Below are 57,671 nucleotides of genomic sequence, written 5' to 3' on the forward strand. Positions count from 1 at the left end.
CACAGCATCGAGGCGACCTTCGGCGCACGGATGCCGATGGACCAGCGGCACGCGCTGCACTCCCGGTTCCCGGACGCGGAACACCCTGTCGTACGCACTCATCCGGAGACCGGCGAGAAGATCCTGTTCGTCAACTCGTTCACGACGCACCTGGTCAACTACCACACGGCCGACAACGTCCGCTTCGGCAGCGACTATGCCCCTGGCGCAGGCAATCTGCTGCAGTACCTGACGAGTCAGGCCGCGATACCGGAGTACCAGGTCCGCTGGCGCTGGACCGAGAACAGCATCGCCATCTGGGACAACCGGTGCACCCAGCACTATGCGGTCCAGGACTACTGGCCTGCCATTCGGAAGATGGAACGCGCCGGGATCGTCGGCGACCGCCCCTTCTGATCCACCGACACCCCATAACCGGAAACCCAGCATCACCCGACACCCCTGAACTACAACGAATCAACCAGGAGACAGCCATGCATTTCCACGACGACGCCCTCTTCCCCGAGACCCAGGAGAAGCTGGTCATCACCGCCGCTCCCTATGGCCCCGAATGGGAACTCGACGATTTCCGCGAAGACCTCCCGCTGACCATGGAGGAGCACATCCAGAAGGGCGTGGACTGCTACGAGGCCGGCGCCACCGTACTGCACATCCATGTGCGTGAGCTCGACGGCAAGGGCAGCAAGCGGATGTCGAAGTTCAACGAACTGCTCGCCGGACTGCGGGAAGCAGTGCCGGACATGATCTTGCAGGTCGGTGGATCGATCTCGTTCGCACCGGAAGGCGACGGCGCCGACGCCAAATGGCTCTCCGACGACACCCGCCACATGCTCGCCGAGCTCGACCCGGCCCCCGACCAGGTGACCATCGCCATCAACACCAGCCAGATGAACATCATGGAGCTGATGACCACCGACGACATCGCCGGTACCTCACTGGAGCGCCCGGAACTCTCCGCGACCTACCGGGAGATGACAGTGCCCGCCGGACCGGAATGGGTCGAAGAGCACCTCCGTCGCCTGCAGGCCGCCGGCATCCAGCCGCACTTCCAGCTCTCGAGCATCCCCCAGCTGGAGACCGTCGAGCGCCTCATCCGCCGCGGCGTCTACACGGGCCCACTGAACCTCACCTGGGTCGGCATCGGTGGCGGCTTCGACGGGCCCAATCCGTACAACATCATGAACTTCATCCAGCGGGTCCCCGATGGAGCGTGCCTGACGCTGGAAACCCTGATGCGGTCTGTACTCCCGGTCAACGCGATGGCGATCGCGATGGGCCTGCACAGTCGCTGCGGCAACGAGGACACCATCTGGGGCGGCATCGGCGAGAAGTACACGTCGGTGGAACAGATCCAGCAGCTGGTCCGCATCGCAGGCGAACTGGGCCGGGAAGTGGCCGGCGGCAAGGAAGCCCGCGAGATCTATCGGATCGGCGACACCTACCGGGATGCCGACGAAACCCTCGCCAGGCTCGGCTACGCACCCAATCGCCGTCCCGGACAGGTCGGCTTCACCCATCACGGATTCCCCCAACACGGCTGATCAGCCGTCTCAGACACCCAGTCCCCCAGGAGCACCCCCATGGCGACATCCACCTCCGTCGCGGAACGCGTCAGCGACGACGGCAGTCCCGCCCGCCCATTCACACGATCACGGAAGTACCCGTGGATCGTCTTCGCGCTCGCGTTCGGTCTGCTCCTCTCGGATTACATGTCCCGGCAGGTACTCAGCGCGATCTTCCCCCTCCTCAAAGCGGAATGGTCGCTGGCGGATTCGCAACTCGCCTCGTTGACCAGCATCGTGGCCCTGATGGTCGGTCTGCTGACCCTCCCGCTGTCGCTGCTGGCCGATCGGTGGGGGCGGGTGCGGAGCCTGATCGTGATGGCGGTGCTGTGGTCGGTGGCCACCCTGCTCTGTGCGGTGGCGACGAACTACGAGCAGATGCTCGGTGCCCGATTCCTTGTCGGGGTCGGTGAGGCCGCATACGGGAGCGTCGGTATCGCCCTGGTGCTCAGTGTTTTTGCGCCGCGTCTGCATGCCACACTGAGCGGTTCGTTCATGGCTGGCGGGTCCTTCGGCTCGGTGCTCGGTGTCGCCCTGGGGGGTGCGATCGCCGTTCACCTGGGCTGGCGCTGGTCATTCGCAGCGATGGCGGTCCTCGGTTTGCTTCTGGTGGCGCTGTTCCGTGCACTGGTCACCGAGAACAAACTGGAGCAGCATGCCGTCGACGAACCAGCGGGGGCGACCACCCCACAGTCCCGCCGATTCCGTGCACCGGTGTCGAGCCTGTTCACCAACCCCGCAGTGCTGTGCGCCTACATCGGTGGGGGACTGCAGATGTTCACCGCTGCCATCCTGCTGGCCTGGATGCCCAGCTTCTTCAACCGCTACTACGACCTCGCCCCGGACAAGGCAGGCGTCGCGGCCGCCGTCATCATCGTCCTCATCGGCAGCGGCATGGTGGTCTGCGGGATCGTCACCGATCGACTCGGCCGCAACGACATCACCCGCAAATGGCAGGCTGCCATCGGCTTCTGCAGCATCTCCCTGGTCTGCCTGACGATCGGATTCAGCATGGGGAACGGCACCGCGCAGCTGGTGTTCCTCGGCATCGGCGCGTTCTTCTCGGCCGGCTCGTCGGGACCCACGGCCGCCATGGTCGCGAACCTGACGCATTCGTCGGTGCGGGCCTCGGCAATGGGCACACTGACCGTCGCCAACAACCTGCTCGGTCTGGCACTGGGACCGTTCGTCATCGGCATTCTCGCCGATCACCTGGGATTGCGCGAGGCGCTGCAGATCGCGCCCATCGTGTACATCCTCGCGATCGTCGCGTTGCTCGCCGGACGGCGGCTGCATCCGCTGGGGCTGCGCAAGCTCGCGGCCATCGGCACCACCGCATCGCCGCAGGCCGCCTGATGTCCCACCACGAGAAACCCACCAGCCAGGAGCAATTCATGAACCTCGAGACCTCGCCCACCGTGGTCATCGTCCCCGGCCTGCGAGACTTCGTGTCCGACCATTGGCAGACGCACCTCGCTGCCGACCTCGGCGATGCGCGGACCGTGGCCGCGCTCGAACGCAACAAGCTCAGTCGCCGGGATCGGGTCGCCGCCCTCGACGACGTCATCCGGCAGATCGACGGACCGATCGTGCTGGTGGCGCACAGTGCGGGCGTGATGACCACTGTTCACTGGGCACAACACACCATGCGTCCCGTGCAGGGTGCGTTGCTCGTGACCCCGGCCGACCTGGAACTCCCACTGCCGGAAGGCTATCCGACGACACACGACCTCGAGAAAGGTGGCTGGCTCCCGGTTCCGCGCCGGCGGCTGCCCTTCCCGAGCATCGTCGCGGCGAGTCGCAACGACGCACTCGGCGGATACCGCCGTGTGAGCGGCATGGCCGAGGCATGGGGCAGCCGGCTGGTCGACCTCGGCGACGTGGGTCACGCCAACCCGGCCTCGGGACATGGCCGGTGGCCGAGGGCGTCCGAACTCCTCGACGAGTTGATCGCGCACAGCACCGTCGACGCCCATGTCTGACGCGCAGAGGCCGTCGGCGGGCGGGCCGGCGATGACCGAGATCTGCGCAACGGCAGCCGAGGCGGTCGCCGACATCACCACCGGCGCATCACTGGCCGTGGGGGGATTCGGACTGACCGGCATCCCCGATCAACTGATCGCCGCAGTGGCAGCCGGCGGCGCCACCGACCTCGAAGTGTTCTCGAACAACTGCGGCATCGACGGCCTCGGCTTGGGAATGCTGCTGGACAGCAGGCAGATCCGCCGGGTCACCGCGTCCTATGTGGGTGGCAACAAGGAGTTCGCCCGCCAGTATCTCGCCGGCGAACTGGAGGTGGAGCTGATCCCGCAGGGCACCCTGGCGGAGAAGATGCGCGCCGGGGGTGCCGGTATCCCCGCGTTCTTCACCCCGGCCGGTGTGGGGACGCCGATCTCCGACGGTGGGTTGCCGTGGCGCTATCACGGCGACGGCACGGTGGCGATTGCCTCACCACCCAAGGAAGTACGCGAGTTCGGTGCGGCATGGGCGGGGAAGCGGTATGTCCTCGAGGAATCCATCACCGCCGACTTCTCGCTGGTGCACGCGGCGCGTGGTGACACCGACGGAAATCTGGTGTTCACCAAGGCGGCGATGAACTTCAATCCGTCGGCGGCGACCGCCGGGCGGATCTGCATCGCGCAGGTCGAGGAACTCGTACCGGCCGGTGAACTCGATCCCGACTGCGTGCACCTACCCGGGATCTTCGTCCACCGGATCGTGCACACCGGCCCGCAGGACAAGAAGATCGAGAGACGCACCGTGCGCTCTGCGGAGGAGGCAGTTCGATGACCGTGCCGGACATCGTTCGGGTCGTCGGCCGGTCGCGGACCGAGATGGCTGCCCGCGCCGCGCAGGAGCTGACCGCGGGCAGCTACGTCAATCTCGGTATCGGGCTCCCGACGTTGATCCCGAATCACCTCACCCCCGAGCAGAAGCTCACGTTGCACAGCGAGAACGGGATCCTGGGCACCGGACCGTACCCGATCGAGGACGAGGTCGATGCCGACCTGATCAACGCCGGGAAGGAGACCGTGACGGTGAACCCGGGCGCGTCCTTCTTCGACTCGGCCGCCAGCTTCGGCATGATCCGCGGCGGGCACGTGGATGTCGCGGTACTCGGTGGCATGCAGGTCTCGGAGTCCGGGGATCTGGCGAACTGGATGGTGCCGGGCGCGATGGTCAAGGGCATGGGCGGCGCAATGGATCTGGTGCACGGAGCCCGCACGGTCATCGTTCTGATGGAACACACCGACAAGCAGGGCTTCCCGAAGATCGTGCAGCGCTGCACCCTGCCGTTGACCGGGCAGTCCGTGGTCGACCGCATCATCACCGACCTCGCGGTCATCGATGTGACCGGCCGCGGGCTGGTGCTGCGCGAATGTGCGCCCGGTGTCAGCCCCGAGCACGTCCGGGCCGCGACAGATGCTCCCCTCGACGATGGGACGGGAAGGTGACCGCCGTGGCCCGTGACGACGACCGGGCGGGAATCGCCGAGCGGATGAAGGCCGATGGCACGTGGAACGAGCTGTGGAACGGGTTGGACGACCTCGACCCGGCGTGGACCGAGGAGTATCTGTCCTCGGTCATGGCGCCCTACGAGAGTGGTGTGCTGTCACCCCAGGTCGTCCAACTGCTCTGCATTGCCGTCGACGCTTCGTGCACCCACTTGTACGCACCTGGGCTCCGACGGCACATCCGATCCGCGCTCGACCTCGGCGTGACGAGGTCGGAGATCCTCGAGGTGCTGAAACTCTCCACGACGGTGGGGATTCATTCGATCAACCTCGGCCTGCCGATCCTGTTGGAAGAGAGCGCGAGGTCGCCCGCACCGCCGACGTCGAACAGCTGACCGGAACGAGAACCGATGAGGCTCAGTACTCCTCGGCACCCACCAGTGCGGCGTCCTCGGCGACGTCATGCGACTCGGCCCTCGCCGACCGGACGAGCGAGACCGCGCACACCGCGATGGCGCAGTAGCCGACGGCGAACCAGAACGGAGCCGACGGGGCGAACCACTCGGCGAGGTAGGCGACCATCACCGCGGACGCAGCACCACCCATCCAGCGCAGGAAGCTGTAGCCGGCACTCGCGACCGACCGCGGCTTGTTCGGATCGGCCGACGACATCGCGACACCGGTGAACAGGGTGTTGAGGATGCCCGATGGCAGCCCCGACAGCACGATCGCGAACCCGGTCAGCCACACCTGACCGGTGACCACACCCAGTCCGGCGAGTGCCATGGTGATGCCGTAGCCGCCGATCGCGACGATGACGCCGCCCTTCTGCCCCAGTGCATCGGCGATCCGCGGCGCCACGAAGACACCCGAGACCGCGGTCAGCAGACCCCAGCCGAAGAACACCATGCCGGCCGGGATCGGGGAGAGTCCCATCGCCAGCGGCGCGTAGGCGATGACGGTGAACAGCGCACCGGTGTAGAAGGCCGAGCCGATCGAGGTGAGCAACAGGGTGCGGTTGCGCAGGGCCTTGATCGGGTCGGCGATGCTGACGGCGACGCGGTCGCCGCGTGGCCCGTCCTTGGGCAGCATCAGCGCACAGAGCACGGCACCGACGAGCATCAGCAGCGCGGTACCACCGAACGGTCCGCGCCACGTCCACGTACCCAACAGCGCGCCGACGAGCGGTCCGACGGCCAGGCCGACGCCCAGCGCGGCCTCGTACAGCAGGATCGCACCGTGCTGGCCGCCGCGGGCGGCGCCGACGATGAAGGCCAGCGCCGTCGCCATGAACAGCGCGTTGCCCAGACCCCACAACACGCGAAGCGCGATGAGCTGGTCGATGTTGCCCGCGAAGGTGGAGACACCCGCGGCGACCACGATCAGGGCCAGACCGACGGTCAGCGTGCGCTTGGGTCCGAACCGATACGCCGCCCAACCGGTGATCAGCATCGCCACCACCTGCACGCCGAGGTAGACGGCGAACAGCAGGGTCAGCTTCGACGGCGGGGCATTGAGCTCCTCGCGGATCGTGTTGAGGATCGGATCGACCAGGCCGATGCCCATGAAGGCGATGACGGCGGCGAAGGCGGTCACCCAGACCGCGCGCGGTTGCTGCCGGAAGGTCTCCAGCAGGGATGTTTCGTGGTGTTCGTCGGACTGCGCTGTCGGCGCAGACCTGTCCTCGATGACTGTCATGCTTTCCTCGGATTCTTCATTCGTTCGATGCGGTCTCGCTGTGCGCGGGGACGGCATCGAGTTGCTCGCGGAGTGCCTGCAGCGCGGGGGCCGCAGCGGCGAGGGCCGCGCGGTCGGCGTCGCTGAGCTCGGAGAGCGCCGCGGTCAGGATGCTGTCCCGCCGGCCCCGGACCCCTTCGAGCACGGACCGGCCGTGGTCGGTGAGCCCGACGAGGACCGCGCGGCGGTCGTCCGGATCGGGGCGACGTTCGGCGAGGCCGTTCTTGGTGAGCCCGTCGATCAGTGCGGTCGCAGTCGGCATGCGGATGGACTCGCGTTCGGCGAGCTCACCCATCCGCATCGGACCGTTGTCGAGGAGGACCGCCAGGGCCGACGCCTGGGCGGCGGAGTATTCGGCGATCGGCGTCCGCCTGCGTAACGCCAGGTAGAGCCTGGTCAGGATGGGGCGCAGGGCGACAGCCAGGTCGGAGACCTCGAAATCAGACACATTCGCAAGCCTAATACTTAGGGTTACGAAATAAAAGGATGGCTAGTGTGAACTGCATGACAGGGTCGTCGAAGAAGTTCTCGGATCTCCCAGCACGATCACGCGCCATGATCATCGTCGGCGCGATGATCGCGTTCGTACTCCAGGGTGCGGCTCTGCGCGATCTCAAACGCCGCCCGTCGGCGCAGGTCAAGGGACCCAAGCCGCTGTGGGTCGGCCTGAGTTTCGTCAACTACCTCGGTCCGATCGCCTACTTCGCGGTCGGACGGAAGGGTACCGAGAAGTAGGGGCTCTCAGACCCCGATCGGCGAACCGCCGTCGCGCCAGACGGCCACAACTGCCGGTCGCGGCTGGCTTGTGCCGCCGTCCGGCCAGTGTGATGCCGGGTTGTCCGCGGAGTGGTCGTCGAGCTCGCCCGGGTGCTGCACACACACGATCACGCGGTCGCGGTCGATGATCGGACCGCACGTCTCGGCGCCCATCGGCACGGTCAGGAACTGCTTCGTCTCACCCCGGTGCTCGCCGTCCAGCGCGACGGCGAAGAGGCCGTCGTTGCTGTCGAGCGCGTTGCCGTCGGTGGAGATCCACAGGTTGCCGTGCGGGTCGAAGGCGACGTTGTCGGGACACGAGATGGGACTGACCTTTGCCTTGTCGAACCCGCCGTAGTAGGTGTCGGCCTCCGCGGGATCGCCGCAGACCAGCAGTAGGTCCCAGGTGAAGTCGGTACCGGTGTGGTTGTCGGTGATCTCGATGATCTGACCGTTCTTGTTCTCGTTGCGCGGATTGGCACTGTCGGCGGCGGCCTTTCCGTCGGTGCCGCGCTTGTCGTTGTTGGTCAGCGCACAGTAGACCTTGCCGGTGCGCGGATGCGGCTCGATGTCCTCGGGGCGATCCATCTTGGTGGCGCCTGCCTTGTCGGCAGCGGTGCGGGTGAAAACCGCCACCTCGGCCGGGTTCATGCCGTCGACGTGGGAGCGGGCGGTTCCGTCGGCACCGACGGTCAGGAGCGCGTGCCATTCGCCGCGACCCGCGAATGATCCGCTGGGCGGGAGCTTTCCGGTGCCGTCGATCGCGTCCGGCTCATTGCCGGTGAACGACGCCACATACAGCGTCCCCTCGTCGAGGATGCCGAGGTTGTGGGTGCGTGCCGTCGACGACAGGCCGGTCTTCATCCGGCGGCTCGACACGAACTTGTAGATGTACTCGAATCGTTCGTCGTCGCCGCTGTAGGCCACCACGGTTCCCGTGTCGGGACCCGACGACACGACGTGGATGGTCGCCGACTCGTGCTTGAGTCGTCCGAGTGCGCTGTGCTTGACCGGAGTCGACGCCGGGTCGTGCGGATCGACCTCGACGACGTAGCCGAATCGATTGGCCTCGTTGGGTTCCCGGGCCAGGTCGAACCGCTGGTCGAACCTTCCCCACTGGTGGTAGTCGGCGTCGTCTTCGAAGCTGTACCGATCGAGTCGGTCCTTGGTGGCCGCGTCGGTGACTGCGCTCGCGTTGCCGAAATAGTTGTTGTAGTTCTCCTCGCCGGAGAGCATGGTGCCCCACGGGGTGAGCCCACCGGAGCAGTTGGCGATCGTGCCCAGCACGGTGGTGCCTGCGGGATCTGCGGAGGTCTTCACGAACTCGCTGCCTGCCGCGGGGCCGGTCAGGCGGATCGGGGTGGTCGCGGTGATGCGACGGTTTCGTTGTCCGACAACCGGAGTCAGGGCGCCTGTGCCAGGTGCTGCGGCCACCTCGACGACGGTGATCCCATGCGCTGCCATCGAGATCAGTGCCTGTTGCTCGGTGGGTTCCTTCGGCTGGTACCCGGTGAACATGAACTCTTCGGTCGTGTACTCCTGATTGCACACCAGGTAGTGGTGGTTGGGCACACCGTCGACGGGGATGAGTCCGGCGAAGTCGTTGTTGTAGCCGAACTGCTTCGCCTGTGCCTCGGGGGTCTGGTTCGCGAAGTCGAACTCGGGCGCACCGGGGATCACCGGATCGCCCCACCGGATCACCGTCTGTTGCCGGTAGCCGCGGGGAATCACCAGGGCGTCTTCGGTATTGGGGGAGACCGGCTCGAAGTTCATCCCCGCAGGCGCAGTGCCGTCGACTGCGGACGACGAACCGGCCGTGTCGGAGTCCTCCGAACCGCAGGCGGCGAGCAGCGACGTCGCCCCGAGCGCGACCGCGGCGCCCGCCGACGAGCGGAGAACGGCGCGCCGGGACGCACTGGTCCGCAGCACATCCCGGAAATATGGGTTGTCGCTGGTGTTCCCGGGTTGATGCCGGCAGGCTTCGCCGCATTTGTATCGGCAGGTCACGTGCGCACGGGCCGACCGGCCGACATCCTCTCCGGACGACGTGAACAGCTGCAACGGAATACGCACGTGAACCCTCCCCGGGGACGCTCCTGGCTGAAACAGAGCTGTGGGCTGAATCGAGAACTGCCCGAACGTTAGGGAGGGAAAGGAAACCGATGTGGATCAGAGCATGAACGCGGGACGACCGGAGAGTGTCAGAAGCGGCCGCCTACGCCGATCCGGCCGGAGGTACCCGAGCCGCCGAACGAACCGGGGCTGCGTCCGCCACTGCCGTAGCCGCCGCCACCGAATCCCCCGCCCCAACCACGGCCGCCGCCCATCCCGCCGCGCAGGAAGCTGTCGACGAGGATGCCACCGAGAACGGCCCCGGTCACCGACCCGCCGGACGGATGCGGCTGCTGGTTCTGCTGCCACTGCGCTACGTCGCCCTGCGCGGCCATCAGTGCCTGGTCGGCGAGTGAACCGGCCCGACGCGCGGAGTCGGACGCGGCAACCGCATCCGTCGCCGACGATTCGTTCGCCTGCTGCAGGAGGCGCTCCGCCTCGGACAGCCGGGTGCGGGCGATCGACTGGATCGCGCCGCGCCGGGTCGAGATGAAATCACTGGCAGCGGAGACCTTCGCCTGCGCCGAGGTGATTGCGGCGGTGAGGAGTTCGGAGCGGCGCTGCCGCTCGGCCGACGCGGACCGGGCGGCGTCGAGGGCCCGGTCGAGTTCGGCATCCGCGTCGATGAGCGCGGTGAATGTGCCCAGCGGGTCGTCGGAGAAGTCGGAGCGGGCCGCCGCAACCGCCGTGGTCGCCGACTCCGCCGCGGTTGCCAGAGCGGGGCCGCCGTCGGCGGTGAGTGCCTCGGCCTCGGTCAACTCGCCCTCGACCTCGTCGATCAGCGCGGGCATCCGGGAATGGGCGGCCGCGATGTTGCGGTCCGCGTTGTCGATGGCGTCGAGCAGTCTGTTCGCCTGTTCGAGCGCACCTTCGGCGGATCGGATGGCGGCGACCGCCGGGCCCTGCTCTCCCGCAGGCGCATCGGCGGCCTCTCGGCCCTGATCCGAGCTGTGCTCGGCGAAGTCCAGCTCCTCGTGGGCGAGGGTGATGTTGTTGGTGATCGAGGCCAGTACCGTCTCGCCGTGCTCGGCGATCAAGGTGTCGAGTTGCTCCTGGGATTGTTCGATCCGCGCGCGCACCGCGACGAGCTTCTGGGTCAGCTCGGCCAACCTGGAGTCGGCGTTGATGAGCAGGTTGCGCATCGCGTCGAAGCTCTCCACCTGGGCGTCGAGTGCGGCGTCGACGTCGGTGCACGTGGTGATGATCTGGACCAGCATCGACCGCTGCTCGTCCGGTGTCTCGGGAATCGAATCGTCGAGCCGCTGACGCAGCACGAACGAGTCGGCGAGCCCTTTCTTGGCCGCTGCCAGCGCATCGGAGAACGGTGCCGTCTCGGCCTCGCCGAACTCCCCCACGGCGAGCTGCAATTCCTCTTCACTGGTGCGGATGGCGTTGTCGGTGTCGGTGAGAACCTCGCGGGACCACGGATCGAGCACTTCGAGAGGCTGCGCGACGAGCTGGTCACCGGTGAGCTCCTGCTCTCGGATGGCCTCGAGCCCGGCGTCGATCTGCTTGCGCTTGCGGCGCCGGGTGTAGAACAGTGCGCCGGCCGCGCCGACCACCGCGACGCCGCCGACGGCCGCGGCGGTGATCGCGCCCGTGTGTGACGGTGTCATGGCATCGGAGATCCCGGTGACCGCGGCCTGGCCGGCTCCCGCCCAGTCGTTGTTCTTCAATGCCGGGACGATGCCACCGCGCGCGACGTCGTCGAGCGCGTCCTGATCGAGGCCGTCGATCGACTCGGGTGAGTCGAAGTAATACGCGCGGTCGTCGGCGGCCACCGCGAGGAGCACGTCGCGGTCGCCGAGGTCGCTCTCCGCCACGGTTTGCTGTGCCCACTGCTGGGCGGTGAGCCCGCCGAAGTCCCGCACGTAGACCACCCAGAGCTGCACCTCGTGATCGTTGTAGAGCTGATCGATCGAGTTCTGCAGGCGATCGCGTTGCGTGGTGGTCAGTACATTGGCCGAATCGACCACCTGGGTCGGCAGGCGGGACGGCGGCTCGGCATGCGCCGATCCACCCATGCCGGTGCCGACAACCAGCGTGGCGACGGCGACCAGCATGGCGAGGCCGAGTCGGACGATGGCCGTGGCAGCGCGGGAACCGGTGAGTCGAGACTTCCATCGGGGCGACGAGATCAACCGTGCGGTGGAAAGCATGGGCTCCAATCTATCCGGCCGCCTCGACACACCGGCGCCGCCCGGTCACCGGGTGTCGGTCAGTTGTTCTGCGAATCCCGCCACTTGCACACGGCCTCGAGCACGCTCAGATCATAGTCGGGGCCCGACGACCCGACCGTGATCAGCGAGATCCCGGCGGCGACGAGCTGCTCCGCCTCCCGGATGGCGTCGTCCGGCGACTTCGACTGCACACCGGCGGAGTGCTCGATCGCGTTGGGATCGCGACCGACCGTCGAACAGTGGTCGGCGAGAATCCCCGACTTGCGCTCATAGGTCGGCACGTCGACGAAGTAGTGCCAGATGTTCGCGTATTCGGCGACGTGGCGCAGCGTCTTCTTCTCACCGCCGCCACCGATCAGCACCGGGATGTCCCGGGTGGGCGCCGGATTGAGTTTGCCGAACCGATTCTTGATGCGAGGCAGGGATTCGCCGAGGTCGTCGAGGCGGCCGCCGGCGGTGCCGAACTCGTAGCCGTATTCGTCGTAGTCCTTCTCGAACCAGCCCGACCCGATGCCGAGGATGAGCCGGCCGTCGGACATGTGGTCTACCGTGCGCGCCATGTCGGCGAGCAGTTCGGGATTCCGGTACGAGTTGCAGGTGACGAGCGCGCCGATCTCCACGCGGCTCGTCTGCTCGGCCCAGGCGCCCAGCATCGTCCAGCATTCGAAGTGCTCACCGTCGGGATCGCCGTACAGCGGATAGAAATGGTCCCAGTTGAAGGCGATGTCGACACCAAGATCCTCGGCACGCCGGACGGCGTCGCGGATCATCGAGTACTGGGCCGCATGCTGCGGCTGGAGCTGGACGCCGATACGGACAGGGAAATCGCGTGCGGTGAAGGTCATGTGCCCCAGTCTGCCCAAGGTCGCGCCCTAAGTCATTGTCCGAATTCCGGGTCGAGGATGCGGTTGGCTGACGTAGCTCGCGAGCGCCGAGCCCTGAGGAGCGCCCTTCGTGACTCCGCTGGCGCTTCGTTCCTCAGGGATCGCGGTGGGCTCCCCTGCGCCCTGAGGAGCGAGCTTGCGAGCGTCACGAAGGGTCACGAAGGGTCTCGCAGAGCTCACAGAATATGCCCCTGACCAGCACAGAAGAAACGTTGCAACGTTGTGTACCCCGCTGCAACGTAGGTGCAACTGACCTGCTCCTACTCTGTGTAGCAGATCACATGTGCGGCATCACGTGGCGCATGCGACAACCCAGACACCTCAATCGGAACAACGCTGAGGAGCACCAGATGACCGTCTACGCGAAGCCGGGCACCGATGGATCGGTGATGAGCTTTGAGTCCCGCTACGACAACTGGATCGGTGGTCAGTGGACACCACCGGTGAAGGGACAGTACTTCGAGAATCCCTCGCCGGTGGACGGCAAGACGTTCTGTGAGGTCGCCCGATCGACCGCCGAGGACATCGACCTCGCCCTGGACGCTGCGCACAAGGCAGCGCCGCAGTGGGGCAAGGCGTCGGTGGCCGAGCGATCACTGGTCCTGCTGCGTATCGCCGACCGCATCGAGGAGAACCTCGAGAAGATCGCCATCGCGGAATCATGGGACAACGGCAAGGCCGTCCGTGAGTGCCTCGCCGCCGACATCCCGCTCGCGGTCGACCACTTCCGCTACTTCGCCGGCGCACTGCGTGCCCAGGAGGGCTCGATCTCGGAGGTCGACGAGGACACCGTCGCCTATCACTTCCACGAGCCGCTCGGCGTCGTCGGCCAGATCATCCCGTGGAACTTCCCGATCCTGATGGCCGTGTGGAAGCTGGCCCCGGCGCTCGCCGCAGGCAACGCCGTCGTGCTCAAGCCGGCCGAGCAGACTCCTGCGTCGATTCTCTACGTGATGAGCCTCATCGCAGACCTGCTGCCGGCCGGCGTGGTGAACATCGTCAACGGGTTCGGCGTGGAGGCGGGCAAGCCGCTCGCCTCGAGCAACCGCATCCGCAAGATCGCGTTCACCGGCGAGACCACCACCGGCCGCCTGATCATGCAGTACGCCTCGGAGAACCTGATCCCGGTCAGCTTGGAACTCGGCGGCAAGAGCCCGAACATCTTCTTCGACGACGTGCTGAGCAAGGACGACGGCTTTCTGGACCGCGCGCTGGAGGGCTTCACCATGTTCGCGCTCAACCAGGGCGAGGTCTGCACCTGCCCGAGCCGGGCGCTCATCCAAGAGAGCATCTACGACGACTTCATGGGCAAGGCGATCGACCGGGTCAAGCAGATCAAGCAGGGCAACCCGCTCGACACCGAGACGATGATGGGTGCGCAGGCGTCCAACGACCAGTTCGAGAAGATCACCTCCTACCTCGCCATCGGCAAGGAAGAGGGCGCCAAGGTGCTGACCGGCGGCGAACCGGCCGACCTCGGTGGCGACCTGTCCGGAGGCTTCTACATCCAGCCGACGGTGTTCGCGGGACAGAACAAGATGCGGATCTTCCAGGAGGAGATCTTCGGGCCGGTGCTCGCCGTGTCGACGTTCAAGGACTACGCGGACGCCATCCACATCGCCAACGACACTCTGTACGGCCTCGGTGCCGGTGTGTGGAGCCGCGACGGCGCGACCGCCTACCGCGCGGGTCGCGAGATCCAGGCAGGCCGGGTGTGGACCAACACCTATCACGACTACCCGGCACACGCCGCCTTCGGCGGTTACAAGCAGTCGGGCATCGGGCGTGAGAACCACCTGATGATGCTCGAGCACTACCAGCAGACGAAGAACCTCCTGGTTGGTTACGCTCAGAACGCCAAGGGTTTCTTCTGACAGGACAGGTGATTTCCGATGACCACCGAACAGCACGCTCCTGATCGGGTGGTCGCCACAGACGCCGCCGTGCAGCTCTTGACGAAACTGTCGGAGCTGCACGGCGGACTCATGATCCACCAGTCCGGTGGATGCTGTGACGGCTCGGCCCCGATGTGTTACCCGGTCGGGGAATATCGTGTCGGCCAGCGCGACGTACTCGTCGGCGAAATCGACCTCCCGGAACCGATTCCCGATGTCCGGGTGTGGATCAACGGCGACCAGTTCGAGCTGTGGAAACACACGCAGCTCATCCTCGACGTGGTCAAGGGACGGGGCGCAGGTTTCAGCCTGGAGGCGCCTGAAGGCGTTCGATTCCTCTCCCGCTCAAGGGCTTTCAGTGCGGACGAGAACGAGGTCCTCGCGGCGAATCCGCCGCTGACGGGTGCAACCGCGGATATCTGAGCGGTCAGCTCACCAGGGTGGCAGCCACCGCCTCGAGCAGTGGGTCGGAGTACCCGGCGGTCATGCCCGCATCGACGTTGATGGCCTGGCCGGTTATCGCTGCCGCGGCCGGTGAGGCGAGGAATGCGATGACGTCGGCGACGTGCTCAGGTTGGATCGTGAAACCGAGAGGTGATGCCAGCCGCGATATCTCGCGTTCGAGATCGCCGTTCTCCTGGGCTGCGAGCATCGGGGTCTCCACCGAGCTCGGGCACACGCAGTTGACTCGGATGCCGCGGGCGCCGTACTCGATCGCTGCGACTTGGGTGAGCGAGATGATTGCTGCCTTGGAGGTCGAATAGGAGGCGTAGCCGCTCAGGCCGATCTGTCCAGCGACCGAAGCGCTGTTGACGATGGCCCCGCCACCACTCATCAGGCGGGATCCGTATTTGGTGCCGAGCAGGACTCCGCGGACATTGACCGCCAGATGCCGGTCGAACTCGTCGGCGGCGAGCTCCTCGATCTCGGCCGTCGCCATGATGCCGGCGTTGTTGACGAGTACGTCGACTCGACCGAACTGGTCTGCGATCTCGGTGAACAGCCGTTCCACATCGGCCTCCACACTGACGTCGGTGCGGACGTAGTGGCCGTCCAGTTTCCGGGCGAGGTCACGGGCGTCGCTGCGGCAGGCAATGATCACATTGCCGCCCTGTGCGGCAAATAGTTTCGCAGTGGCCAGGCCGATGCCGGCCGCGCCACCGGTGACGACACAGACCTTGTTCTCGAACGATTTCATCATGGTGTTCCTTGTCCTGTGTATTTCGGTGATCGAGGTGGGCGGGCGAGAGTTCGGTCAGCCGAGCATCTCGGCGTAGCCCTCGGGGCGGCGTATTCTCTTGACGCCGGCGATCCCGGCGCCGAGCACGAAGCAACCGACGATGCCGGCGCAGACCGCGAGAGCGGGGGTCTGCCCGCCGACGAGGAGGCCGAGGTTGTCGACCGCCAGATACACGACCAGGCACAGAGCCAGCAATGCGAGGATCGGTGCGGCGGTTGCCTTCCAGACCGGGTCGTCGTGGTCGCGGCGTTGATGGAACACGATGACAGCGAGGCTCGTGAGAGCCATCAAGACGATGATGCCCAGTGTCGCAGCACCGGAGAACCAGGTGTAGATCTGGGCGACGGGGTCGAGTCCGCCCAGGATCATGACAGCGAGCGCGAGTGCCGTTACAACGGTTACAGTGAGCGAAGATCGCGACGGGGCACGGTGTCTCGGGTGGACTCTGCCCAGAGTTGCCGGTAGTAGCCGGCCGTTGGCCAGGCTGAGCTGGTAGCGCGCGACCACATTGTGGAACGACAGCGCACACGCGAAGATGCTTGTCACGAGAAGGATCTGCAAAAGATCTTGGAACGCCGAGCCGACGTAGGTTCCGGCGAGGTTCAACATCATGATCGACGGGTCGGGCCCGGCGACCGAGGCAACCTTGTCGGTGCCGACGCCAATCGCCTGTGCCCACGAGGTCAGTGCGTAGAGGATGCCGATGAAGATGACGGCACCGTAAGTCGCCCGCGGGACGGTGCGGTTGGGTCGGGCGGCCTCGCTTCGGAAGACTGCGGTCGCCTCGAATCCGACGAAGGCGAAGAAGGCGAACATCAGACCCAACCCTGGCGCACCGTGTAGGGCGTCGCGAGGGTCCAGTGGCGCCGCGGAGAGCCCGGATGCACCTCCTTTGAGGATGATTGCCACGTTGACGACCATGATGAGCACGATCTCGAGCACGAGGACGACGCCCAAGACCTTTGCACTGAGATCCACATCGCGGTAGCCGAGGAACGCAACGAGGGCAACGCCGACGAAGGCGAGGACCCACCAGGGGATGGACACGTCAAGGTAGGTTTCGAGCACTCCAGATGCGGCGACACCCAGATAGGCGTAGAGGGCGACGAGCAGACCGAGGTAGGACACCAACGCGAGGACGGCAGCTCCTGCACCGGCCATCTTGCCGAGGCCTGCCTGGACGTAGGTGTAGAAGGCGCCTGCGTTGGGGACGTGCCTCCCCATCAGGGTGAAGCCTACCGAGAACAGGCACAGGACGATGGCGGCGCCGATGAAATACGTTGGTGCCGAGGCGTTGCCGCTCAACGCGAACACGGTGGGCAAGACAACGGTGGTGGCGCCCAGCGGGGCGACAGCTGCCACGACCATGAACATGATCGCGATCGCGCCGAGGCCACGATGCAGGAGTGCCTCCCCGCCGACGGAACCGTCGGCGTCGGATTCTCTTGTGGTGGTGGACATCGCTTCTTCTCCTCGGGTATTGCTCAGCCTTGGTCGGTAATCGGTACCGCATGGGCGACGGAGGTGATGGCTAAGAACGCTGCGACTCGGGGGCGTGCGGCGGAGGGTGGAGTGCCCGGCTGGTGGTCGTCCTCGGGTGGCTCGAGAACGCAATCCACCTGGCGAGCGGGGTCAGATTCCCGGCGCGGGCCCACGCGTAGACACCCACGGTGTCTTTTCGCGGATCGCAGAGGGGGTGGTTGCGGGAGTCGTGGCCAGGTACTCGGTTGCGAGTCCGCTGACGGCGGCGACCATCTCCGGGGTGAGTTGCTGAGCCGTCTCGGTCTCGCTCCGCGTGTGCAGCCAGCCGAGATAGGTGAGACCACGAAGTAGGAAGAACAAGGGGAGCCGGGCCAGATGCTCGTCAGGCAGGTGTCGTTCGGCGCGGTAGCCCGATGTGAACGCGCCGAGAATACCATCGAAGTCGGGCGAGTCGGCGACGACGAACAGTGAGGTGGCGATGTCGAACAGGTGCCAACCGAAACCCGCGTCGTCGAAGTCGATGAGTGCGATCGTGCCGTCGGCGACCAACAGGTTCTCCGGGAGGAAGTCGGCGTGGATGAGCCCGTAACGGTCATCCCCTGTGCCGAATTCGGCCAGCTCGGCGGCGGCCTGTTCGCGAGCCGCGAGCACGACGTCGCGCTGGCCGGCGTCGAGTGCGTCGAGTTCCCAGAAGCGGCCCCACAGCGGTCGGTCGCCGAGCAGTCCCTCGACGTCCCACGCATGCCGTGTGAAATCCTTTGGCCGCTGCCAACTCTGCGCGTGATTGTGCAGGCGCGCCATCAGTCGCCCGGTCTCGAAGAACGACTTGCGAGTGCCGTCTCCGGCCGCGATACCTTCTTCAAGGGAACCGAGTGGCTCCCCGGCGACCCATGACAGCACATCCACCAGACGGGGTTCTGGCACCTCGTCGCAGGCGACGAGTTCGAACAGGCGCCCTCGACTATTGGGTACCACTTCGGGTGTGGCGATTCCCGATCGCCGAAGCTCGGTCATCCACTGCAACTCCGATTCCAACGCGTCGGCACTGTGGTAGCCGGCGCGGTGCACCCGCATCACCAGTGTGGTGTCGGCGGCGTCGATTCGGAACACTGCGTTCTCGCGGCATTTGAGCAGGGTGATCTCCGGTTGCCCACCGAGGTCCCAGCTCTGCGCTGCGACGCCGGCAAGTCGGGCCAGTGCTGCACCCTGGGCGTCGATGGATAGGGCGTCGAAATCGGGCACGTTCTCTCCTGAGGTAAACTCGAATTGATTCGAGTGTGATGCACGCAATAGTTGTACGTCAAGTGAAACCCGAATCTCTTCGAGAATTTGACGTGTACGCACGATGGCCGCAGGCCGGAAACGGAGCCCACCTCACACATGACCGACACGTCCGACGCGCCGGAACACGGAGGGGCGCGACGATCACAGGCGCGTGGGCGCCAGCGACGCGCCCGACTCCTCGTCGCAGCATCGACCCTGCTCGGTGAACGCGAACTCGACGAGATCAGCCTTCAGGACCTCGCGAAGGAGGCCGGGATCCCGACGGGCTCGGCGTACCACTTCTACGCCAACGCCTCCGACGCGTTCGCCGCCCTCACCGAAGAGATCGGAGACGACCTCAGCGCGGCGTTGCGCGAACCGATCAGCCCGGATCGACTGACCGTGTGGGAGGACGTGATCGAGGTTGCGGCCGAACGGGCCGTGCGCTTCTACGCCGCTCGTGCGGACGCGCGGCAGCTGCTCATCGGCCCGAAGACGCAGGCCCAGTACAAACGCTCCGACCGGGAGAACGATCGGCGCCTCGGGTCGATTCTGCGGGATCACATCGCCGAGGTCTTCGTGCTGCCGGAGATTCCCTACGAGGACGACGTCTACTTCCATGCAGTCGAGATCATCGACTTGTTCTACTCGCTGTCGACGATGCGCAATGGCGGGATCACGCCGGAGATGGCGGCCGAGGCGGTCCGCGCGGCTGTCGCCTATCTCCGTACCTACCTCCCGGCCGCGCTTCCCCGCGCGACGTCGCAGAGGGAGGTCGCGGATGGTTGACGGCCGTCGGGGCGGCCCATACAGTGAACTCAAATTCATTCGAGTTACGTGAATCACGTATACCCACCGTTAGGACTCACGCCATGCCCGCCGAAGCCGCCCGCGACCGACCCGCACTGCTGGGTGCCGCGCACCTCGACCTCGGTGAGTACTCCGACGATGTACGGAATCACTCGTTGATCGAACGGCGGATGCAGCACGTCGCCAACAGTGTCCTGTTCTTCCACGACCCGATAAAGCTGGTCAGAGGCGAGGGCGTATGGCTCTACGACGACGCGGACCGGCCCTATCTCGACTGCTACAACAACGTCGCCTCGGTGGGACATTGCCATCCCGACGTGGTCTCCGCGCTGACCGAACAGGCGGGCAGGCTCAACACGCACACCCGCTATCTGCACGAGGGCGTGGTGGAGTACGCGGAGAAGCTCACCTCATTGATGCCCGACGGACTCGACGTGTGCACGTTCGTCTGCACCGGCACGGAAGCCAACGACCTCGCCCTGCGGATCGCCCGTACGGTCACGGGCAATGACGGGGTAGTCGTGATGGAGGGCGGCTATCACGGCAACTCGAGTACCGTGGACGCCTTGTCTCTTCTGATCCACCCCGCGTCGGACGACCGGCCGGACTGGGTGGAAGCGGTCGAGCCCCCGAACACCTATCGCGGCAGCTACCGGCGTGATCGCGACGACGAGCTCGGTGCCCGCTATGCCGACCTCGTGGCCGAGGCAACCGAACGGCTCGACGCTCGGAGCCACGGAACTGCAGCGTTCCTGTGCGACACGATCTTCGACTCGCACGGCGGGCTGGCGGCCCCCACCGACTATTTCGCGCGAGCGTACGAGCACGTGCGAGCTGCGGGCGGGCTGTGCATCGCAGACGAGGTCCAGGCTGGATTGGCCCGCACCGGTCGGTGGTGGGGATTCGAGCACTATGGGGTCGTCCCCGACATCGTGACGCTCGGCAAACCAATGGGCGACGGACACCCGATCGGCATCGTCATCACGAGCCGGGAGATCGCGCAGAAGTTTGCCGCGAATGCGTTCTACTTCAACACTTTCGGGGGAAATCCCGTCTCGGCCGCGGTCGGCAGGACCGTCCTCGACATCTGCGAGCGCAACGACCTTCCGCAACGCTGCCAGGACACCGGAGCGCTGCTGCTGACCCGGCTCGGCGAGCTGCAGCAGCGCCATCCGATCATCGGCGATGTCCGGGGACTGGGTACCTTCATCGGTGTGGAGCTGGTCAGGGACAACGAAAGTCTCACTCCTGCAACGGAATTGGCCCGTCAAATCCCTGACGCCATGAAAGACCGCGGTGTGCTCATCGGGCTGTCCGGGCGCTATGGCAATGTCCTCAAGATCCGCCCGCCACTGGTCTTCGGTCCCGACGAGATCGACCTCCTCGTGGAGACACTCGACGCTGTCCTCGCGGACCTGCCAGCAGAGGCGTAGATCGGGTCGTCAGCGCGACCTGGGGGGCGGCAGTGTCGTCGCGGCGCGGCTAACCGGCCCACGGATCGTCGAGCCACCAGCCCCGGACCATGCCCGGCGGCCTGCCGGGTTCGATGTAGTGCTCGGTTCCGAAACCGACGGGGAACATCTCGACCGGCATCGCCAGGAGTTGCCGGACATCGGTCTGACTGGCGTGGCAGGCGAGGGCCTCGCGTTTGGTCATCACGTCGTCGCCGAGGTCAACGGCCCAGTGCAGTTCGCTCTCGGGAGTGCCGATCGGATTGCCGTCGTCGCCGCGGGTGTCCGGGTCGAATCCCTCCATGCCCCTCTCGGCGGCGAGGACGAACAGTTGTCGCACGAGGTCGCGGTTCATCGTGACCTCGAGGTAGCGGGGGCGCTTCGCGGCGAGTTCCACGGCGGCGAGCGTTGTCCTGTGCAACATGACGTGATCGGGATGGCCGTAGCCACCGTGCCAGTCATACCCGACGACTGCGTCTGCACTCTCCTCATCGAGAAGGTCGGCCAGTCGGCGGGCCGCTTCGTCCGGGTCCGCGCGTGCGAATACGCCGTCGGTGTTGTTCTGCGCCCAGCCGGTCATTCCGGAGTCGGCATATCCGAGCCATTCCACCCGCGCGGTGCCGGTGATGGCGGCCGAGGCCTCCGCTTCGCCGCGCCGTCGACTCGCCACCGTCTCGCCAGGCGCCAGATCGTCGGGGACGTCGCCCGGGTCTCCGTCGGTGCAGTAGACGACCACGACCCGGTGACCCTCGCGCGCCGCTCGGATCATGGTTCCCGCGGTGGCCGTGCCCTCGTCGTCGGGGTGGGCATGGACAAAGACGATTGTGCTCATGGGTAGATCATGCTCGGTGCGGTTTCGACGCTCTCGGTGACCGTTGCCATCCACCGTTCGGAACGTGTCTGACCTGCGGCGACGAAAATTGTCGGTGGCCGCCGATAGATTTGTGTCATGCAATCGACCGCGCCCGCGTTGGCCCAGATGGCCGACGATGAGCACCACTCGGCCACCGAGTTGGTCGAGGTGCTCCATCACAGCACCGCGGTGCGCGCGGCCGCCGACTATCGGATGTTGCAGGCCGCCAGTCTCATTCACGACGAACGCGAACAAGACCATCTCGTGCGCCTGGCCGCAGAACTCGGCGAACAATCGACGTCGCTGGCCAACCTCGAGCGCCTCGCCGCGCGTGCCGCCGCCGGACAAGACCCGCGCGCCCGCTTCGGCCCCAACGGCCTCGAAGCCGCCATCGCGGAAGTCGGCGCCGCGCTGACCGTGCCCCCGGCCCGCGCGCGGGAGTTCATCGAAGCCGGCAGCGTGCTGCGCCACCAGTTGCCGTTCATCGGTGCCACCCTGGGCGCCGGACGCATCGACCTGCCCCGCTTTCTCGCAGTGGTGCGTCGCACCGCCCTGTGCACCCCCGAGAAACTCGACCTGCTCGACAAGATCATCGCCGCCGACATCGAGTCCCGCGAGCCGATGTCGATGGCCCGCTTCCTGGTGATGATCGACAAACACATCGCCACCCACGATCCCGCGGCCACCCGCCGACGCCGCGAACTCGTCGATTCCGAGCGAAACATCAGTGTGCCACCCGACCGCCACACCCCGGGCCAGTCTCGCATCGGCGGTTCGCTACCGGCCGAACAGGCCGCCGCCGTCGACGCGCGCCTGACCGCGATGGCCGCCGCGGTGCATGCCGAAGATCCCCGCACCGCTGCCCAACGGCGCGCTGATGCGCTGGTCGCGCTGGCTCACGGGGCCACCACTCTCGACTGCCGGTGCGAAACCTGCACCCCCGACCATGACGCCGCCGACATCGACGCTGACGCCGGCTCCGCATCCGTCGCCGACAACGAGCCCGATGAAACCCCGTCACCGTGTGCGCCGCGGCCGACCTTCCACATCGTCGTCAATCTGAGCAGCCTCCTCGGTCTCGACGACGATCCGGCTTTCCTGGACGGCCAAGGCATTCTCGATGCTGACACCGCCCGCCGACTCGTCGAGGAGGCGCGACGCACGTACATCCGGCCGGATATCGTGGCCGAGCCCCGGCGCATCGACCGCTATGCGCCGAGCAAGAAGCTCGCCGACCAGGTCCGGGCGGGTGAATTGTGCTGCAGCTTCCCCGGCTGCAACAACCGCGCCTTCCACGCCGACGTCGACCACGACATCCCGTTCGCCCAGGGCGGGCCAACCGACTCGCGAAACCTCAAGCCGCTGTGCCGTTTTCACCACCGCATCAAGACCTTCGCGGTCGGCTGGCGCGATTACCACGATCCCCTCGGTGAGGTGTTCTTCCAGTCGCCCGCCGGCCACACCTACCTGGGCAACGCGTTCACCGGACGCGATTTGTTCGGATCTCTCACCCGCACCGGCCGGCCGCCGGACGATGCCGCACGACGACGCATCGACGCCCTCCGCGCTCGACGTGCGACGTCGATCAAACGTGCCGACAAACGGGCGATGGATCGTTGGAACGCGGCGAATCCGCCGCCCTTCTGAATCCGGGCGCTGCTACTTCAGGGCACATCCAGGACGAGCCTGCCGCCACCACCACCGGGATGCACCACTCGCGACACGCAGCTGCAGAGTTTGTCCGACAGTGACTTCTGCTTCTCACTGAAGAACACATCCCGATGGTCGATGGTGCCATCGGTCTCGAGGACGTCGACCTGGCAGAGGCCGCATTCCCCTTTGCGGCAATCGAACATCATGTCCACACCGGCCCGCTCGAGGGCGCCGAGGAGGGAGTCGCCCGTTCCGACCGAAGCCGTCACATCCAGGCGCGGGATGGTCACCACGAAGTCCTCGGCCTCGAACCAGCCGCTGTTGCCGAATGTCTCGTAGCGGAGGTTCGGCAGCGGCAATTCGCGGTCGAGCCAGGCGCGTCGTACGGCGTCCATCAGGCGGATCGGTCCGCACATGTACATCTCCGTGTGCGTGTCGACCTCGCGGACGAGTGACGCGACGTCGAGCCCATGACCTTCATCGTCGGCACGGACCTCGAGGCGGTCGCCGTGTGTGGCGACGAGTTCGGTGAGGAAGGCCATGTCGGATCGGCGGCGTCCGACATAGACGAACCGGTAATCCGCGCCGACTCGCCGGAGCGCCGCCGCCATCGCGGCCATCGCGGTGATCCCGATGCCACCGGCGAGCAAGACGTAGCGTGCTGCGCCGATTCGGAGCGGGAAATTCTGGATCGGCGCGGTCAGTTCGATCCCGTCGCCGGGTCGCAGTGAGTGCATGAACCGCGACCCACCGCGCGACGTCGGAGACAGGCGCACCCCGAGCGTGACACTCCGGCCGTCGGTTCCGGCGGAGACGACGGAGTACGACCGGATGTCACCATCGTCGATGCGGACGTCGACGTGTGCGCCCGGGGCGACCCGGTCGGCTCGCTCGGTCGCGATCACGATCTCGGCGATCCCGTCGGCAGCGGCGGTGACGGAGGAGACGCGGCCGCGCTGCCAGGTGATCTTGTTGTCCGTCATGTCAGTTCACGACCTGGGTGGCGAGACCATCGATGTCGGCAGCGGCATCGGACCGCTCGGCCTCGATCATCCGCTGGATGATGCGCCGCACCCACATCCCGCCTGCATCGATGTTGAGGTTGTAGAACTCGTGGTCGGGGTGTGCCTCGATCGCCTTCTGCTGCGCCGTGAGCATCGCTTCGTCCTCGCCGAACACCCGGTGGACGCCTTCACGAAGAGCAGTGGTGATCAGTTGGCTGTCGAGACAGTAGTCACGCATGAAGGCCCAGAAGTACAGCGAGGTCTTCTTGTCGACCGGAGTCATCGTGTTCATCACGAAGCCGTTGACACCCTGGCTGCGGTCGCCCTCGGGTGCGCCGGTGCCGGCCTTGGCGACGCCGACATCGATCCGGATGGTTCCGGGTGCCTGGAATTCGATGATCTGCCAGCGGTCGACCTTGCCCTCGAAACCGGGGAACTTGTCACGCATGTTCTTGAGCCAGAACGGCGGTGCGTCGATATCGTGCATCCACCGACTCACCGTGACGGTCCGCTCATCGTGGGTGACGGCGAAACCCGAGTCGCTGAGTTCGTCCTGGCCGATGGAGGACGAGTGGACGAACTCCTCGTGGGTCAGATCCATCAGATTGTCCAGCACCAGTTGGTAATTGGCTTCCACCTCGATGGTGCGCCCATCGCCCGCCCACTCGGGGGAATCCATCTGGAACATGTCCGGGATCAGGGCTGGATCTGCCAGAGTGGGGTCTCCCGGCCAGACCCAGAAGAACCGATATCGCTTCTCGACGGGATAGGAGGCGACCATCGCGGAGGGATTGATCGTCTCCTGTGCCGGCATATGGGTGCACCGCCCGGCCGAGTTGTACCGGAGGCCGTGATAGGGGCACTGCACTTCGTCGGCGCCGACGCGCGTGCCCATCGACAGCGGGGCCAGCCGGTGCCAACACGCGTCGGCCAACGCCACCGGCCGCCCTTCGGTGGTGAGGTACAGCGCCATCGGCTTGCCCGCAACGGTCCGTGCCATCGGCGTGGCGGTGGAGAGTTCGTGATCCCACGCGGCGACGTACCAGGCGTCCAATGGGAAGTCCATGTTGGTGGCGGTCGCTCCGCCGGGTCCCAGATCGGTCATGAGAGGTCCTTGCGTTGGGGTTCGGCTGCTGTCACCGAATAGCTATATCGATAGTTAGTCGGTGAGGTGGAGCACACTCTATCTACCGATATAGTGATCCGCAACACGAACCACCCCGCGAGGAGACATGAGCCTTCGTCACGCCCTGCTCGCCCTGCTCACCGCAGGGCCGCTGACCGGTTATGACGCCGCGAAGCAATTCGGCGGTTCGGTGGGCCACGTGTGGCACGCTCCCGACTCGCAGATATATCCCGAGTTGAGGCGGATGCAGCGAGACGGGCTGGTCGCCGGTGAGGAGGTCCGCTGGGGTCCGCGCAGCACGAAGACCCAGTACAGCGTCACCGACGAGGGGATCGAGGCATTCCGGGCGTGGATGAACACACCCCTCGGTCACGCTCCGGTCCGCGATGCCCACCACATGCAGGCGGCCTACTTCGAGTGGGCCGATCCCGATGCCGCGCGCGAGATCCTGCGACGGCACATCGACTACCACACCGAACAGGTCGACCTGCTCACCAAGGTGCGCGACGGGATCACGGCCCAGACGGACCCCGCCATCGTGCGCCGCCTTCACAGGTATCCCGGGAGCGAGCGTGCTCGGATCGTCGCCTACAAGGCACATACCTACGACGGCATGATCAGTCGCGCGCAGTCTGAAATCGACTGGGCGCACAAGGGGCTCGAGCTGATCGATCGGCTCGAGCGCGACGGGGTGGACGCGGCCCCGCCGAAGGGTACTGCCATCTAGCGGTCCATCGGGTTCAGCGTCGCGACAGCACTGTGAGCACCAGTCCCACGACGACGAGCACCGCAACGTAGGTCGCGACCCCCGTCCAACCGAACGCCGCGAACACGAGCCCGCCGAGGGCGCCCACCACCGAACTGCCCAGGTAGTAGTGGAAGAGGTAGAGCGACGAGGCCTCGGCCCGGTGAGCGGTGGCACGCGCGGACACCCACCCGCTGGCCACCGAATGCGCCGCGAAGAACCCGCCGGTGAACAGCAGCATGCCGATCAGCACCAGCAGTAGACGGTCGGGCACGGTCAGGGCGAGTCCCACCAGCATGGTGGTGACCGCGACGATCAGTACCTGCCTGCGACCTCTCCGGTCGGCCAAGCGGCCGGCGAAGGTCGACGAGAACGTCCCCGCCAGGTACATCAGGAAGACCGCCGCGACGGTCGCCTCGCTGAGATCGAACGGGTGCCGGAGGAGTCGGTAGCCGATGAAGTTGTAGACCGTGACGAACCCGCCCATCAGGACGAAGGCGAGGACGAACAGCGGGAGCAGGCCGGGGTCGCGTAGATGGTTCATCAGGTTCCGGACCGTGATCCGTGGTGCCACACGCTGGGGACTGAAGAAGCGCGATGCGGGGACCGTGCGCCAGAACACGAGCGCGAAACCCAGCGAGACGAGGCAGGCCGCCTCCAGCGCCCACTGCCACGACACCAGATCGGCCGCGACACCGGGGACGAGACGACCGGTCAGTCCGCCGATCGTGGTGCCCGCGACATAGCGACCCATCGCCGTGCCGAGGGATGCGCCGTCGACTTCCTCGGCGAGGTAGGCCATCGCCACCGCGGGCACGCCTGCGCACAGCACACCCTGTAACGCACGGCCGGCGAGGAGTACCTCGATGGACGGCGACCACGGGAGCACGATGCCGATGATCGACGCGGCGAGCGCCGAGATCACCATCACCCGCACTCGCCCGTACCGCTCGGACAGCACACTCGCCGGGATGATCGCGATGGCGAGGAACCCGGTGGTCAGTGAGACGGCGAGCGCTGAGGTGGCAGGCGAGACCCCGAAGTGGTCGGAGAGCTGCGGCAGGAGGGCCTGCACGTAGTAGAGGGCCATGAACGTCGTCATGCCTGCGGCGAACAGTGCCGTGGTGGCGCGCCGATAGCCCGGTGAGCCCAGCGTGTGCCGGGTGTTCGGGGCGGAGGTGGTGGTTCTCGTGGTCATCGTGGTCAAGCGTCACCCGACCCGTCTGCACCTCAAAATGAATGGATCTCTCCCAGATCATTCATCTCTGAATAATTGCAGCTAAGATAGATCGCCAGGATGAATGTGCACCACGAACTCGATTGGTTCATCGCTATCGCCGAGGCGGAGAACCTGACCGCCGCCGGTGAGCAGGCCCATGTCTCGCAGCCGACGCTGTCGCGTTTCATCGCACGGTTGGAGCGAGACGTCGGTGTGGCGCTCTTCGATCGGCACGGTCGGCGTCTGGTGCTCAATCGATTCGGGCAGGTGTACCTCGAACGTGCTCGCCGGGCGCGGGTGCAACTCGATGCCGCCCATCGCGAGATCGACGAGATGCGGCGGCCGGCGCGAGGGGTGGTGCGGCTGGCCTTCCTGCATTCCTTCGGTGTCACGTTGGTGCCCGATCTGATCCGGCGGTTCCGCGATGAGAACCCGGAGGCGCGGTTCACCCTGACCCAGGACGCGGCAGCAACTGTCGTGGACCATGTGATCGGCGGAGACGCCGACCTCGCGATCGTGTCGCCGCGCCCGATGCGCACCGACATGGCCTGGTACGCGATCGCCGAGCAGAAGCTCGCCCTGGTGGTGCCGTCCGATCATCGGTTCGCCGATCGCACCACGATCGGTCTCGCGGAGGCGGCCGACGAGGAGTTCATCGTGATGGAGCGCGGATTCGGCATGCGTCGGATCTTCGACGAACTGTGCGCGGCAGCCGATATCGTCCCGACGATCGCCTTCTCCTCCGCCGAGCTGGCGACCATCACCGGCCTCGTCGGCGCGGGACTCGGGATCGGGGTCGTGCCCGTCGACGACGCCGATCGCAGCTCCGACGTTGCCCTCATCCCGCTGACCGGCGAGTCACGCGAGATCGGCCTGACCTGGTTGCGGCCGCGTCCCCTGCCCGACGCCGCCGAGAGATTTCGCGACTTCGTCATCGGGCGCATTTCACCTGATTAGAACTTTTCTAATGTCATTTCTCCATTCTCTTTCTCGATCTCCATTGCGATGGGGTGTTTATCGATGGATTGATTTGTTAGTTTCGGAGAGGCTATCTGCCGAATAATGAACTGGAGGCGATGAACAGAATGCGACGTAATGTCATCCGAGGAATTGTTGTGGGTGCAGCCTTGGGGGCCGCAAGCCTGGCATTCCCGACAATGGCGACGGCGGCGCCGGTTTCAGACATGAACTGCGCCAAGACTTCGACGCCTACCAGCGCGAACGGGTGGGGAAACACCTTCTCCGACGAGCGGGGCCAGGCGGGGAAGGTGACGGCGACAAAGGTCGTCGACGACGATGGGTCGCTGGAATTCATGACCACCGCCGACAAGCCGCGCGAGGCGTCGTATCACGCCGCAGGTCAGCTGCCTCTGGCCGACGTCGCGAAGAAGCCGTTGACATTCGAGAAGTCGGCCGGAAACGCGAACTGGCAAATACGCGTGACCGGCGCCAACACCGGGGAGAAGAGTGGTTTCGCGACATTTGTCTGGTCTGCTCCGGCGGGCGCCGGCAAGGAGAATGCCGCCTCGTCGAATCAGTGGTGGGCGACTCGTGACCTGCCCGGCATCACGAAGGGCACGAACGCCACGCTCGAGAAGCTCACTGCGGCCGCCAACAGTGCGAACCACAAGACCGTGGTCGACTACTACGGCATCTCCAGCCAGCCGAACGAGAAGACCGGCAAGGTGAACGTCGACAATGTGTCGTTCAACGGCTGCACGACGAACTTCGCCGCCACCGGCGCAAGCGGAGCCTTCGGATCGCTGGATTCGCTCATCCCCTGATCGCTCCTGACAACCGCAGAACGGGCCCGCGACCGTGATGGTCGCGGGCCCGTTGTGGTGGGATGACAGCTGCTCACCGGCGTCTGGTCACCACTGATCGAAGCCGACGTTGGTGGCCGGGTAGTGGCTGCCGAAGTTGTGGCTCATCCAGTACTGCGAGGCCCCTGGTCCGGAGATACCGCTGGTGCCGGTGTTGGTGTTGGACTGGGAATTGAGCACCTCATAGGTGGCAGTGGGGCCGCCGACTCCGATCTTGTACGCGACACTGATGGCGAGTTTGTTGCCGTGCGGGGCGACTGCGGTGATCGTCTCGCTGGCGCCTGGTCCGAGCGTCTGCCGTGGACCGTTGACCCAGACGCCGTTGCCGCTGGTGCCCGAACCGACGAGGTGCTCGGCCTTGTTGGTGTGGTTGGTGATGGTCATCGCGATCGACGGCTCACCGGGGTGGGTCACCGGCATGGTGCCGGCATTCGCGGTTCCGGTGCCGATGAGTCCGATGCCGACTGCTGCGGCGATTCCGGCGATCCCGGCGGTGGCTGCGGTGATGCGGCGGGCGGTGGTGTTCATGGTTTTCTCCTGGCGTTCGGTTCGGTGTGGACTGTGTGGTCCGGGTGGCACCGAGAACTTTCCCGTGAAACGACTCTCGGCAACCTCCGCCGACCGGCGGATTCGCCGGTGGACAGCGGCGTCCACCGATCGGGGGATACGCGGTGGAGCGCAGCCGTGGAGAACAATGGATCGGTGGATAGCCGAACGCGGAGGAGCACCATGACGGACACCGGTTTCCTGACCCTCACCATCGACTGCCCGGCGGGCGACGTCGTCGCCCGGATGGACGGTGACGTGATCCGCGCGACGGGCATCCCGTATGCGAGTGCCGATCGGTTCGAGGTGCCAGTGCCGGAACCATCGTCGGCGGAACCGATCGACGCGACATCCTGGTCGCCGGCCTGTCCACAGAACGAGACCGAGGATCTGCTCCGGAGTCGGTTCGGGGACGCAGCCCTCGGCGACGTGCCCGAGGACGAACAATGCCATCGACTGTCGGTCACCGTCCCCGCCGACCGCGAGCCGGGTGAGTCGCTGCCGGTGATGGTGTGGATTCACGGTGGTTCCTATGTGCTCGGCGCCGCAGATGCGCCGTGTCACGATCCAGCGAATCTCGTTGCCGAGCAACGGGTTGTGGTGGTGTCGATCACGTACCGGCTGGGGCTGTTCGGCTTCGTCGGCGACGACGTCGACCGCCCGGCGAATCTCGGCCTGTTGGACATGATCGAGGCGCTGCGCTGGGTACGACGGAACGTCGCCGCGTTCGGCGGTGATCCCGACGCCGTCACCGTCTTTGGCGAGTCCGCAGGCGCGGATGCCGCGGCGCACCTGATGATCGCCGACGGTACCGAGGGATTGTTCCGGCGGGTGATCATGCAAAGCGCCCCTCTGGGTCTCGCGCGCGGGCGCGCGGGCCTGAGTGCGGCGATGGTCGACGCGACGCGCCAGATCGATACGACCACGCCCATCGACGACGTCCTGGCCGCGCAGAGTGCGTTGGCCCGCAACCCCGCCCTGCTCCGCTACGGCCTGGGGGCGCTGATGGCGTTCGGCACGCAGTACGGGCACGCGCCGCTGCCCGCCGAGGACGAGGTCGACGCCGCATGGGAGCAGCGAGCCGCCGACGTGGAGGTCCTGATCGGCTGGAACGAGCGTGAGGCGGCGTTCTTCACCGCCGGGATCTCCGTTCTCGGTGGGCTGCAGAAGATCCCGGTTGCCGGGCCGGCGCTGTACGAGCTGATCGTGCGAGGTGCCACCAAGGCGGTGTACACCAGTGCCGCAAAGGATTTCATTCGGCGCCATAGACGAGTCGGCGGACTCGCGGCGCAGTACGTCCTGGAATGGGGCGTCCCCGGCGACCCATTGCGGGCAGCGCACACCGTCGACATCCCGTTGCTGTTCGGCGATCAGTCGACGTGGGACGGAGCGCCGGTCCTGGTCGGGCACAGGTGGTCCGAGGTCGAGGCGAACGGTCGTCGACTCCGTGCGATCTGGGCCGATTTCGCGCGGGCAGGGTGGACATCACCCGCCGACGTGCCGGGGTTGATCAGGTTCGGGAGGGAGTGAGGCGGGATCCTCAGAGCTCCCCGACCGGCACCTCGGCGATCGCGACCGTTCCGCCTGCGGGGTGCGGCGCGACGGTGAGTCTCCCACCCTGTCCTTCGAGCCGTACCCGCCGGGACACCAGACCGATGTGGCCACCGGCGACACGTTGGTCGAACAGTTGCGGGTCGACACCTACGCCGTCGTCGACCACCACCACCCGCGCACGGCCCTCGTCCACTTCCGCGGTGAGTTGCACCGTGCCCGCCTGTGCGTGCTTGACGACGTTGGTCAGCAACTCCCGCGCGGACGCGAAGAGCACCGCATCGACCGGCGTCCGGATGCCGTCGGGCCAGCCGACGGTGTCGACCGAGACCGTGAACGCGCCCCGTCGCTCGATCGAGTCGGCGAGGTCGATGAGCGCGACGGCCAGGCCCGACTGGTCCAGGACCGCGGGGTGCAACTCCCCGAGCGTGGAGCGCAGGAGGCGCGCGGATTCGCCGAGTGCCTCGTCGATCCGCCCGACGACCTGCGGATCGGGACTTCCGGCGGCGAGTACGGCCAGTTCCTGGCGCGCGCCGAGAACGTACTGCAGCGCGCCGTCGTGCAAGTGCTCGGCCAGATCTCGCCGCTCGCGGTGCTCGATCTGCATCACCTCGTCGAGCAGCCGACTGCGTTCGGCGGCGAGGGATCCGATGGTCACCACCCGGGAGCGCTGGAGTCGCGAGAGCAGTACGGCGCCGAGCGCGAGAATGCCGATCACCAAGGTGCTCAGCAGGATCACCGACCACGGCCGTCCATTGGGAACACGCGCGATCGCGTTGGCGACGAAGTAGACCACCACCGTCGGGACGACCACCGCCGCGCACACCATGGGGCGCATGCCGATCGCGGCGATCATCGGGACGATCGCGAAACCGGTCACCAGAACATCTGCGGTCCAACTGCTCTCGTCCGACTGACTGGCGACGGCCGTCACCGCGACGAGCACCACGAGGTCGAGGAACAGGGTCAGCCAGGCGAATCGGATGGCGAGAATGCCGGCGCGCGGTGCGACGGCCACACCCCCGAGGCACCACGCCACATAGACCGCGGCGATCGCGATGCAGATCCCTGCGCTGTGGACCGGGGGTTCTAGGGCCACCGACAACAGGACGAACACCGACAGCAGAAGACGCAGCAGCACCTGAATCCGGATGCCCTGCAGGGCGTGATCGATCAGGATCGTGTCGATCCGCTGTTCGTCGGCGAGTTCGGCAAGCCCCAGAAGGGGCGCCGGGCTACTCGAGGAGGCCACGGCGCATCGCCTCGGCGACGGCGGCCGCGCGGTCGGAGACGCCCAGTTTCTCGTACAGGCGCTGGGTGTGCGTCTTGACCGTCGACGCGCCGATGTAGAGCTCGGCGGCTACCTGCGGGATCGACTGGCCGCGTGCGAACCCGGTCAGCACCTGACGTTCGCGCTCGCTCAGTGCGGGCGCGTCCGATTGCGATCGGATGCGGATCTCGCCTGCGAGGCCCGCGGCGAGTTCGGGCGGCACCACGGTCTCGCCCTTGGCCACTCGCGTCACGGCGCCCACGATGTCGTCGCGGTCGGCATCCTTGGCCAGGTAGCCCGCCGCGCCCTCCGCCAACGCCCGGAACACGATCGGACCGTCGGTGACGGCCGACAAGAGCAGCACCCTGGTGCGCAATCCGTCCCGGGCCACCGCGTGTGCAACCTCCACCCCGGTCATGCCGGGCATCTGATAGTCGACGACGGCCACGTCCGGCAGCTCCCGGCGGATCACCTCCAATCCCTCGGTGCCGTCGCCCGCCTCACCCAGCACACGCACCCGCCCGCTCTGGGTGAGCCCACGGGCGACCCCGTCGCGGAAGAAGGGGTGATCGTCGACGACGACCACGGTCACCAGGTCCATCGGCTCAGAATAGGGTGGCACCCGGGCTCGCGACCGCAAATCCACCACCCCGGAATCGCCTAACCGGGCGGCCGGCCACGCAGTAGTGTCTGATCATGGCGCGGTGGTTCGATCAGACGATCGTCGACACAGGTCGACTGCCGCTGTTCTTCCTGCTCATCGCCTTCGTGCTGACCTTCTTGTTCATCCGTTTCAGCGTGCGGATGATCCGCGCGGAGGTCAGCTGGTGGCCGGGGAACGTCACGCCCGGCGGGGTCCATGTCCATCACGTCTTCTTCGGGATGATGCTGATGTTGTTGTCGGGGTTCGGATTCGTGGCTGTCGACCCGTTCCGCACACCCGTCCTGGACTGCACGCTCGCCGCTCTCTTCGGCATCGGAAGTGCCCTCGTCCTCGACGAATTCGCACTTCTGCTCCACCTGCGCGACGTCTACTGGTCCGAGGAGGGGCGAACATCGATCGACGCGGTGTTCGTCGCGATCGCGGTGGGTCTGCTGTTCCTCCTGGGGCTGCAGCCTTTCGGGGTGACCGATGTGGTCGGTGAGTACCGCGACGCCGAGGACGCGGCGACGCGGATCGTGGTCCTCGTCGTCGTGGTGATGAACGTCGCGCTCGCGACCATCACCCTCCTCAAGGGCAAGGTGTGGACGGGTCTCGCGGGCCTGTTCGTCCCGGTCCTGTTGTGGTTCGGCGCGATCCGTCTCGCCCGCCCGCACTCGCCGTGGGCGCGCTGGCGCTACCGCACCCGGCACCGCAAGCTGGCGAAGTCGATCTCCCGCGAGGAGCGGTTTCGGGAACCGTTGATGCGGTGGAAGATCGTCGCGCAGGAGGCGGTCGCCGGCCGGTTCGGTGTGCCCGACAAGCCCGCGCTGCCTCCACCGCCGTCACCGGTCGCCCCCGATCTCGCGGAGCGGGTGCCGGGAGCGCTCGCCTCCGCGATCAGGTGGCGGCGTACTCGGCGACAGTTGCGTACCGTGCCGACCTGGCGTCTGCCCGTCGTCCTGGTGACCGCTGCCATCGTCGCCGCGTGGGTGACCGTCGGGCTCGACGAGTTCCTGGAGCTCCAGGTGGACGCCGGGACCCTCGCCACCTTGCTGAGCGTGATCGCCGGGTCGATGGCGACGTTGACCGGCCTGGTGTTCACCGCGGTGACCCTGGCCATGCAGTTCGGTGCCTCGTCGATCTCGGTGCGGGTGATCCCGATGCTCCAGCAGGAACCGGTCATGCGGTGGTCAACCGGATTCTTCCTCGCCACCTTCGTCTACAGCGTGATCATCGCGATCGATCTGTCGGTCGGTGACCCGAATGGGCCAACCCCGGGCCTGTCCACGGCGATAGCGTTCGTGCTGACCACCGTCAGCGCGTATCTGTTCATCGCTCTGGTCGTCAAGGTCGGCGCCATCCTGAACACCGCACACCTGCTCAGGTGGATCGCGCACGACGGCCGGGCCGCCGTGTACCGCCAGTACCCGCTCGACGAGTTCGCCGAGACCGTCGGTGCGGTGGCACCTGGTCCCGTCGTCGATGCGGTCGAACTCCCGGTGGCGGTCATCACGATGCAGGACATTGCGACGCGCGGCCGAATCCTGCTGGCGGTCGACGTCGCACGACTTCAGCGTCACGCGGCCGACTGGGGTGTCCGGATCGAGGTCCTGGTTGCGGTGGGTGACCATGTCCCGCAGGGCGTCCCGGTGGTCGAGGTACGGGGTGACGTCGCGGAGGTGGACACGCCGCGGGTACTCAGATGTCTGCTCTTCGGTGATGCGCATCAACCGTCGGTGAGTCCGGCCGCTGCGCTGCAGGCGATCTCCGACATCGCGCTCAAGGCGATGTCGTCGGGAGGCAACGATCCGACGGTCGTCGTGCAGGCGCTCGATCACACCGAGGAACTCCTGCTGATGCTGGCGCCTCGGGTGCGCGCCGCGGATGCCGCCGAGTCGGGGGCGGTCGTCACGGGCGTCCGGCGCACGTGGGCCGACTATCTGGCGATCGGCACCGACGAGATCCGCAGGCACAGCACCGGACAGGCGCAGGTGCAGCGTCGGCTCAGGGCGTTGTTCACCACCCTTCTGGCGGCGTGCGCAACCGGCCAGCAGGCTCCGATCCACGAGCGGTCGGCGATGCTCGATGCCCAGGCCCGTCGGGACTGGCCCGACGACCTCGACCGTGATCTGGCCTCCGCGGCAGACCGTCAGGGCTACGGATCGGAGTGGGGCAGCCTGTGGGTTCCGACGCAGGATCCTCGCCGCCCCGTGACCCAGGACGAACGCTGCGAGGACGGGCCGTAGCTCACACGGCGTTGCGAGGCCGCACCGCCGCCGGCAGCGGCAGCCCGGTCATGAAGTCGGCCGCCAGACCCACCGCGCGGCCGGATTCGCGAGAGAAGCGCGGGAACATCTGGAACACATGGCCTTGGTCGGGCCATTCCTGCAGCCGGACATCGGCACCCGCCGCGCGGAACTCGCGGTACATCGCCCGCGCGTCGTCGCCCATCACCTCGAGCGCCCCCACCTGGATCAGCGTCGGTGGGAGCGTCATCTCGGTGTTCAGCGCGATCCGCATCCTCGGGTGGTCTGGTTCGGCCGATCCCGTGTAGAGACGCAGGATTCGCTGTGCCGCAACGGCATCGATGATCGGATCACGCACTCCGCGGAGCTGACTGGCGACCGCGAGTTCGAACGTCGGGTCGTACAGGGGCGAGAACATCACCACCCCGGCAGGCTGCGGCGTGCCGGTGCGATGGTTGTCCGCCAACAGATCGGCCGCGAGGTGGCCACCGGCCGAATCGCCTGCCACGACGATCCGTTCGGCACGAAAGCCCGCGGCCAACAGCCAGCGATAGCCGCGGATCGCGTCGTCACCCGCGGCCGGGAAGACGTACTCGGGGCCCAGGCGATAGTCGAGGCTGAATGCCGACCAGCCGGTACGGCGGGAGAGCCGGGCGACCAGGCCACGGTGTGTCCGGGCTGAGCAGACGACGTATCCGCTGCCGTGGAGGTAGTAGATGATGGTCCGCTCGGCCGTCGCGGGCCGGGCCGGGCCGGCATGTGCACCGACCCACTCGCCGCGTACCCGACCGGGTCGGACTCGTCCGCCGTCGTAGAAGACGTCCCGCACGCTCTCCACCGTCGTCCCGGACGGTGCAGGCGACATGGCGACCAGTGAGCGGTTCACCCCGGGCCGCATCGCACTGATCAGTGCAGCGGGTGGAACGGCACCACCGAGGCCCGCAGCCGTCATCAACGGGTGGGAGACGCGCGAGAGGTATCCGTTGATCGCACGGGAGCGCCACGAGCCGCGTTCGGAGGGCGGCCACCACTGCTCCGAGGTGGGCGTTCGCACCCTGTCGACGCTAGAGGATCCGGGGAGTCGCAGGGGTGGATCCGACGCAGTCGGCCGGACCGGTCGATACTGGGTGGGCAGAGAGGGGCCGGAGGGGCCCGAGATGGCGGGTACGCTGCGGAATCATCACGGTTGTGCTATCCGGATTTCGATACCTGGTACCCGGCGTGAGAAAATGACTCACAATGCTTTCGCAGAGCAGGGTGGTGCCGGGTAGAGCAGCTCTATCCCGGGTGCGCCGTCAGCAACGACGCTGACACGGACACCGCTACATGGCTGGAGAAGACTCCCAGGTCAGCCCAAGGATTCGGGGGGATTCGCGACAAGCCGGTGGTCGGTGTCCACGGACACACGTCAACGGTGTCCCAAGGACACATAACGGTGATTGCGTGCGCAGCGTCGCGCACAGAGTGAGGCGAACTTATGAAGCATGCTCCGGGCCCTACGGGGCTCTATGACCCGGTCAACGAGCACGACTCCTGTGGTGTCGCATTCGTGGTCGACATGCACGGACGACGCAGCCGCGACATCGTGGACAAGGCGATCACCGCACTCGTGAACCTGGAGCATCGCGGCGCCGCGGGCGCCGAGCCGAACACCGGCGACGGCGCCGGGATCATGATCCAGGTTCCTGATCGGTTCCTGCGCGAGAGCGTCGACTTCGAGTTGCCTGCCGAGGGCGCGTACGCCACCGGTATCGCGTTCCTGCCGCAGGGCTCCGAGGACGCCCGGGTGGCCTGCGAGGGCGTCGAGAAGATCATCGAGGCCGAGGGGCTGACCCTGCTCGGCTGGCGCGAGGTGCCGACCAACGAGAACTCGCTCGGCGCTCTGGCACGTGACGCGATGCCGACGTTCCGGCAGGTGTTTCTGGCCGGCGCCGAAGGCATGGATCTGGAGCGGCGGGCGTTCGTGGTCCGCAAGCGGGTCCAGGCCGAGCTGGGCACCAAGGGCGCCGGGGCCGACGGTCCGGGCCGCGAGACCGTGTACTTCCCGAGCCTGTCCGGTCAGACCTTTGTCTACAAGGGCATGCTGACCACCCCGCAGCTGCGTGAGTTCTATCTGGATCTGCAGGATTCGCGCCTCGAGAGCGCTCTCGGGCTGGTGCATTCGCGATTCTCGACCAACACCTTCCCGTCGTGGCCGCTGGCCCATCCGTTCCGCCGCGTCGCGCACAACGGCGAGATCAACACCGTCACCGGCAACGAGAACTGGATGCGGGCGCGTGAGGCGCTGATCGACGCCAGTGCGTTCGGTGACAGCGACGTGGCCGACAAGATCTTCCCGACCTGCACGCCGGGTGCGTCGGACACCGCACGTTTCGACGAGGTGCTCGAACTGCTCCATCTCGGCGGTCGCAGCCTGCCGCACGCGGTGCTGATGATGATCCCCGAGGCGTGGGAGCGCCACGAGTCGATGAAGCCGGAGCACAAGGCGTTCTACGAGTACCACTCGGCGCTGATGGAGCCGTGGGACGGACCGGCATCGGTCTGCTTCACCGACGGCACCGTGGTCGGCGCGGTGCTCGACCGGAACGGGCTGCGCCCGAGCCGCGTCTGGGTCACCAAGGACGGTCTCGTGGTGATGGCCTCGGAGGTCGGTGTGCTCGACATCGACCACGCCGACGTGGTGCAGAAGATGCGCCTGCAGCCGGGCCGGATGTTCCTGGTGGACACCGCGGCCGGGCGCATCGTCGACGACGAGGAGATCAAGGACGAACTCGCCGCCGAGCACCCGTACCAGGAGTGGCTGGACGCCGGCCTGGTCCACATCGACGACGTCGACCCGCTGCCGCACGTGCACATGGCCCATGACCGGGTCGCTCTGCGCCAGCAGGTGTTCGGCTACACCAACGAAGAGCTCAACCTGTTGGTCGCGCCGATGGCCAAGACCGGCGCCGAGGCGATCGGCTCGATGGGTACCGACACCCCGATCGCGGTGCTGTCGGCGCGTCCGCGCATGCTCTTCGACTACTTCCAGCAGATGTTCGCCCAGGTGACCAACCCGCCGCTGGACGCGATCCGCGAAGAGGTCGTCACCAGCATCGGCGGCACCATCGGTCGCGAGGCCGACCTGCTCCATCCCGGTCCCGAGTCGTGCAGGCAGATCATGCTGCCGCAGCCAGTCCTCGACAACGACACGCTCGCCAAGCTCGTCCGCATCGACGACAACGACGAGCTGCCGGACTTCAGCAGCGCCCACATCCACGGCCTGTATCCGGTGGCCGAGGGTGGCGACGGGCTGCGCCGTGCACTCGACGAGGTGCGCACCAAGGTGAGCGCCGCCATCGCCGACGGCGTGTCGATCATCGTGCTCAGCGACCGGGAGTCGGATGAGAAGCTCGCGCCGATCCCGTCGCTGCTGCTGACCGCGGCCGTCCACCACCACTTGGTGCGTGAGCGCAAGCGCACCCGCGTCGGGCTCATCGTCGAGTCCGGCGACTGCCGCGAGGTGCACCACGCGGCGACGCTGATCGGCTTCGGTGCCGCAGCCGTGAACCCGTACATGGCCTTCGAGTCGATCGAGGACATGGTCGAGCGGGGCGTTCTCGGCGACATCGACTTCCCAACAGCGCGCAAGAACTACATCAAGGCCGCAGGCAAGGGTGTGCTCAAGGTGATGAGCAAGATGGGTATCTCCACCCTCGCCTCGTACACCGGCGCACAGCTGTTCCAGGTCATCGGTCTGTCGCAGGACACCGTCGACGAGTTCTTCACAGGTCTCAACAGCCAGCTCGGCGGCATCGGCCTCGACGAGATCGCCGGCGACGTCGCCACCCGGCACGCCTTGGCCTTCACCGAGCGGCCGACCGAACGGGCGCATCGTGAGCTCGAGGTCGGCGGCGAGTACCAGTGGCGTCGCGAGGGTGAATACCACCTGTTCAACCCGGACACCGTGTTCAAACTGCAGCACTCCACACGGACCGGGCAGTACAAGGTCTTCAAGGAGTACACCAAGCTCGTCGACGACCAGTCGTCCAAGATGGCGTCACTGCGTGGCCTGTTCGACTTCAATTTCGGTGACCGCGATCCGATCCCGATCGACAAGGTCGAACCGGCGAGCGAGATCGTCAAGCGGTTCTCCACCGGAGCGATGAGCTTCGGCTCGATCTCGGCCGAGGCCCACGAGACGCTGGCCATCGCCATGAACCGTCTCGGCGGTCGGTCGAACTCCGGCGAGGGCGGCGAGGACACCCGCCGTTTCCACCACGACGAGAACGGCGATTGGCGCCGCAGTGCGATCAAACAGGTCGCCTCCGGCCGCTTCGGCGTGACGTCGCACTACCTGACCAACTGCACCGACATCCAGATCAAGATGGCGCAGGGCGCGAAGCCCGGCGAGGGTGGTCAGCTCCCGCCGCACAAGGTCTATCCGTGGGTGGCCGAGGTGCGCGGTTCGACGCCGGGTGTCGGCCTCATCTCGCCGCCGCCGCACCACGACATCTATTCGATCGAGGATCTCGCGCAGCTGATCCACGACCTGAAGAACGCGAACCCGCAGGCTCGGATTCACGTGAAACTCGTCTCCGAGGTCGGGGTCGGCACGGTGGCAGCTGGAGTCTCCAAGGCCCATGCCGACGTGGTGCTCATCTCGGGCCACGACGGTGGCACCGGCGCGACGCCGCTGACGTCGATGAAGCATGCGGGTTCACCGTGGGAGATCGGTCTCGCGGAGACCCAGCAGACCCTGCTGCTCAACGGTCTTCGCGACCGCATCGTCGTCCAGGTCGACGGGCAGCTGAAGACCGGCCGCGACGTCGTCGTCGCGGCGCTTCTCGGCGCCGAGGAGTACGGCTTCGCGACCGCTCCGCTGGTGGTCTCCGGCTGCATCATGATGCGCGTGTGTCACCTCGACACCTGCCCGGTCGGTGTGGCCACCCAGAACCCGCTGCTGCGGGAACGGTTCACCGGCAAGCCGGAGTTCGTCGAGAACTTCTTCATGTTCATCGCCGAAGAGGTGCGTGAGCTGCTTGCCCGCCTCGGCTTCCGGACCCTGCAGGAGGCGGTCGGGCACGTCGAGACCCTCGACACGGCAAAGGCGCTGGCGCACTGGGGTTCGGCGAAAGCCGGCAAGCTCGACCTGTCGTCGGTGCTGGCGATGCCGGAGTCGCCATTCATGAACCAGGACCTGTATTGCTCCGGGGCCCAGGATCATTCGCTGGACAAGGCGCTCGATCAGCAGCTGATCGCCCAGAGTCGTGAGGCCATCGATCACGGCACTCGCGTCTCCTTCGGCTCCAAGATCACCAACGTCAACCGGACCGTCGGCACGATGCTCGGTCACGAGGTGACCAAGACCTATGGCGCACAAGGGCTTCCGGACGGCACGATCATCATCGACTTCACCGGTTCGGCTGGTAACAGCTTCGGCGCATTCGTGCCCAAGGGCATCACGCTCCGGCTGGAGGGCGACGCGAACGACTTTGTCGGCAAGGGACTCTCCGGTGGACGCCTCGTGGTGCGTCCGGCGCGCAACGCGCCAGAGGGATTCGTCGCGGAAGACAACATCATCGCGGGCAACGTCATCGGGTTCGGCGCCACCAAGGGGAAGATCTTCCTCCGGGGTGTGGTGGGAGAGCGGTTCTGCGTGCGCAACTCGGGCGCGACCGCCGTCGTCGAGGGCGTGGGCGATCACGGTTGCGAGTACATGACCGGTGGTCGGGTGGTGGTGCTCGGCGACACCGGGCGCAACTTCGCGGCCGGTATGTCGGGCGGTATCGCCTACGTGTACGACCCGTTCGGCAAGCTCGGGGACAACCTGAACACCGAACTCGTCGAGATCGAGGAGCTCGAGGCCGAGGATGTCGAGTTCCTGGCGGGCATCGTCAAAGAACATCGCGCCGAGACCGATTCCCCGGTCGCCGCGGCGATCCTCGACGACTGGGAGACGACGCAAGGCAAGTTCGCCAAGGTCATGCCGCGCGACTACAAGCGCGTGCTGCAGGCTATCGACGCCGCCGAGCGCGAAGGACGAGACGTGAACGAAGCGATCATGGAGGCCGCACGTGGCTGACCCCAGAGGTTTTCTCAAGCACACCGAGCGGGAGCTTCCCGACCGTCGTCCGGTCGAGCTGCGGCTGCTGGACTGGAAAGAGGTCTACACCGACTTCGACAAGTCGGAGTTGAAGACCCAGGCCAGCCGCTGCATGGACTGCGGTATCCCGTTCTGCCACAACGGTTGCCCGCTGGGTAACCTGATCCCCGAGTGGAACGACCTGGTCTACAAGGACCAATGGCGTGAGGGTATCGAGCGGCTGCACGCGACCAACAACTTCCCGGAGTTCACCGGTCGGCTGTGCCCGGCGCCGTGTGAGGCCTCGTGCGTCCTCGGCATCAATCAGCCGGCCGTCACGATCAAACAGGTCGAGGTCGAGCTGATCGACAACGCCTTCGAGAGTGGCTGGGTGACCCCGGTGCTGCCCACCGAGAAGACCGGCCGCTCGGCCGCCGTGGTCGGCTCGGGTCCCGCGGGTCTCGCTGCCGCACAGCAGCTCACCCGTGCCGGACACGACGTCACGCTGTTCGAGCGTGCCGACCGGATCGGTGGACTGCTGCGCTACGGCATCCCGGAGTTCAAGATGGAGAAGCGGCACATCGACCGCCGTCTGGCCCAGATGGAGGCCGAGGGCACCGTTTTCCGGACCGGCGTGAACGTCGGCGTCGACATCACCGTGGAGCAACTGCGAGCGGACTTCGACGCGGTCGTGCTGGCCAACGGTTCCACCATCGGTCGTGACCTGCCGATCCCGGGCCGTGAGCTCGACGGCGTGCACCAGGCGATGGAGTTCCTGCCTCAGTCCAACCGGATCCAGCTCGGCGACACCGTAGAAGGACAGATCACCGCCAAGGGCAAGAAGGTCGTCATCATCGGTGGCGGCGATACCGGTGCGGACTGCCTCGGCACCGCATTGCGCCAGGGCGCCGAGGTGGTGCACCAGTTCGAGATCATGCCGAAGCCGCCGAACGAGCGCGCCGAGTCGACTCCGTGGCCGACCTACCCGCTGATGTACCGCGTGTCGTCGGCGCATGAGGAGGGCGGCGAGCGTGTCTTCTCGGTCAACACCGAGGAGTTCACCGGCGCGGAGGGCAAGGTCACCGCTCTGAAGGCGCACGAGGTGGTGATGCGTGACGGACGGTTCGAGAAGGTCGAGGGCAGCGAGTTCGAGCTCGAGTGCGACCTGGTCCTGCTGGCCATGGGCTTCGTCGGACCCGAGCGTGCGGATTTCCTCGACAAGCTCGGCGTCGAATACGACCAGCGCGGCAACATCAAGCGCGACGACGACTTCGCCGCCGTCGGTGTGCCGGGTGTGTTCGTGGCAGGCGACGCCGGTCGCGGACAGTCGCTGATCGTGTGGGCCATCGCCGAGGGTCGATCGGCAGCTGCGGCCGCCGATACGTTCCTGGCCGGCCGTACCGATCTGCCCGCGCCGATCGTCCCGACCCAGGCCGCCCAACGCTGAGTCACCCGGACTGCTGAGTCACCGAACTGCCGAGTCGCCCAACTGATTCGTTTGTTTCGGGTACGAAGGATGCCGGGCAAGAGTGGTTCATCCACGGATATGTGGTGCACAGGGTCGGACATGTAGCAGAGTGGAGGGGTGCTCCCGTACCGGTGGCATCCAGACGCCCCGACCCGACGGGAAGACCATGATGACTACAGGGGTGGATCGCCCGGCCAGGCGATCCCGTCCCAAGGACCGTAAGCAGCGGATCCTGGAAACGGCCGCGGACATGTTCCGTGACCACGGGTACCACGGCGTCGGGATGAGCGACATCGCCGGCAATCTCGGTATCGTGCCGAGCGCCCTGTACCGGCACTACCGGAGCAAGCACGATCTCCTGGTCGCGGTCCTGGACGCCGCGCTGGCCCGATATGAGCGGGCCGTCGAGGGTGTGGACGACTGGGAGACGGCGACCGACCGGATCGCGCAGGCTGCGCTCGATGCCCGCGCCTTCGATCTGGTCTGGTCCCGCGACAGCGGGAATCTGTCCCCGGTGGAGTACGACCAGCTCTTCCAGCGACTGCGTGGCGTCGGCCGCCGCGTCGCGGCGATGATCGAAGTGGGTTCGGAGGCGGGATGTGTGCCTTCGCGGACCACCGCATGGGCTGTCTTCGCCGCGCTGGACTGGCCGGGTCATCGGCCGCTCGCGGTACCGGCTGCCGATCAACGGCGGACCCTGGCATCAGCGGTCGACGCGATCGTGGTCGCCGGTCGCCTGGGGGTCGGCCACCCATCGGGTGGCGAGGCGATGTCTCCGGCCGATGCCCTGTCCGCCTCCGATGCCATGGGCGGTCTCCGGCCGGCATCGCGGCGGGAAGCGTTGCTGGGGACGGCGATCACCATGTTCGCCGTGCGCGGGTACCAGACGGTCAGCCTCGACGACATCGGCGATGCCGTGGGCATCGCCGGTCCGAGTGTGTACAACCACTTCGCCAGCAAGCGCGAGATCGTGGCGTCGGGTGTCAGCCGGGCGTTCGAAGCGCTCTGGCTCACCTTGGGGCAGGTCCTGCGCAGTGCGTCCGAGCCGCGACAGGCGCTCGACGACCTGACCGATCACTACGCGCGCTTCGCCTACGATCACTGGGATCTCATCACCGTCTGTCTGTCGCATTCGGGCATCCTCGACGACACCGCACGGACCGTGCTCGAGCGGACCTACGTGGACTATGTGGGCGAGTGGCGGCGACTCGAGATGGAGTGCAGGCCGGAGCTGAGTCCGGACGAAGCGCAGGCGTTGGTCCACCTCGCGCTCGCGGTGATCAACGGTGTGGTGCGCATCCCCACCTTGCGCAATCCTGATCTGCCGGAGGCGGCACGTCACCTGGCGCGTGCGGTACTCGAGGCCCCGATCATCCCGGTCGCCCACTGATTATTCGCGTCGCCGAGCTTATTCGCGTCGCCGAGCCCACGTCAGATCGTGAGCAGAGCCGAAGTCATCTGGCGCTCGACGGTGTCTGCGAGCCGACCGAAGGCGATCTGGACGATCGGGTCGGCGAGTCGGGCGACACCGTTGAACTCGACATGTGCGTGGTAGGTCACGATGGTCGACGTACCGTCGCTCGTACCGAATGTCATGTCGTCGACGGAGGTCGCGGTCTTGTTGGTGCCGGTGAACGTCAGGTGGTCGGCGTCGTCGCGGGTCAGTTCGTAGGTGAGGTCGGTGGTGATCCCGTACAGCCGGGTGACGTTGTGCCACTGGGTACCCGGCCCGACCGGGTCGGCGCCGATCTGCTCGCAGCTCTGGGTACCCGGGTCCCACTCGACGGCGTTCGCGAAATCGCGGAGATAGGCGACGACCTCGCCGAGTGGACGGGCGACGGTGAACGTGCGGGTCACATCGACCACGGGAACTCCTCTGAATCGGCAACGATCGGTGAGCTCACCCCGCCACCGGGTGCGAGGTGAACCCGGCAAGGATTCGTCGCCGACGAGATTCCGGATGGGCCTTCGCCGACTACACTCGTGACACGAACCGGGCGCGAGGGGAGTGCCGACGATGCGTCTGCGCAGGATGTTCGCCTCTGTGGTGGCCGTGATGACGGCTGCCGGGATCTCGGTGGGTGTCGGATCGCCTGCGGTGGCGGCGCCACCGGGATGTCCCGCGATCTATGTGCTCGCGGTTCCCGGCACGTGGGCCAACGGCCAGAGTCCCGGCATGCTGCGCGAGGTGACCTCGGGACTCGGGCCGGAGACCCGGGTGCAGTTCGTCGGATACGACGCGACCGCATTCCCGTGGGAGAAGGCGATCTACGGAAAGTCCAAGGCGCAGGCAGTGGCCAACACGACCGGACTGGCCGCCGCCATGCTGCGCCGGTGCCCCGGGACGCGGATCGCACTGACGGGATACAGCCAGGGCGCTGATGCCGCCGGGGACGTGGCGTCGGAGATCGGGACCGGCCGGGCGGCGATCCGGCCGGGTCAGGTGGCGGGAGTGGTGCTGATCTCCGATCCCCGCAGATCTCGGCAGGACAACCTGATCGGACCGCCGCTGACCGGCGAGGGCAGCGGCGGCCCACGGCTCGATGGCATGGGGTGGGTCAAGCCGCGGGCCTTCACGATCTGTGAGCCACTCGACCTGTACTGCAACGTTCCTCGCGACTACTTCATCACGAGAATCGTGGGGTACCTGGCGGAGACCAGTGATCCGACCCCGAGCCAGATCGGTCAATACCAGGCGGAGGCCGGAGCCATCGTCGCCGAGCTCCTCACCCTCGGTGGCCCGGGAAAGATCGTCGGGGAATTGAGCAATGCTCGTGCGCGCGAGCAGATCACGATCTTCAACGCCTTCCTCAAGTCGGGTACGCACGGCAACTATGCGGCGTTCCAGGTTCGCCCGGGCGTGACCGCGGTGCAGTGGGCCCACGACTTCCTCGCCCGACTGGCATGACGGCCGACGCGCACGCGGGGAGAGATCCATGCCCGTCGCTACCCGGGATGTAACGGTCGGCGTGGGATCATCGATGTACCGGATGGCTGACATTGCGGCGGGCGGACCCGGCGAATCGGAGTCCAGGTGTGGCGGAGAATACGTTCTTCGATGGACCAAATGACTTGGGTGCGACCGACCGACCGATTACAGTAAGCCGAAGATCGAGTCCGTTGTAGCGAACCAGGGAAGTGATTGGTCATGAGGTTGGCTGATACATCCTCCAGTCCACGTCGTAGCTCGATGCTGAGCTCCATCACCGGCGGCAGATTCGGCCGCGCGCGCACCACCACCCGCGCATTTCCCGCCGAGGCCGAGCGCCTCGTCACCCAAGCCGAACTCCGACGCCTTCATACGTGATCACCATGCGGAATGATCAGCGCAAGCCGCTGATCATTCCGCGGTGACACGCGCGGACTGACCACCGATCTCCACCACGTCCCCCGGCTCCAACTGCCGGCCTCGACGGTCCTCCACCTCCCCGTTGACCGACACCAGCCCGTCGGCGATCACGCCTTTGGCCTCGGCGCCCGAGTCGATGAGGTTGGCCAGCTTCAAGAACTGACCCAGGCGGATCGAGCCGTCGCGGATGGGTACGTCGTACATCGCAACCATCTTGCCGAACGATGGCCTGCCGAGCGAGCCCGGACGGCTAACGTTTATCCATGACGTTGGAAGCGCCGCGCTCAGAACGTGCTGCCGAGAGCATCTCTGAGCACGAGATGATCGATTCCAGTCCGCGACCGCACACGCCGGCCGAGCGGCGGTCGCGCGACCTGATCGAGAGCATCCGCACGCCACGCGGTTTCGGGCGGCATGCGCCGCGGATCGCCGGGACCGTCGTCGGTGTGCTCGCCACGATCGCACTGCTGTCCAGCGTCTTCCCATGGTTCCGGCACCTCATCCACGTGCCGCGCGACTACGTGGACACCTTCGTCATCACCCTGCCCGACACCAGTTTCGCGTGGGCCTTCGTGCTGGCCCTGGTCGCGTTCGCGTTGTCGATGCGCAAGCGCATCGCCTGGTGGATCTGCGTGGTCTACCTGGTCCTGTACACGCTGGGCAACGCGCTCTACCTGATCCCGGCGCTCGCCGACCAACTCGCGGTCACCGACAACGACCGCATCAACCTGTGGATCGGCATCGTCGCCGATCTGGCGGCGCTGATCTATCTGATCGCCACCTACAAGCAGTTCCACACGCGCGTGCGGCGCGGCGCGGTACTGCGAGCCGTCGGTGTGTTGCTCGGCGGCCTCGTCGTCGGCACGCTGCTGGGCTGGGCTCTGGTGTGGTTGTTCCCGCATACCCTCACTCGTGCCGACCGCCTCCCGTACGCCATCAACCGGGTCGTCGCCTTCGGTTCGATCGATCAGGAGGCGACCTTCGACGGACGGCACAGCTATCCGCCGATCAACGGGCTGCTCGGTTTGTTCGGCGCACTGGCGCTGATCGCGGCGGCGATCGTGCTGTTCCGGTCGGTGCGGCTCCGCTCCCTGATCACCGCCGACGACGAGAAGCTCATCCGGGCGCTGATCACCCGATTCAACGACGACGATTCGCTCGCGTACTTCTCCACCCGTCGCGACAAGGCGGTGGTCTTCGCGCCGGACGGTCGCGCGGCACTCACCTATCGTGTCGAACTCGGGGTGGGACTGGCCGGTGGTGATCCGATCGGTGACCCGGAGTCCTGGGACGACGCGGTGGCCGAGTTCCTCACGCTCTGCGATCGATACGGCTGGCATCCGGCGGCGATGGGGTCGAGCGCACGCGGCGCCGCCGCCTACGACGCGGCCGGCTTCGGCTCTTTCTCGATCGGCGACGAGGCGATCCTCCACACCCGCGACTACAGCATCAACGGGCCCGCGATGAAGGGGGTCCGGCAGGCCGTCACACGGACGAAGCGGGCCGGGATCACGGTGCGCATCCGGCGTCACGGGGAGATCTCGACAGGCTCGATCGACGGGAAACTGGGCACGGTCGACGGGAAACTGGGCACGGTCGACGGGAAACTGGGCACGGTCGACGGGAACGGTGGCGAGATGGCGGAGATCGTCGCGCGCGCCGATGCCTGGCGCGACACCGACGAGGAGCGCGGCTTCGCGATGGCGTTGGGCCGACTCGGCGATCCGTCCGACGGCGACTGCCTCCTCGTCGAAGCGGTCGAGCACGAGGGCGAGCCGGGGGAGAAGGTCGTCGGCATGCTGTCGTTCGTCCCGTGGGGACGGACCGGGGTCTCTCTCGACGTCATGCGTCGCGATCGGGGATCGGTGAACGGCATCGTCGAGACGATGGTGACCGAACTGGCGAAGAACTCGGAGCAGTACGGCATCACCCAGATCTCGCTGAACTTCGCGACCTTCCGCGCGTTCTTCGAGCACGGCGCCGAGATCGGGGCCGGGCCGGTAATGCGCGCGACCTACTCCGTGCTGATGTTCGGCTCGAAGTTCTTCCAGATGGAGTCGCTCTACAAGTCGAACGCCAAGTACCGCCCGGACTGGCAGCCGCGGTATCTCTGCTTCGAGGACGCCCGCGTGATGCCCCGGGTCGGACTCGCGGCCATCGTGACCGAGGGCTTCGTCCGGTTGCCCCGATTCGGCCGCGCGCGGCATTACACCGAGGGTGCGTCGGCGATCCCGGCCGGCGTGGACGTCGACGCACTGATCGCCGAGTTGGCGGCCGAGGCCGACGCCACCGGGGTGGACGTGCATCGGCCCGAGCAGGTCCGGGTCCGCCTGGCCAAGATGGAACGCCTCGTCGAGGCGGGATTCGATCCCTATCCCCCCGCGGATGCGCCCACCCACACGATCGCGCAGGCAGTCGCCGAGCCGGAGGGCTCCGTGGTGACCATCGCGGGCCGCGTGACCCGGCTCCGCGACTTCGGCAAGGTGGTCTTCGCCGACGTACACGACTGGTCGGGTCAGGTGCAGGTCCTGGTCGAGGAGTCGCGGTTGATCCCGGGCACACCGGATTTCGGCGGTGACGTCGACCTGGGCGATCTGATCGAGGCCCGTGGTGTGGTCGGGGCCAGCCGGTCGGGCGAGCTGTCGATCCTCATCGATGCCTGGCGATTCAACGGAAAGTGTCTGCGGCCGTTGCCGGACAAATGGAGCGGGCTGACCGATCCGGAGGCCCGGGTACGCCAACGCTATGTGGACCTGGCCATCAACCCACGCAGCAGGGAACTGCTCGCAACACGCAGTGTGGTGGTCAAGTCGTTGCGAGACTTCCTCGCCGAACGCGGTTTCCTGGAGGTGGAGACCCCGATCCTGCAACAGATCCACGGCGGTGCCAACGCCACCCCGTTCCAGACCCACATCAACGCCTACGATCTCGATCTCTACCTGCGTATCGCGCCCGAGCTCTATCTGAAGAGGCTCTGCGTCGGCGGCGTGGAGAAGGTGTTCGAGATCGGGCGCAACTTCCGCAACGAGGGTGTCGACTTCAGTCACAACCCCGAGTTCACCAGCCTGGAAGCCTATGCGGCGCACAGTGATTACCTGAAGATGCTCGACCTCACCCGCGAGATGATCCAGCACGCCGCGATTGCTGCGTACGGCGAACCTGTGATCGTGCGGACGGACGCAGACGGAAATGAAGAGCGCGTGGACATCTCGGGTCCCTGGCCGGTCAAGACCGTGCACCAGGCGGTATCCGAGGGGGCAGGGGAGGAAGTGACGCCGGGGACCTCGGTGGAGGTCTTGCGCGCAATCTGCGACCGGCTCGACATCGCCCACCGCCCCGACTGGGACGCCGGCCAGGTGGTGCTCGAACTCTACGAGCACCTCGGCGAGGATCGGACCACGTTCCCGACCTTCTACACCGACTTCCCGACGTCGACGTCGCCGCTCACCCGCGCACACCGGTCGATCGCCGGGGTGGCCGAGCGCTGGGATCTCGTCGCGTGGGGTGTGGAACTCGGCACCGCCTACACCGAGCTGACCGATCCCGTCGAGCAACGCAAGCGGCTGACCGACCAATCGATCCTGGCGGCCGGTGGAGATCCCGAGGCTATGGAACTCGACGAGGACTTTCTCCAGGCGCTCGAATACGCGATGCCGCCCACCGGTGGTCTCGGTATCGGCGTGGACCGCGTCGTCATGCTGATCACCGGCCAGTCGATCCGCGAGTCGTTGGCGTTCCCGCTGGCCAAGCCCCAGGAAGGCTGAGGCCACTCGCGGTTGCCCGAGGCGCTGCGCGATCGGTCGGCGCCTGGCACAATCGCCCTTGTGTCCGCGATGGCAAATACTGTTTGCTGAGCTGAACTGTCGGACGGCCAAGCGGGCAGATCTCGGCCACGGCCGCAGGTCGCCGGTTTGCGCGAGAGGACACGGATCATGAGATCAGTTGTTCGAGTGCTGGTGGTGGCCGTCGCGGCCGCCGCATTGGTGGCCGGACTGGGTTCGACCGCGACTGCTTCGCCGGTCGGGGTCGGATCGGGCAAAGCGGGAGTGGTCATGCCCGGAATGCGCGTTCCCGCGGGCGGTAGCTGGAACTCGTTCCCCGCGGTCTATCAGCATCGTTACTGGCCACAGGCCGGCGTCTGGATGGAGTACAACACCCTGTTCAACGCCGCTCAGACCAGGGCAATCGATGCCTCCGGATTGGTGCCGCCGTTCGCCGACTCGAATCTCCCGTTCGCCGGGGTCGGGGAATGGCTCCGATCGGATACCGGCTTGGACCTGTTGGTGCGTCGGGGCGGCTGCTTCGCCATGGGTGTCCGGAAGGACCCGGTGTGGTCACCGATGGCCAAGAAGTGGGTGGCGGCCATCGTGCAGCCGTACTCGTCGCCGCCGTACCTGAAGTCGTCGACGGATCTGGTGTGCGAGAACTGAGCAGCGCCGGCCGATCAGGTGCAGATATGGCCGGATGCGGCGGAGTCGTGGGTCGGAATCACTCGCATGAGGTGACGGGCGAGGTGTAGACGGTGCAAGCTGGCGAACGCCTCCTCACGATCCTCGTCGACGAACTCGCCCGGAAACGCCGGCTTCTGACGGAGTCGTTCGATCTGTTCGTGATGCCACGCCGCATCCCCGGCAAGTAGTACCCAGCCGCTCGTGGTCCGGGCGAGGATGCCCACACTTCCCGGGGTGTGGCCGGCGAGGTCGACGACGAGCACCGAGCGATCGCCGAACAGATCGTGGCTGGCCGCGAACGTGGCCACGGGCGGGCCGTCGAGCTCGTAGATCTCCGATGGACGTCCGTCGGTGACGGTGGGACGTACGCCTCCCACCGGCGGACGATCGGGCCCCAACAGCCAGTCTCGTTCGGATTTCCTGAGGTGAACCGGCATGCCCGGGAAATCGAGCAGTCCGCAGACATGATCCCAGTGAGCGTGCGTGGGAAGGGCGAAGTCAGGTGTGCGGGATGGTGGTCGGCTGTTCAGGGCATCCAGAGTGCTCATCGTCGCCGCCGGCGGTGTGACCAGGAGACGAGTCAACGGCGGCAATTCTGCGATCGTGCGTTGGCGGGCGTTCCGGCAGTAGCCGGGGTCGACCAGAAAAGTTGCGTCAGGATGCTCGACGACGAAGGTGGTCATGGCAGAGGGCAGCCGCCGATAAGGTGCAGCCCCCTCGACGACCCCCATCGCGGGCACCTGGCGCGAGACCTGTGGCAGCGCGCGCACACGGACGGTCCGCTCACCGTCCGGTAAGCCGACATCGACGATCGATGCGAGCAGTCGCTGATCAGGGCGCCGCGGTCGCACCGAACCGCTGGTGAAATGTGCGGCCGCGGCGAGCATGTCGCGCAGACGCGGCGAAGGTGGCGGGAGATCTGCGCTCGACATGTCGACGCTCCTCGGTCGGCGTGCTTGCGTGCTGTGGATCGGTGGCAGTGAACGACGGTACCCGAGCCGAATCCCCGTCCGGCCCGGATCGGCACGACGGTGCGGCCGTCGGCCGTGTGTGGTCGGCCGATAGATGTACCCGCCGGTAACATCTATTGATTGATCGGCCTAAACTGAGTCCCATGACCGAGTTGACCTTCACGCCGACCGCTGACCTCGTCGACGAGATCGGCGACCTCGTCCGGAGCTGCGACACCCAGTTCACCCAGTACGGAGGCCGGCGTGAATTCGTCGGCCGGGTGACCACGGTCAAGTGCTTCCAGGACAACGCGCTGCTGAAATCGATCCTCTCCGAGTCCAACCCCGACGGCGTTCTGGTCGTCGACGGTGCGGAATCGGTCCACACGGCATTGGTCGGCGACATCATCGCCGAGCTCGGGCGCTCTAACGGGTGGGCCGGGATCATCGTCAACGGAGCGATCCGTGACGCCAAGGCGATCGGCGAGATGGAGATCGGCGTCAAGGCGCTGGGCACCAACCCGCGCAAGTCCACCAAGACCGGCGTCGGGGACCGCGACATCCCGCTGACCATCGGCGGAGAGACCTTCAACCCCGGCGACATCGTGTACTCCGACGACGACGGCATCGTGATCGTCGCGGGCGAGGAGTCCGACGCCGACGCCGCTGACGTGGCCGCAACCGAACAGACCGACGTCGAGACCACGGACGTGGAAGCAGCCGACGTGGAGACCTCCGATACCGAATCGTCCGACACCGCCTCCACCGAGAGCTGAGGAACCGATCATGCCGAAGCCCACACCAGAGTACTTCCGCCGGTTGGCCGCGCTGGTGGCCATCGACGACGCGGCCGCGCGTCCCACCCGTCCCGTCCTCGAGGCGTTCGGCGGTGTGGAGATGGCAACCATCCCGGTCGGTACCGCCGAGGACCTGGAGACCGCGGTCGCTCGTGCGCGCACGGCTCAGGAGGGCTGGGCGCAGCGGACCGCCGCGCAGCGGGCCGAGGTGCTCGCCGCGTTCTCCGAACTCGTCCATGCCCACGCCGCCGAGCTGATGGACATCGCGCAGGCCGAGACGGGTAAGGCCCGCATCTACGCGCAGGAAGAGGTCATCGACGTCGCGCTCACCGCGCGGTACTACGCGACGACAGGACCCAAGTCCCTGGCCGACCACAAGGTCAAGGGCATGCTGCCCGGTGCGACGAGCGTGCGGGTTCGGTACCAGCCCAAGGGCGTCGTCGGCGTGATCAGTCCGTGGAACTATCCGCTCACGCTGGCGGTGTCGGACGCGGTGGCCGCGTTGCTCGCCGGCAACGGTGTGGTGATCAAGCCCGACAGCCAGACCCCCTACTGCGCACTGGCACTCGCCGAACTGCTCTACGAGGCAGGCCTGGCGCCGGAGCTGTTCGCGGTGGTGCCGGGACCGGGAAGTGTTGTCGGCCAGGCGATCGTCGCCACCACCGACTACGTGATGTTCACCGGGTCGTCGGCTACCGGCGCGACACTGGCCGAACAGGCCGGACGCCGACTGATCGGCTTCTCCGCGGAACTCGGCGGCAAGAACCCGATGATCGTCACCGCCAAGGCCGACATCGATCGAGCCGTCGAAGGCGCTGCGCGCGGGTGCTACTCCAACTCGGGCCAGCTCTGCATCTCCATCGAGCGGCTCTACGTGGACAAGGCGATCGCCGACGAGTTCACCGAGAAGTTCGCGGCGTACGTCGCCGCGATGAAGCTCGACGCCAGCTACGATTTCGCCGCCGACATGGGGTCACTCGCCTCGGCCGCGCAGATCGACACGGCCGAAGCCCATGTGCAGGACGCGGTGTCGAAGGGGGCGAAGGTACTCGCCGGAGGTCGTCGTCGGGCCGACCTCGGTCCGTTCTTCTTCGAGCCGACGGTGCTCGCCGACGTCACCGATGAGATGACCTGTTACGCCGACGAGACGTTCGGACCCGTCGTGTCGATCTACCCCGTCGACTCCACCGACGAGGCGATCAAGCTGGCGAACGAAACCGCCTATGGACTCAACGCGAGCGTCTTCGCGGGGAACAGTGCCGAGGCCAACGGGATCGCCGACCGGTTGCGCGCCGGCACCGTGAACATCAACGAGGGCTATGCCGCGGCCTGGGCGTCGACCGCTGCCCCGATGGGAGGCATGGGGATCTCGGGTGTCGGCCGCCGACACGGAGAAGAGGGGCTGCTCAAGTACACCGAGCCGCAGACCGTCGCCGAACAGCGCTTCATCGGCATCGACCGCGCACCCGGCATTCCGAAGGGCGTGTATCGGGCGGTCACGCCGTACGCGGTTCGCGCTCTGAAGTACCTGCCCGGGCGGTAGCGCAGCACGACGCGCTCCGGCTGACATCCGGGCTCTCTCGGACTGGACGGGCGCGAAAAGCGCTTCAAGTGCCACGGATCCACCTGCTCTCGGGTTACCGTGAGCCCGTGACCGGACAGCGATCGCGCTCCTTCGTGACCCGTGCCCTGACCATCGGCCTGACCGCCGGAGCCCTTGTCGCGGCGTTGTGCGGCACCGGACCGGCGAATGCCGCACCGGCCCTGTCGGTCTCCACAGTGGCGTCGGGCCTCGACCACCCCTGGGACATCGTGGTCGCCCCCGACGGGGTGATCCTGACCGGTGAGCGGACCGGAAAATTCGTCGCGATCATGCCGGGCGGTGGACGTAAGACGGTGCAGGCCGATCTCTCCAAGGTCTTCGCGGTGAAAGAGGCCGGGCTGATGGGCCTGGCGCTCGATCCGCGCTTCGCCCAGACCCGGCGCGTCTACTCCTGCCAGGCGGAGTCGACCACCGGGAGCGCTGCGAGCATCCCCGGATCGGTGGCGAATCTGCCGCTGCCGTGGCCGAACACGGGGCAGGTCATCAATGTGGTGTCGTGGCGGGTGAACGGCGCGTGGTCGCAGATGGTGCGTGAGCGGACGGTGCTGACCGGCATCCCGTTGACGGCCTCCGGGCGGCACGCCGGCTGCGGGCTCACTGCCGCGCCCGACGGGACGCTGTGGGTCGGGACCGGTGACAACGCCATCCCGAGCAACCCTCAGAACCCGAACTCGTTGGGCGGCAAGGTTCTGCACATCACGGCCGGCGGGGCGCCGGCAGCGGGCAACCCGAATCCGCGCAGCCCGGTGTACACCCTCGGTCATCGAAACGTCCAGGGCATCGCGATCCGGCCCGGGTCGAACCGTGTGTATGCCATCGAACAGGGCACCGACGCCGACGACGAGCTGAATCTCCTGCGGGCGGGCGCCAACTACGGCTACAAGCCCGATCGGGCCCCGTTCATCTACGACGAATCGGTGCCGATGACGGATCCGGTCCGGGTGCCCGGTGCCGTCGGCGCCATCTGGCGATCCGGGAAACCGACCATCGCCACGCCGGCACTGACGTTCCTGCCCGGCTCGGGCTGGGGATCGCTGAACGGAGCAGTGGCGATCTCCGCGCAGAAGGGCAAGCATCTGCTCTTCGTGACCCTCGACGGCGCAGGCAACCGCGTAGTCCGCACCACGGACGCACTACAGGATCAGCAGGGGCGGTTGCGGGGCCTCGCGCTCGACCGCGACGGTTCGTTGCTCATCAGCACCGACGACGGCGGCAACGACCGCATCCTCCGAGTTCGATTGGCCTGAGCCGACCAGCCGACTGGAGACGATGATGTGCGAGACGAACTGGTGCGCCACGCCCACACCGAGGCACGACGCTTCTCGCGACGTACGGCGCTCCTGATGACCGGTGGTGCGGCGGCGGGTGCTGCGAGCCTTGCGGCCGCCACGGCCCGGGGCGCGGGTGATGCGCAGGCGGCTCCGAATCGGGTCGTCGATCTGACGCATGTGCTCTCGAAGGACTTTCCGCTCTGGCCCGGCAGTGCGCCGGTGGTCACGGTGCCGACCTCACGGGTCGGGGCGGGCAATCAAGGTTTCGCGACCAACTGGGTGTCGTACTCGGAGCACTCCGGCACGCACGTCGATGCGCCGGCGCACAAGATCGGTCACGGGATCACCGTCGAACGGATCGCGGCCCGTGACCTGGTCGCCCCGCTGGTGGTGATCAGCATCGCCGGTCGCGCGCGGACGAATCGTCGGACCACGCTGACCGAACGTGACCTCGAGCGTCACGAGGCGCGGCACGGCCGGATTCCGCGGGGAGCGCTGGTGGCCCTGCACAGTGGCTGGCAGCCGCGCAGCGGCGGTGTGGACGCACCCGGCTTCGACGCGTCGGCCGTGACGATGCTCGTGCGGGAGCGGGGTGTGGTGGCCATCGGCACCGACACCCTCAGCGTCGACGTGAGCGGTGCGGTCGGTGCGCACACCGCGATCCTCGGCGCCGGGCGCTATGCCGTCGACGCGATGGCGAACCTGTCGTCGGTGCCGGCGTCCGGCGCGACGGTGATGGTCGGGGCGCCGCGATTCGCCGGCGGAACGGGCGGGCCGGCACGAGTGCTGGCCCTGGTCTGAGCACCCTTCGGGTTACCTTCGATCACGTCGGCCGTGGGATCAGTGTGACGCCCAGCCGTCGGCGGCACTCGCCTGCCGCCACTCGACATCCCAGCGATCCTCGTGCCGGCGCGCCACCCCGAGGCCCAGCAGGCGTACACCGGCCAGCAGCAGGGCAGCGATCGTGAGCCATCCGAACACCCCGACCGCGGCGGCACCGGCCACTCGTCCGAATCGATCCGGCGGCTGCGGTACCACGTCGCCGGTCGAATCCGTCCAGATCCGGGTCGTCGTGCCGGCACGGGTCGTCGACGGCACCGATGTGGTGTCGGTACGGGCCACGCCATGGTGCATCCACCTGACCGTGGCGCCGGTGTCCAGTGCGGTCGGATCAGCGGGCAGCACGTCGACCACGCGTGCGGTCACCGGTGTGGTCGATGCGGCGCGCGCCGACACCTGGCCGTACGTCGAGCACCCCGCCAGGACCGCGACGGGGACGGCGAGCAGTGCGACGACCGCAGCCACGAGACCGACGGTGGCGACCATCCGGTCGCCACGCCGCAGGAGCGGATTGGACGACCATGGCATCCGTCCGCCGATCGTGCCGAGCGCGTACCGCAAACCGTTCGTCCTCCCCACGGTGTTGATCGGTGTCGATCTGATTCGGGTCGATCTGATCCGGGACCTCTACTCCCAGCATCTGCCGAAAACGGCGGAATGGCGAGCGACGACCGTGTACACGGTCATTTCTGTGATGGACATGACACGCTGCGACCCCGCGCCGGCGCTCACAGGCTTCTCCCAGTCATCGTCCAGCCTGGCGTGAGTCGCAGGCCCCACTGTGGGATCAAGACATCCGACACAGGAGGACCCATGACCACAGTGCTGGCACGCCCGGGTGCGCCGACGCCCGGCGAACCGCCACCCCCGACCAGAGCGCGCGGCCGCCACGCCGACGACACACCGAGGCCCGAGCGCGCCGTCGCGTGGAGCCCGTTCGCCCTGACCGGGTTGCTGGTGACCACCGCGGTGCTCTACCTGTGGAACCTGGCGGCCAGCGGGTACGCCAACACCTTCTACGCGGCGGCCGCCCAGGCGGGCTCGCAGAGCTGGACGGCCTGGTTCTTCGGATCGCTCGACTCGGCGAACTTCATCACCGTGGACAAGCCGCCGGCATCACTCTGGGTGACCGGGCTGTCGGTGCGGGTGTTCGGGATGAACAGCTGGGCGGTGCTGGTCCCGCAGGCTTTGATGGGAGTGGCCGCGGTTGCGCTGCTGTACTGCGCGATGCGGCGTACCTTCGCCGATCCACGCCACGGCACCGCCGCGGGCCTGATCGCGGGCGCAGTGCTCGCTCTCAACCCGGCCGCGGCGCTGATGTTCCGGTTCAACAACCCGGATGCGCTGCTCGTCCTGCTGATGGTGGCGGCCG

The 57,671-nt window shown here is 66.8% G+C and carries 50 protein-coding genes (2 of these 50 cut by a window edge); 29 read left to right on the forward strand and 21 right to left on the reverse strand.

All coding sequences use genetic code 11. The features are described 5' to 3' along the window. From OVA31_RS11025 to OVA31_RS11055, 7 genes are all read left to right on the forward strand, one after another. Positions 1-396: the 3' portion of a TauD/TfdA dioxygenase family protein gene (locus OVA31_RS11025; protein WP_267631125.1), read on the forward strand. 489 nt of this gene lie to the left of the window's left edge; only the last 396 of its 885 coding nucleotides appear in the window; its start codon lies off the left edge, out of view; it ends in the stop codon at positions 394-396. A 77-nt stretch (positions 397-473) separates the two neighbouring features. Then, positions 474-1,541 carry a 3-keto-5-aminohexanoate cleavage protein gene (locus tag OVA31_RS11030; RefSeq protein ID WP_267631126.1) on the forward strand — a complete coding sequence of 356 codons (1,068 nt, stop codon included), beginning with the start codon at positions 474-476 and terminating at the stop codon, positions 1,539-1,541. 39 nt (positions 1,542-1,580) lie between these two features. Then, positions 1,581-2,918, forward strand: coding sequence for an MFS transporter (locus OVA31_RS11035; protein ID WP_267631127.1), 1,338 nt, complete (start codon positions 1,581-1,583; stop codon positions 2,916-2,918). A 38-nt stretch (positions 2,919-2,956) separates the two neighbouring features. Beyond that, the gene (locus OVA31_RS11040) at positions 2,957-3,544 is read left to right on the forward strand and encodes an RBBP9/YdeN family alpha/beta hydrolase (RefSeq protein ID WP_267631128.1); all 588 of its coding nucleotides are present in this window, start codon (positions 2,957-2,959) and stop codon (positions 3,542-3,544) included. A 31-nt stretch (positions 3,545-3,575) separates the two neighbouring features. Beyond that, positions 3,576-4,352, forward strand: coding sequence for a CoA transferase subunit A (locus tag OVA31_RS11045; protein ID WP_267631482.1), 777 nt, complete (start codon positions 3,576-3,578; stop codon positions 4,350-4,352). After that, positions 4,349-5,017, forward strand: a complete 669-nt coding sequence (locus tag OVA31_RS11050) for a 3-oxoacid CoA-transferase subunit B (protein WP_267631129.1) — start codon at positions 4,349-4,351, stop codon at positions 5,015-5,017. The genes OVA31_RS11045 and OVA31_RS11050 overlap by 4 nt, the downstream gene beginning before the upstream one ends. Before the next feature lie 44 nt (positions 5,018-5,061). After that, positions 5,062-5,412, forward strand: a complete 351-nt coding sequence (locus OVA31_RS11055) for a carboxymuconolactone decarboxylase family protein (protein WP_420714208.1) — start codon at positions 5,062-5,064, stop codon at positions 5,410-5,412. A 22-nt stretch (positions 5,413-5,434) separates the two neighbouring features. Here the strand turns inward: OVA31_RS11055 and OVA31_RS11060 are convergent, their stop codons facing one another. After that, complete coding sequence (locus OVA31_RS11060; protein WP_267631131.1) at positions 5,435-6,715, reverse strand: MFS transporter; 1,281 nt, start codon at positions 6,713-6,715, stop codon at positions 5,435-5,437. Between the two features lie 16 nt (positions 6,716-6,731). Continuing rightward, on the reverse strand, positions 6,732-7,202 hold the full coding sequence (locus OVA31_RS11065) for a MarR family winged helix-turn-helix transcriptional regulator (RefSeq protein ID WP_267631132.1): 471 nt from the start codon (positions 7,200-7,202) through the stop codon (positions 6,732-6,734). 56 nt (positions 7,203-7,258) lie between these two features. Here OVA31_RS11065 and OVA31_RS11070 point away from each other — a divergent pair, with 56 nt between their 5' ends. Then, entirely contained in the window at positions 7,259-7,489 is a 231-nt protein-coding gene (locus OVA31_RS11070) for a PLDc N-terminal domain-containing protein (protein ID WP_267631133.1), read from the forward strand. A gap of 6 nt (positions 7,490-7,495) precedes the next feature. On the opposite strand, the gene OVA31_RS11075 is transcribed toward OVA31_RS11070, so the two are convergent. From OVA31_RS11075 to OVA31_RS11085, 3 genes are all read right to left on the reverse strand, one after another. Then, positions 7,496-9,583, reverse strand: coding sequence for a PhoX family protein (locus tag OVA31_RS11075; protein ID WP_267631134.1), 2,088 nt, complete (start codon positions 9,581-9,583; stop codon positions 7,496-7,498). A gap of 128 nt (positions 9,584-9,711) precedes the next feature. Beyond that, positions 9,712-11,685, reverse strand: a complete 1,974-nt coding sequence (locus OVA31_RS11080) for a TPM domain-containing protein (protein ID WP_267631483.1) — start codon at positions 11,683-11,685, stop codon at positions 9,712-9,714. 155 nt (positions 11,686-11,840) lie between these two features. Beyond that, on the reverse strand, positions 11,841-12,647 hold the full coding sequence (locus OVA31_RS11085; protein WP_267631135.1) for an LLM class F420-dependent oxidoreductase: 807 nt from the start codon (positions 12,645-12,647) through the stop codon (positions 11,841-11,843). A gap of 389 nt (positions 12,648-13,036) precedes the next feature. On the opposite strand from OVA31_RS11085, the gene OVA31_RS11090 reads away from it, so the two are divergent. Together OVA31_RS11090 and OVA31_RS11095 are read left to right on the forward strand one after the other, a co-directional pair. Then, complete coding sequence (locus OVA31_RS11090) at positions 13,037-14,560, forward strand: aldehyde dehydrogenase family protein (protein WP_267631136.1); 1,524 nt, start codon at positions 13,037-13,039, stop codon at positions 14,558-14,560. 18 nt (positions 14,561-14,578) lie between these two features. Next, positions 14,579-15,004: a DUF779 domain-containing protein gene (locus OVA31_RS11095; protein ID WP_267631137.1), complete on the forward strand. Its 426-nt coding sequence runs from the start codon at positions 14,579-14,581 to the stop codon at positions 15,002-15,004. Positions 15,005-15,008: 4 nt separating this feature from the next. Here the strand turns inward: OVA31_RS11095 and OVA31_RS11100 are convergent, their stop codons facing one another. The 3 genes from OVA31_RS11100 to OVA31_RS11110 all read right to left on the reverse strand — a co-directional run bounded on the left by OVA31_RS11100 (position 15,009) and on the right by OVA31_RS11110 (position 18,545). Further along, a complete protein-coding gene (locus OVA31_RS11100; RefSeq protein WP_267631138.1) occupies positions 15,009-15,782 on the reverse strand; it encodes an SDR family NAD(P)-dependent oxidoreductase in 774 nt (257 codons plus the stop codon). A gap of 54 nt (positions 15,783-15,836) precedes the next feature. Further along, positions 15,837-17,282 carry an APC family permease gene (locus OVA31_RS11105; RefSeq protein WP_267631139.1) on the reverse strand — a complete coding sequence of 482 codons (1,446 nt, stop codon included), beginning with the start codon at positions 17,280-17,282 and terminating at the stop codon, positions 15,837-15,839. Between the two features lie 171 nt (positions 17,283-17,453). Beyond that, positions 17,454-18,545, reverse strand: a complete 1,092-nt coding sequence (locus OVA31_RS11110; protein WP_267631140.1) for a phosphotransferase enzyme family protein — start codon at positions 18,543-18,545, stop codon at positions 17,454-17,456. A 138-nt stretch (positions 18,546-18,683) separates the two neighbouring features. On the opposite strand from OVA31_RS11110, the gene OVA31_RS11115 reads away from it, so the two are divergent. Further along, the gene (locus OVA31_RS11115) at positions 18,684-19,355 is read left to right on the forward strand and encodes a TetR/AcrR family transcriptional regulator (RefSeq protein ID WP_267631141.1); all 672 of its coding nucleotides are present in this window, start codon (positions 18,684-18,686) and stop codon (positions 19,353-19,355) included. Beyond that, complete coding sequence (locus OVA31_RS11120) at positions 19,352-20,809, forward strand: aminotransferase class III-fold pyridoxal phosphate-dependent enzyme (protein ID WP_267631142.1); 1,458 nt, start codon at positions 19,352-19,354, stop codon at positions 20,807-20,809. Before OVA31_RS11115 ends, OVA31_RS11120 begins: the two co-directional genes overlap by 4 nt. A 49-nt stretch (positions 20,810-20,858) precedes the next feature. Here the strand turns inward: OVA31_RS11120 and OVA31_RS11125 are convergent, their stop codons facing one another. Further along, entirely contained in the window at positions 20,859-21,659 is an 801-nt protein-coding gene (locus OVA31_RS11125; RefSeq protein ID WP_267631143.1) for a PIG-L deacetylase family protein, read from the reverse strand. A gap of 117 nt (positions 21,660-21,776) precedes the next feature. Between OVA31_RS11125 and OVA31_RS11130 the strand changes: the two genes are divergently transcribed. Further along, positions 21,777-23,327 (forward strand): HNH endonuclease signature motif containing protein, encoded by a 1,551-nt coding sequence (locus tag OVA31_RS11130; protein ID WP_267631144.1) that lies wholly within the window; start codon positions 21,777-21,779, stop codon positions 23,325-23,327. Between the two features lie 17 nt (positions 23,328-23,344). Here the strand turns inward: OVA31_RS11130 and OVA31_RS11135 are convergent, their stop codons facing one another. Beyond that, positions 23,345-24,316 carry a PDR/VanB family oxidoreductase gene (locus OVA31_RS11135; protein WP_267631145.1) on the reverse strand — a complete coding sequence of 324 codons (972 nt, stop codon included), beginning with the start codon at positions 24,314-24,316 and terminating at the stop codon, positions 23,345-23,347. Position 24,317: 1 nt separating this feature from the next. Further along, positions 24,318-25,442: an aromatic ring-hydroxylating oxygenase subunit alpha gene (locus tag OVA31_RS11140; protein ID WP_267631146.1), complete on the reverse strand. Its 1,125-nt coding sequence runs from the start codon at positions 25,440-25,442 to the stop codon at positions 24,318-24,320. A gap of 127 nt (positions 25,443-25,569) precedes the next feature. Between OVA31_RS11140 and OVA31_RS11145 the strand changes: the two genes are divergently transcribed. Continuing rightward, a complete protein-coding gene (locus tag OVA31_RS11145; RefSeq protein WP_267631147.1) occupies positions 25,570-26,190 on the forward strand; it encodes a PadR family transcriptional regulator in 621 nt (206 codons plus the stop codon). 13 nt (positions 26,191-26,203) lie between these two features. Here the strand turns inward: OVA31_RS11145 and OVA31_RS11150 are convergent, their stop codons facing one another. After that, positions 26,204-27,406: an MFS transporter gene (locus tag OVA31_RS11150; protein WP_267631148.1), complete on the reverse strand. Its 1,203-nt coding sequence runs from the start codon at positions 27,404-27,406 to the stop codon at positions 26,204-26,206. A 99-nt stretch (positions 27,407-27,505) separates the two neighbouring features. Here OVA31_RS11150 and OVA31_RS11155 point away from each other — a divergent pair, with 99 nt between their 5' ends. Then, positions 27,506-28,384 carry a LysR family transcriptional regulator gene (locus OVA31_RS11155; protein WP_267631149.1) on the forward strand — a complete coding sequence of 293 codons (879 nt, stop codon included), beginning with the start codon at positions 27,506-27,508 and terminating at the stop codon, positions 28,382-28,384. A gap of 91 nt (positions 28,385-28,475) precedes the next feature. Here OVA31_RS11155 and OVA31_RS24680 read toward each other — a convergent pair whose 3' ends face one another. Then, a complete protein-coding gene (locus tag OVA31_RS24680) occupies positions 28,476-28,742 on the reverse strand; it encodes a hypothetical protein (RefSeq protein ID WP_324290218.1) in 267 nt (88 codons plus the stop codon). Here OVA31_RS24680 and OVA31_RS11160 point away from each other — a divergent pair. Next, entirely contained in the window at positions 28,741-29,211 is a 471-nt protein-coding gene (locus OVA31_RS11160; RefSeq protein WP_324290219.1) for a hypothetical protein, read from the forward strand. The two genes, OVA31_RS24680 and OVA31_RS11160, sit on opposite strands and share 2 nt — an antisense overlap. A gap of 87 nt (positions 29,212-29,298) precedes the next feature. Here the strand turns inward: OVA31_RS11160 and OVA31_RS11165 are convergent, their stop codons facing one another. Beyond that, positions 29,299-29,778, reverse strand: coding sequence for a hypothetical protein (locus OVA31_RS11165; RefSeq protein ID WP_267631151.1), 480 nt, complete (start codon positions 29,776-29,778; stop codon positions 29,299-29,301). Positions 29,779-29,979: 201 nt separating this feature from the next. Between OVA31_RS11165 and OVA31_RS11170 the strand changes: the two genes are divergently transcribed. Further along, positions 29,980-31,326 carry a carboxylesterase family protein gene (locus OVA31_RS11170; protein ID WP_267631152.1) on the forward strand — a complete coding sequence of 449 codons (1,347 nt, stop codon included), beginning with the start codon at positions 29,980-29,982 and terminating at the stop codon, positions 31,324-31,326. A gap of 10 nt (positions 31,327-31,336) precedes the next feature. Here OVA31_RS11170 and OVA31_RS11175 read toward each other — a convergent pair whose 3' ends face one another. Together OVA31_RS11175 and OVA31_RS11180 are read right to left on the reverse strand one after the other, a co-directional pair. Then, positions 31,337-32,599 (reverse strand): sensor histidine kinase, encoded by a 1,263-nt coding sequence (locus OVA31_RS11175; protein ID WP_267631153.1) that lies wholly within the window; start codon positions 32,597-32,599, stop codon positions 31,337-31,339. Continuing rightward, entirely contained in the window at positions 32,583-33,218 is a 636-nt protein-coding gene (locus OVA31_RS11180) for a response regulator (RefSeq protein ID WP_267631154.1), read from the reverse strand. Before OVA31_RS11180 ends, OVA31_RS11175 begins: the two co-directional genes overlap by 17 nt. A gap of 95 nt (positions 33,219-33,313) precedes the next feature. Here OVA31_RS11180 and OVA31_RS11185 point away from each other — a divergent pair, with 95 nt between their 5' ends. Continuing rightward, entirely contained in the window at positions 33,314-35,506 is a 2,193-nt protein-coding gene (locus OVA31_RS11185) for a DUF2254 domain-containing protein (RefSeq protein WP_267631155.1), read from the forward strand. A gap of 1 nt (position 35,507) precedes the next feature. Here OVA31_RS11185 and OVA31_RS11190 read toward each other — a convergent pair whose 3' ends face one another. Next, complete coding sequence (locus OVA31_RS11190) at positions 35,508-36,560, reverse strand: alpha/beta hydrolase (protein WP_267631156.1); 1,053 nt, start codon at positions 36,558-36,560, stop codon at positions 35,508-35,510. 423 nt (positions 36,561-36,983) lie between these two features. Between OVA31_RS11190 and gltB the strand changes: the two genes are divergently transcribed. The 3 genes from gltB to OVA31_RS11205 all read left to right on the forward strand — a co-directional run bounded on the left by gltB (position 36,984) and on the right by OVA31_RS11205 (position 44,428). Continuing rightward, entirely contained in the window at positions 36,984-41,570 is a 4,587-nt protein-coding gene (gene gltB, locus OVA31_RS11195; RefSeq protein ID WP_267631157.1) for a glutamate synthase large subunit, read from the forward strand. Beyond that, a complete protein-coding gene (locus tag OVA31_RS11200; protein ID WP_267631158.1) occupies positions 41,563-43,017 on the forward strand; it encodes a glutamate synthase subunit beta in 1,455 nt (484 codons plus the stop codon). The genes gltB and OVA31_RS11200 overlap by 8 nt, the downstream gene beginning before the upstream one ends. Before the next feature lie 187 nt (positions 43,018-43,204). Further along, a complete protein-coding gene (locus tag OVA31_RS11205; RefSeq protein WP_267631159.1) occupies positions 43,205-44,428 on the forward strand; it encodes a TetR/AcrR family transcriptional regulator in 1,224 nt (407 codons plus the stop codon). Positions 44,429-44,469: 41 nt separating this feature from the next. Here the strand turns inward: OVA31_RS11205 and OVA31_RS11210 are convergent, their stop codons facing one another. Continuing rightward, the gene (locus OVA31_RS11210; protein ID WP_267631160.1) at positions 44,470-44,904 is read right to left on the reverse strand and encodes an SRPBCC family protein; all 435 of its coding nucleotides are present in this window, start codon (positions 44,902-44,904) and stop codon (positions 44,470-44,472) included. Positions 44,905-45,070: 166 nt separating this feature from the next. On the opposite strand from OVA31_RS11210, the gene OVA31_RS11215 reads away from it, so the two are divergent. After that, complete coding sequence (locus tag OVA31_RS11215) at positions 45,071-45,946, forward strand: cutinase family protein (RefSeq protein WP_267631484.1); 876 nt, start codon at positions 45,071-45,073, stop codon at positions 45,944-45,946. 432 nt (positions 45,947-46,378) lie between these two features. Here the strand turns inward: OVA31_RS11215 and OVA31_RS11220 are convergent, their stop codons facing one another. Further along, positions 46,379-46,591, reverse strand: coding sequence for an RNA-binding S4 domain-containing protein (locus OVA31_RS11220; protein ID WP_420714170.1), 213 nt, complete (start codon positions 46,589-46,591; stop codon positions 46,379-46,381). 116 nt (positions 46,592-46,707) lie between these two features. Here OVA31_RS11220 and lysX point away from each other — a divergent pair, with 116 nt between their 5' ends. Together lysX and OVA31_RS11230 are read left to right on the forward strand one after the other, a co-directional pair. Further along, positions 46,708-50,151 (forward strand): bifunctional lysylphosphatidylglycerol synthetase/lysine--tRNA ligase LysX, encoded by a 3,444-nt coding sequence (lysX, locus tag OVA31_RS11225; protein WP_267631485.1) that lies wholly within the window; start codon positions 46,708-46,710, stop codon positions 50,149-50,151. A 168-nt stretch (positions 50,152-50,319) separates the two neighbouring features. Further along, positions 50,320-50,817: a hypothetical protein gene (locus OVA31_RS11230; protein WP_267631162.1), complete on the forward strand. Its 498-nt coding sequence runs from the start codon at positions 50,320-50,322 to the stop codon at positions 50,815-50,817. A 14-nt stretch (positions 50,818-50,831) separates the two neighbouring features. On the opposite strand, the gene OVA31_RS11235 is transcribed toward OVA31_RS11230, so the two are convergent. Further along, positions 50,832-51,770, reverse strand: a complete 939-nt coding sequence (locus OVA31_RS11235) for an MBL fold metallo-hydrolase (RefSeq protein ID WP_267631163.1) — start codon at positions 51,768-51,770, stop codon at positions 50,832-50,834. A gap of 182 nt (positions 51,771-51,952) precedes the next feature. On the opposite strand from OVA31_RS11235, the gene rraA reads away from it, so the two are divergent. From rraA to OVA31_RS11255, 4 genes are all read left to right on the forward strand, one after another. Next, positions 51,953-52,564 carry a ribonuclease E activity regulator RraA gene (gene rraA / locus OVA31_RS11240; RefSeq protein WP_267631164.1) on the forward strand — a complete coding sequence of 204 codons (612 nt, stop codon included), beginning with the start codon at positions 51,953-51,955 and terminating at the stop codon, positions 52,562-52,564. A gap of 10 nt (positions 52,565-52,574) precedes the next feature. Further along, positions 52,575-54,128 (forward strand): succinic semialdehyde dehydrogenase, encoded by a 1,554-nt coding sequence (locus OVA31_RS11245; RefSeq protein WP_267631165.1) that lies wholly within the window; start codon positions 52,575-52,577, stop codon positions 54,126-54,128. A 107-nt stretch (positions 54,129-54,235) separates the two neighbouring features. Further along, positions 54,236-55,435, forward strand: coding sequence for a PQQ-dependent sugar dehydrogenase (locus tag OVA31_RS11250; protein WP_420714171.1), 1,200 nt, complete (start codon positions 54,236-54,238; stop codon positions 55,433-55,435). Between the two features lie 27 nt (positions 55,436-55,462). After that, positions 55,463-56,260, forward strand: a complete 798-nt coding sequence (locus tag OVA31_RS11255) for a cyclase family protein (protein WP_267631166.1) — start codon at positions 55,463-55,465, stop codon at positions 56,258-56,260. 39 nt (positions 56,261-56,299) lie between these two features. On the opposite strand, the gene OVA31_RS11260 is transcribed toward OVA31_RS11255, so the two are convergent. After that, the gene (locus tag OVA31_RS11260) at positions 56,300-56,860 is read right to left on the reverse strand and encodes a hypothetical protein (protein WP_267631167.1); all 561 of its coding nucleotides are present in this window, start codon (positions 56,858-56,860) and stop codon (positions 56,300-56,302) included. A gap of 252 nt (positions 56,861-57,112) precedes the next feature. On the opposite strand from OVA31_RS11260, the gene OVA31_RS11265 reads away from it, so the two are divergent. Further along, a protein-coding gene (locus tag OVA31_RS11265) for an ArnT family glycosyltransferase (protein ID WP_267631168.1) crosses the window boundary here: on the forward strand, positions 57,113-57,671 show its beginning. It continues 1,505 nt past the right edge of the window; only the first 559 of its 2,064 coding nucleotides appear in the window; it begins with the start codon at positions 57,113-57,115; its stop codon lies off the right edge, out of view.

Source organism: Gordonia sp. SL306 (genome assembly GCF_026625785.1).
Taxonomy (GTDB): Bacteria; Actinomycetota; Actinomycetes; order Mycobacteriales; family Mycobacteriaceae; genus Gordonia.

Excerpts from the sequence above, each read along its gene's own strand:
- OVA31_RS24680 (WP_324290218.1), bottom strand. The coding sequence starts at position 28,742 with ATGAATTCCAGCGACCCATCGTCGTCGACGACCTTTGTCGCCGTCACC.
- OVA31_RS11220 (WP_420714170.1), bottom strand. The coding sequence starts at position 46,591 with ATGTACGACGTACCCATCCGCGACGGCTCGATCCGCCTGGGTCAGTTC.
- OVA31_RS11235 (WP_267631163.1), bottom strand. The coding sequence starts at position 51,770 with ATGTCGAGCGCAGATCTCCCGCCACCTTCGCCGCGTCTGCGCGACATG.
- OVA31_RS11185 (WP_267631155.1), top strand. The coding sequence starts at position 33,314 with ATGGCGCGGTGGTTCGATCAGACGATCGTCGACACAGGTCGACTGCCG.
- OVA31_RS11150 (WP_267631148.1), bottom strand. The coding sequence starts at position 27,406 with ATGACCACGAGAACCACCACCTCCGCCCCGAACACCCGGCACACGCTG.
- OVA31_RS11070 (WP_267631133.1), top strand. The coding sequence starts at position 7,259 with ATGACAGGGTCGTCGAAGAAGTTCTCGGATCTCCCAGCACGATCACGC.
- OVA31_RS11155 (WP_267631149.1), top strand. The coding sequence starts at position 27,506 with ATGAATGTGCACCACGAACTCGATTGGTTCATCGCTATCGCCGAGGCG.
- OVA31_RS11160 (WP_324290219.1), top strand. The coding sequence starts at position 28,741 with ATGACCACCGCCGACAAGCCGCGCGAGGCGTCGTATCACGCCGCAGGT.
- OVA31_RS11170 (WP_267631152.1), top strand. The coding sequence starts at position 29,980 with ATGACGGACACCGGTTTCCTGACCCTCACCATCGACTGCCCGGCGGGC.
- OVA31_RS11130 (WP_267631144.1), top strand. The coding sequence starts at position 21,777 with ATGCAATCGACCGCGCCCGCGTTGGCCCAGATGGCCGACGATGAGCAC.
- rraA (WP_267631164.1), top strand. The coding sequence starts at position 51,953 with ATGACCGAGTTGACCTTCACGCCGACCGCTGACCTCGTCGACGAGATC.
- OVA31_RS11085 (WP_267631135.1), bottom strand. The coding sequence starts at position 12,647 with ATGACCTTCACCGCACGCGATTTCCCTGTCCGTATCGGCGTCCAGCTC.
- OVA31_RS11090 (WP_267631136.1), top strand. The coding sequence starts at position 13,037 with ATGACCGTCTACGCGAAGCCGGGCACCGATGGATCGGTGATGAGCTTT.
- OVA31_RS11055 (WP_420714208.1), top strand. The coding sequence starts at position 5,062 with ATGAAGGCCGATGGCACGTGGAACGAGCTGTGGAACGGGTTGGACGAC.
- OVA31_RS11040 (WP_267631128.1), top strand. The coding sequence starts at position 2,957 with ATGAACCTCGAGACCTCGCCCACCGTGGTCATCGTCCCCGGCCTGCGA.
- OVA31_RS11135 (WP_267631145.1), bottom strand. The coding sequence starts at position 24,316 with ATGACGGACAACAAGATCACCTGGCAGCGCGGCCGCGTCTCCTCCGTC.
- OVA31_RS11115 (WP_267631141.1), top strand. The coding sequence starts at position 18,684 with ATGACCGACACGTCCGACGCGCCGGAACACGGAGGGGCGCGACGATCA.
- OVA31_RS11215 (WP_267631484.1), top strand. The coding sequence starts at position 45,071 with ATGTTCGCCTCTGTGGTGGCCGTGATGACGGCTGCCGGGATCTCGGTG.
- OVA31_RS11230 (WP_267631162.1), top strand. The coding sequence starts at position 50,320 with ATGAGATCAGTTGTTCGAGTGCTGGTGGTGGCCGTCGCGGCCGCCGCA.
- lysX (WP_267631485.1), top strand. The coding sequence starts at position 46,708 with ATGATCGATTCCAGTCCGCGACCGCACACGCCGGCCGAGCGGCGGTCG.
- OVA31_RS11145 (WP_267631147.1), top strand. The coding sequence starts at position 25,570 with ATGAGCCTTCGTCACGCCCTGCTCGCCCTGCTCACCGCAGGGCCGCTG.
- OVA31_RS11050 (WP_267631129.1), top strand. The coding sequence starts at position 4,349 with ATGACCGTGCCGGACATCGTTCGGGTCGTCGGCCGGTCGCGGACCGAG.
- OVA31_RS11030 (WP_267631126.1), top strand. The coding sequence starts at position 474 with ATGCATTTCCACGACGACGCCCTCTTCCCCGAGACCCAGGAGAAGCTG.
- gltB (WP_267631157.1), top strand. The coding sequence starts at position 36,984 with ATGAAGCATGCTCCGGGCCCTACGGGGCTCTATGACCCGGTCAACGAG.
- OVA31_RS11080 (WP_267631483.1), bottom strand. The coding sequence starts at position 11,685 with ATGCTGGTCGCCGTCGCCACGCTGGTTGTCGGCACCGGCATGGGTGGA.
- OVA31_RS11045 (WP_267631482.1), top strand. The coding sequence starts at position 3,576 with ATGACCGAGATCTGCGCAACGGCAGCCGAGGCGGTCGCCGACATCACC.
- OVA31_RS11205 (WP_267631159.1), top strand. The coding sequence starts at position 43,205 with ATGATGACTACAGGGGTGGATCGCCCGGCCAGGCGATCCCGTCCCAAG.
- OVA31_RS11180 (WP_267631154.1), bottom strand. The coding sequence starts at position 33,218 with ATGGACCTGGTGACCGTGGTCGTCGTCGACGATCACCCCTTCTTCCGC.
- OVA31_RS11125 (WP_267631143.1), bottom strand. The coding sequence starts at position 21,659 with ATGAGCACAATCGTCTTTGTCCATGCCCACCCCGACGACGAGGGCACG.
- OVA31_RS11105 (WP_267631139.1), bottom strand. The coding sequence starts at position 17,282 with ATGTCCACCACCACAAGAGAATCCGACGCCGACGGTTCCGTCGGCGGG.
- OVA31_RS11035 (WP_267631127.1), top strand. The coding sequence starts at position 1,581 with ATGGCGACATCCACCTCCGTCGCGGAACGCGTCAGCGACGACGGCAGT.
- OVA31_RS11245 (WP_267631165.1), top strand. The coding sequence starts at position 52,575 with ATGCCGAAGCCCACACCAGAGTACTTCCGCCGGTTGGCCGCGCTGGTG.
- OVA31_RS11100 (WP_267631138.1), bottom strand. The coding sequence starts at position 15,782 with ATGATGAAATCGTTCGAGAACAAGGTCTGTGTCGTCACCGGTGGCGCG.
- OVA31_RS11140 (WP_267631146.1), bottom strand. The coding sequence starts at position 25,442 with ATGACCGATCTGGGACCCGGCGGAGCGACCGCCACCAACATGGACTTC.
- OVA31_RS11060 (WP_267631131.1), bottom strand. The coding sequence starts at position 6,715 with ATGACAGTCATCGAGGACAGGTCTGCGCCGACAGCGCAGTCCGACGAA.
- OVA31_RS11095 (WP_267631137.1), top strand. The coding sequence starts at position 14,579 with ATGACCACCGAACAGCACGCTCCTGATCGGGTGGTCGCCACAGACGCC.
- OVA31_RS11165 (WP_267631151.1), bottom strand. The coding sequence starts at position 29,778 with ATGAACACCACCGCCCGCCGCATCACCGCAGCCACCGCCGGGATCGCC.